Genomic DNA, 56,306 nt, shown 5'->3' with positions numbered 1-56,306 from the left:
CTGTTCGCAACCCGGGAACAACACAGTGGACGCGAGCAACTGAGGACAAGCCCTCGGCCTATTAGTACCAGTCAGCTCCACCCGTTACCGGGCTTCCACATCTGGCCTATCAACCCAGTCGTCTACTGGGAGCCTTAACCCCTCAAAGGGGGTGGGAATACTCATCTCGAAGCAGGCTTCCCGCTTAGATGCTTTCAGCGGTTATCCTTTCCGAACGTAGCCAACCAGCCATGCCCTTGGCAGGACAACTGGCACACCAGAGGTTCGTCCGTCCCGGTCCTCTCGTACTAGGGACAGCCCTTCTCAATATTCCTACGCGCGCAGAGGATAGGGACCGAACTGTCTCACGACGTTCTAAACCCAGCTCGCGTACCGCTTTAATGGGCGAACAGCCCAACCCTTGGGACCGACTCCAGCCCCAGGATGCGACGAGCCGACATCGAGGTGCCAAACCATCCCGTCGATATGGACTCTTGGGGAAGATCAGCCTGTTATCCCCGGGGTACCTTTTATCCGTTGAGCGACAGCGCTTCCACAAGCCACTGCCGGATCACTAGTCCCGACTTTCGTCCCTGCTCGACCCGTCGGTCTCACAGTCAAGCTCCCTTGTGCACTTACACTCAACACCTGATTGCCAACCAGGCTGAGGGAACCTTTGGGCGCCTCCGTTACTCTTTAGGAGGCAACCGCCCCAGTTAAACTACCCATCAGACACTGTCCCTGATCCGGATCACGGACCGAGGTTAGACATCCAGCACGACCAGAGTGGTATTTCAAGATTGACTCCACACACACTGGCGTGCATGCTTCAAAGTCTCCCACCTATCCTACACAAGCCGAACCGAACACCAATATCAAACTGTAGTAAAGGTCCCGGGGTCTTTCCGTCCTTCTGCGCGAAACGAGCATCTTTACTCGTAGTGCAATTTCACCGGGCCTATGGTTGAGACAGTCGAGAAGTCGTTACGCCATTCGTGCAGGTCGGAACTTACCCGACAAGGAATTTCGCTACCTTAGGATGGTTATAGTTACCACCGCCGTTTACTGGCGCTTAAGTTCTCAGCTTCGCACGCCCGAAAGCGCACTAACCGGTCCCCTTAACGTTCCAGCACCGGGCAGGCGTCAGTCCGTATACATCGCCTTACGGCTTCGCACGGACCTGTGTTTTTAGTAAACAGTCGCTTCTCGCTGGTCTCTGCGGCCACCCCCAGCTCACGGAGTAAATCCGATCACCAGTGATGGCCCCCCTTCTCCCGAAGTTACGGGGGCATTTTGCCGAGTTCCTTAACCATAGTTCACCCGAACGCCTCGGTATTCTCTACCTGACCACCTGAGTCGGTTTAGGGTACGGGCCGCCATGAAACTCGCTAGAGGCTTTTCTCGACAGCATAGGATCATCCACTTCACCACAATCGGCTCGGCATCAGGTCTCAGCCTTAACGAGGGACGGATTTACCTACCCCTCGGCCTACACCCTTACCCCGGGACAACCACCGCCCGGGCTGGACTACCTTCCTGCGTCACCCCATCGCTTACCTACTACCACCTTGGACCGGCGGCTCCACCACTTCCCTTTGCCCGAAGGCTCCAGGACGGCTTCACGGCCTTAGCATCAATGGATTCGATACTGGGCGTTTCAAAGCGGGTACCGGAATATCAACCGGTTGTCCATCGACTACGCCTGTCGGCCTCGCCTTAGGTCCCGACTTACCCTGGGCAGATCAGCTTGACCCAGGAACCCTTAGTCAATCGGCGCACACGTTTCTCACGTGTGTATCGCTACTCATGCCTGCATTCTCACTCGTGAACCGTCCACAACTCGCTTCCGCGGCTGCTTCACCCGGCACACGACGCTCCCCTACCCATCCACACTCCCGTTGGGGATATATGTGTGAATGACACGACTTCGGCGGTACGCTTGAGCCCCGCTACATTGTCGGCGCGGAATCACTTGACCAGTGAGCTATTACGCACTCTTTCAAGGGTGGCTGCTTCTAAGCCAACCTCCTGGTTGTCTCTGCGACTCCACATCCTTTCCCACTTAGCGTACGCTTAGGGGCCTTAGTCGATGCTCTGGGCTGTTTCCCTCTCGACCATGGAGCTTATCCCCCACAGTCTCACTGCCGTGCTCTCACTTACCGGCATTCGGAGTTTGGCTAAGGTCAGTAACCCGGTAGGGCCCATCGCCTATCCAGTGCTCTACCTCCGGCAAGAAACACACGACGCTGCACCTAAATGCATTTCGGGGAGAACCAGCTATCACGGAGTTTGATTGGCCTTTCACCCCTAACCACAGGTCATCCCCCAGGTTTTCAACCCTGGTGGGTTCGGTCCTCCACGAAGTCTTACCTCCGCTTCAACCTGCCCATGGCTAGATCACTCCGCTTCGGGTCTAGAGCGTGCAACTCAATCGCCCTATTCGGACTCGCTTTCGCTACGGCTTCCCCACACGGGTTAACCTCGCTACACACCGCTAACTCGCAGGCTCATTCTTCAAAAGGCACGCAGTCACGACTGCATGTGCAAGCACATACAGCGACGCTCCCACGGCTTGTAGGCACACGGTTTCAGGTACTATTTCACTCCGCTCCCGCGGTACTTTTCACCATTCCCTCACGGTACTATCCGCTATCGGTCACCAGGGAATATTTAGGCTTAACGGGTGGTCCCGCCAGATTCACACGGGATTTCTCGGGCCCCGTGCTACTTGGGTGTTCAAACAAGCCGTTGATGTTTCAGCTACGGGGGTCTTACCCTCTACGCCGGACCTTTCGCATGTCCTTCGCCTACCAACGGTTTCTGACTTGCCAACAGCCGGCAGACTGTTGAAGTGCAATCCCACAACCCCGTATGCGCAACCCCTGCCGGGTATCACACGCATACGGTTTGGCCTCATCCGGTTTCGCTCGCCACTACTCCCGGAATCACGGTTGTTTTCTCTTCCTGCGGGTACTGAGATGTTTCACTTCCCCGCGTTCCCTCCACATACCCTATGTGTTCAGGTATGGGTGACAGCCCATGACGACTGCCGGGTTTCCCCATTCGGAAACCCCCGGATCAAAGCCTGGTTGACGGCTCCCCGGGGACTATCGTGGCCTCCCACGTCCTTCATCGGTTCCTGGTGCCAAGGCATCCACCGTGCGCCCTTAAAAACTTGGCCACAGATGCTCGCGTCCACTGTGCAGTTCTCAAGCAACGACCAGCCACCCATCACCCCGCCCTTACGGACGAGTGCACTGGGGCCGGCATCGCGAAGATATAGACCAAATGGTCCGTACCCTCAGATACCCAACAGCGTGCCCGACCCGATTTACTGTGCTCACTTTCCACGCCGAAGCAGTACTCGTGAACCCACCAAACCGTGCCGAGTAGTCAACGTTCCACCCATGAGCAACCAGCACCGGACGTTCGCCGATGAACTGGCCTCTGACCGCGGACCGGTAAGAAGTGCTCCTTAGAAAGGAGGTGATCCAGCCGCACCTTCCGGTACGGCTACCTTGTTACGACTTCGTCCCAATCGCCAGTCCCACCTTCGACAGCTCCCTCCCACAAGGGGTTGGGCCACCGGCTTCGGGTGTTACCGACTTTCGTGACGTGACGGGCGGTGTGTACAAGGCCCGGGAACGTATTCACCGCAGCAATGCTGATCTGCGATTACTAGCAACTCCGACTTCATGGGGTCGAGTTGCAGACCCCAATCCGAACTGAGACCGGCTTTTTGAGATTCGCTCCGCCTCGCGGCATCGCAGCTCATTGTACCGGCCATTGTAGCACGTGTGCAGCCCAAGACATAAGGGGCATGATGACTTGACGTCGTCCCCACCTTCCTCCGAGTTGACCCCGGCGGTCTCCTGTGAGTCCCCATCACCCCGAAGGGCATGCTGGCAACACAGGACAAGGGTTGCGCTCGTTGCGGGACTTAACCCAACATCTCACGACACGAGCTGACGACAGCCATGCACCACCTGTATACCGACCACAAGGGGGCACCTATCTCTAGGTGTTTCCGGTATATGTCAAGCCTTGGTAAGGTTCTTCGCGTTGCGTCGAATTAAGCCACATGCTCCGCTGCTTGTGCGGGCCCCCGTCAATTCCTTTGAGTTTTAGCCTTGCGGCCGTACTCCCCAGGCGGGGAACTTAATGCGTTAGCTGCGGCACCGACGACGTGGAATGTCGCCAACACCTAGTTCCCAACGTTTACGGCGTGGACTACCAGGGTATCTAATCCTGTTCGCTCCCCACGCTTTCGCTCCTCAGCGTCAGTAATGGCCCAGAGATCCGCCTTCGCCACCGGTGTTCCTCCTGATATCTGCGCATTTCACCGCTACACCAGGAATTCCGATCTCCCCTACCACACTCTAGCCTGCCCGTATCGAATGCAGACCCGGGGTTAAGCCCCGGGCTTTCACATCCGACGTGACAAGCCGCCTACGAGCTCTTTACGCCCAATAATTCCGGACAACGCTTGCGCCCTACGTATTACCGCGGCTGCTGGCACGTAGTTAGCCGGCGCTTCTTCTGCAGGTACCGTCACTTTCGCTTCTTCCCTGCTGAAAGAGGTTTACAACCCGAAGGCCGTCATCCCTCACGCGGCGTCGCTGCATCAGGCTTTCGCCCATTGTGCAATATTCCCCACTGCTGCCTCCCGTAGGAGTCTGGGCCGTGTCTCAGTCCCAGTGTGGCCGGTCGCCCTCTCAGGCCGGCTACCCGTCGTCGCCTTGGTAGGCCATTACCCCACCAACAAGCTGATAGGCCGCGGGCTCATCCTTCACCGCCGGAGCTTTTAACCTCTTCAGATGCCTGAAGAAGTGTTATCCGGTATTAGACCCCGTTTCCAGGGCTTGTCCCAGAGTGAAGGGCAGATTGCCCACGTGTTACTCACCCGTTCGCCACTAATCCACCCCGAAGGGCTTCATCGTTCGACTTGCATGTGTTAAGCACGCCGCCAGCGTTCGTCCTGAGCCAGGATCAAACTCTCCATGAATGTTTTCCCGTAATCGGGATCACACACACGAAAGAGCGGAACAGGTCGGGCCGGAATATGGCCCGCTGTTCTCAGCGTCCTCGCTGTGTTCGCCTGGACTGTCACAAGGACAGCCAGGACTTTTCAAAGGAACCACCAACCCACCGAAGTGGGCCGGGGTATCAACATATCTGGCGTTGACTTTTGGCACGCTGTTGAGTTCTCAAGGAACGGACGCTTCCTTTGTACTCACCCTCTCGGGCTTTCCTCCGGGCTTTCGTTCGGTATTTCGTGTTTCCGACTCTATCAGACTCTTTCGTGTCCGATTCCCCGTCGGCGGGGCTGCTTTCAGGTCTTCGCTTTCGCGTTTCCCTTTCGGCGTGGTCACTACTTTAGCGGATTCCCCTTGCGGCTCATAATCGGGCCGGTGAGTCGGAATTCGGGCATGCCGAAATCGAACCCGTAAGGGAGATCGTAGGTAGTGGTTTGGCCGCTTCGGGGCGCTTCGGTTGGCTCGGAAGCCCGTACCGACAGCAATGCCCGTCTCAAGCGGCTCGGGCTACATTAGGCGTCCGCCGGGGCCACGTCAAGTTCGGCGGCGGCGTGGTGTGTGGGCCCTGAAAGGGCTCACCGTGGGGTCTCCGTCGATCCAGAATCGCCAGGGGTGGTCCGCGCCTTCACCGCCCACGCCGGTGCGGGGGCCGTTGCGGACCAGGTCAGCGGGGGCGGCCGTGCCGTGCAGTACAGACAAGGGGGAATCGGGGCCGGCGCAGAGGTCGGTGCCGTCGAGGCTGCGGTCGATGGCGAGTCCGGTGGCGAGGCGGGCGGGGCCTTTGGCCAGTTCCTTGTCGCTTCGGGCCGAGAGTCGTCGTTTGCGTACCTGTTCCTGGCCCTGTGTCACCTCTCCCCCGCGCAGCAGTACGCCGCTCGCGCTGTGCTCCGGGCCGCAGACCAGGTTGAGGCTGAACCACATGCCGTAGATGAAGTAGACGTACGCGTGACCGGGCGGGCCGAACATGGATGCGTTGCGCTGGGTCTTTCCGCGGTAGGCGTGCGATCCCGGATCACCCGGGCCGTCGTATGCCTCGACCTCGGTGATGCGGAGCTCGATCGAACCGTCGTCGGTCAGCCGTACGAGCGTGCGCCCCAGCAGATCGGGTGCGACCTCCAGTACGGGGCGGTCGAAGAAGGTCCTGGGGAGCGGCGTACGGTCGGGGTCCGTGATCATGCCCTCCGAGCGTAGTGGAAGTCGCACCTTCGGGTAGGTGGCCTTGAGGCGCGCGCTTTGCCAGGGTGAGGGCTGCGGAACCGGGCGTGGTCCTTCCGCGTTTGTACTGGTCAGAGTCAGAACCAAAGATCTGGGGAGAAGTCATGGGCTTCAAGAAGTTGCTTGCGAGCTTGGGTGCCGGTGGCGCGTCGGTGGAGACGGTGCTGACCGAGGCGAACGTGGTGCCCGGCGGCGTCGTGCAGGGCGAGGTCCGTATTCAGGGCGGCTCGGTCGATCAGCAGATCGAGGCGCTCTCCGTCGGTCTCCAGGCACGCGTCGAGGTCGAGGGCGGTGACCAGGAGGTCAAGCAGGACATCGAGTTCACGAAGCAGCGGCTCGGCGGTGCCTTCGAGGTGAAGGCCGGCGCGGTGCACGTGGTGCCCTTCGGACTGGAGATCCCCTGGGAGACGCCGATCACGAGCATCGCCGGTCAGCAGCTGCACGGCATGAACATCGGCGTGACGACCGAGCTGGAGATCGCGCGGGCCGTTGACTCCGGTGACCTCGACCCGATCAACGTGCACCCGCTGCCGGCGCAGCAGGCGATTCTCGACGCCTTCGTCCAGCTCGGTTTCCGGTTCAGGAGCGCGGACATGGAGCGCGGTCACATCCGCGGGACGCGTCAGCGGCTGCCGTTCTACCAGGAGATCGAGTTCCAGCCGCCGCAGCAGTACCGCGGGCTCAACCAGGTGGAGCTGACCTTCATCGCGGACGACCGCGAGATGGACGTCGTACTGGAGATGGACAAGAAGCCGGGTCTCTTCAGCGAGAGCAGCGACTCGTACCGGGCCTTCAAGGTCGGGCTCAACGACTTCCAGGGAACCGACTGGGTCGCGTACCTCAACCAGTGGCTCGCTCAGGTCGGCGGCCAGCGCAACTGGCTCTAGGCTCGGAAGCCGTCAGGTAGCACAGTCCAATCGGAGGTTAAGACGTGTCCGAGGCGAAGAGGCCGCCGCTTCCCCATGACTTCCATCCGCCGGTGCCCTCGTTCACCGTGGTGAGTGAGGACGTCGCCGAGGGAGCGGTGTTGCGGGACTCTCAGGTGTACGCGGCCGGCAATACGTCGCCGCACCTGCGGTGGGAGGGCTTTCCCGCCGGTACCAAGAGCTTTGCCGTGACGTGCTTCGACCCCGACGCGCCGACCGGCAGCGGGTTCTGGCACTGGACCGTCTTCGACATTCCGGCGTCGGTGACGGAGCTGCCGGCCGGGGCGGGCAGCGGGAAGTTCGAGGGGCTGCCGGAGGGCGCGATTCAGGCCCGTAACGACTACGGGACGAATGACTTCGGCGGTGCGGCGCCGCCCGCGGGCGAAAAGCACCGGTATGTGTTCACCGTGTACGCGGTGGATACGGAGAGGCTGGGTCCGGACGCCGACACCCCTCCCGCCGCCGTGGGATTCAACCTGCGGTTCCACACGCTCGGGCGTGCGCAGCTGGTCGCCGAATACGAGGCTTCCGCGGCGAGTTGACCGTTCACTTTCTGTTTGCCCGTCCCTGGTCTTGGAAGAGATCAGGGACGGGCATCTTTTTATTGCGTTGTCCATCTCGGTGTGCCCGGTCAGAGTTGATCCAAGCCCGCCACGGGGTGGGCCGGCGCAGGGAGGGTGGGCGGGATGCGGGACACGCTGGTACTGAACGCGAGCTTCGAGCCGCTGTCTACGGTGACACTGAACCGGGCGGTGGTGCTCGTCCTGACGGACAAGGCCGTCGTCGAACAGGCCCGTCCCGGACTGCGGATGCGTGCGGCCGCGGTGGATCTTCCGGTGCCCCGGGTGATCAGGCTCTGCCGCTATGTCAGGGTGCCCTTCCGAAGACACGCGCCGTGGTCGCGGCGTGGTGTGCTGATACGGGACCAGCACCGGTGCGCGTACTGCGGGCGGCGGGCCACCACCGTCGACCACGTGGTGCCGAAGGCGCAGGGCGGTGGGGACAGCTGGCTGAATACGGTGGCGTCGTGTGCGGAGGACAACCACCGCAAGGCGGACCGTACGCCGGAAGAGGCGGGGATGCCGCTGCTGCACCGGCCGTTCGTGCCTTCGCCCGCCGACGCGATGCTGCTGGCGCTGGGGGCGGACGACCGGTCCGCGCTGCCGGACGGGGTCGCCCCGGCCCGGGCGGAGCCGGCAGCCCTGGGCGGGCCGGCGCGGTCCGCCTGACCCGCGTCGCCGTAGGCCCGCCTTCGTGGGGAGGCGGGCTTCGCGTGCGGGGGGTCAGCGCAGCAGCAGTTGGACGATCGCCACGGTGCCCACGGCCACGATGAGTGCGCGCAGGGCCGTGGGGGGCAGGCGGCGGCCGATTTTGGCGCCGAGCTGGCCGCCGAGCGTGGAGCCGACGGCGATGAGGGCCACTGCCGTCCAGTCGAAGTCCGCCGCGAAGAGGAAGAAGGTCGCGGCGATGGTGTTGACGATCGCGGCGAGGACGTTCTTGGTGGCGTTGACGCGTTGCAGGGTGTCGGTGAGCAGCATGCCCATGAGGGCGACGTAGATGATGCCCTGGGCCGCCGTGAAGTAGCCGCCGTACACGCTCGCGAGCAGCAGGCCGGCGATGAGGAGCGGCCCGCCGTCGGGGTCGCCGTGGGAGCCGTGGTGTTCGCGGCGTCGCTGGACCGCCTTGGTGATACGGGGTTGCAGGATCACCAGGACCAGCGCGAGGCCGACCAGGACGGGCACGATCGTCTCGAAGGCCGTGGGTGGCAGCGCGAGGAGCAGTACGGCTCCGCACAGGCCGCCGACGGCAGTGGCCGCGCCGAGGCGCAGGATGCGGCGGCGCTGGCCGGTGAGTTCCTTGCGGTAGCCGATGGCGCCGCTGATCGCGCCGGGGATGAGGCCCAGCGCGTTGGAGACGGTCGCCGTCACCGGGGGCAGGCCGGTTGCGAGCAGCACCGGGAAGGTGATGAGGGTTCCGGAACCGACGATGGTGTTGATGGTGCCGGCGCCCACGCCGGCGGCGAAGACGGCGAGCATCTCCCAGATGGTCACGGTGGGCCCTTCGTGCATGATCGATGCTTGGTGCACCGATCATGCACGAACGCGAGCGGGTGCCGGCCGACGGGGTCAGTCGAGCGGGGGGTCCTGGCGGCGCTCCTGGCCGGTGTTGAAGCCGGGGCCGCCGCCGCTGAAGTTTCCGAAGGCGCCGCTGAGTCCCTTGAGCGCGTCGCCGATCTCGCTGGGGACGATCCAGAGCTTGTTGGCGTCGCCCTCCGCGATCTTCGGGAGCATCTGGAGGTACTGGTACGAGAGGAGCTTCTGGTCCGGGTCACCCGCGTGGATGGACTCGAAGACCGTACGGATGGCCTGCGCCTCGCCCTCGGCGCGCAGCGCGGACGCCTTGGCCTCACCTTCGGCGCGCAGGATCGCGGACTGCTTCTCGCCCTCGGCGGTGAGGATCGCGGACTGCCTGATGCCTTCGGCGGTGAGGATCGCGGCGCGCTTGTCGCGGTCGGCGCGCATCTGCTTCTCCATCGAGTCCTGGATGGAGGTGGGCGGCTCGATTGCCTTGAGCTCGACGCGGTTGACGCGGATGCCCCACTTGCCGGTGGCCTCGTCGAGGACACCGCGCAGCGCCGCGTTGATCTCCTCGCGCGAGGTCAGGGTCCGTTCCAGGTCCATGCCGCCGATGATGTTGCGGAGCGTGGTGACGGTGAGCTGCTCGATCGCCTGGATGTAGCTGGCGACTTCGTACGTCGCGGCCCGTGCGTCGGTGACCTGGTAGTAGATGACCGTGTCGATGTTGACGACCAGGTTGTCCTGGGTGATCACCGGCTGGGGCGGGAAGGGCACGACCTGTTCGCGGAGGTCGATGCGGTTGCGGATCGAGTCGATGAACGGGACGACGATGTTCAGGCCGGCGTTGAGCGTGCGGGTGTAGCGGCCGAACCGCTCCACGATGGCGGCGCTGGCTTGCGGGATGACCTGGATCGTCTTGATCAGGGCGATGAATACCAGCACCACCAGAATGATCAGGACGATGATGACGGATGACATCGCGTTTCCCGTGCCCTTCGTGTTGTGCTTCTCGGGAGACCGGCAGGGCCGTGGGCCGTGCGCGGACGATCTGATGATCAATCTTCCCAGAACGCCGGTCGGTGTGCGGTGTGTTCGCACTACCTGGCCGGTTACATCACCACGGCGGTCGCTCCGTCGATCTCGACGACGTCGACCTGCTGGCCGGGTTCGAAGCTCTGGCCGGCGTCGAGGGAGCGTGCGGACCACACTTCGCCCGCGAGTTTGATCCGGCCGCCGTTGCCGTCGACGCGTTCGAGCACCACGGCCTGACGGCCTCTCAGCGCGTCGATGCCGGTGCGGTGTTGGGGCCGGTCGGAGCGGTGGCGGGCGGCTATGGGACGTACAACCGCGATCAGCGCGACCGAGACCGCGGCGAAGACCAGTACCTGGGCGACGATTCCGCCACCCAGGCTCGCGGTCACGGCGCCGGCGACCGCGCCCGCCGACAGCATTCCCAACTCGGGCATCGCGGTCACCACGAGCGGAATTCCCAGCCCGACAGCGCCGATCAGCCACCACACCCATGCGTCGATGTCCACATGGTCATGGTAGGTGCGGGGGCTCTTCCCGGACAGGGCGCGGGCGTTGCTCCGCGATGTCAGCCGAGCGGCAGGCCCTGGGCCGTCCAGCGGTCGGACCTGCGCTCGACGACGAGCGGGAGGCCGAAGCAGAGAGAGAGGTTGCGCGAGGTCAGCTCGGTCTCCACGGGACCCGCGGCGAGGACCTTGCCCTGCCGGATCATCAGGACGTGGGTGAAACCGGGGGCGATCTCCTCCACATGGTGCGTCACCATGATCATCGAGGGAGCGTACGGGTCGCGCGCCAGGCGGCCGAGCCGGCGGACGAGGTCTTCGCGGCCGCCGAGGTCGAGACCGGCCGCGGGCTCGTCGAGGAGTAGCAGCTCGGGGTCGGTCATCATGGCGCGGGCGATCATCGTGCGCTTGCGCTCGCCCTCGGAGAGGGTGCCGAACTTCCGGTCGAGGTACTCGGTCATGCCGAGGCGGTCGAGGAAGGCGCGGGCGCGCTGCTCGTCGACCTCGTCGTAGTTCTCGTGCCAGGTGGCGGTCATGCCGTACGCCGCGGTGAGCACCGTCTGGAGGACGGTCTGGCGGCGGGGCAGCTTGTCGGCCAGCGCGATGCCCGCCATGCCGATGCGGGGGCGGAGCTCGAACACGTCGGTGCCGGGGCTGCCGAGCTTCTCACCGAGGATCTTGGCGCTGCCGGTGGACGGGAAGAGGTAGCTGGAGGCGACGTTCAGCAGGGTGGTCTTGCCGGCGCCGTTCGGGCCGAGGATGACCCAGCGCTCGCCCTCCTTGACCGACCAGGAGACGTCTTCCACCAGAGCGCGTCCGTCGCGGACCACGGATACGTCCACCAGCTCCAGTACATCGCTCATGAGCGCGTTGTCTCCCCATGCAGTCTCGAGAATGTCGGGCGTGCCTGTAGGCACAGCTCCAGGGGAAAACCTACGCCACCGGTCGAGTGATCCGGTTGGTAGGTCCATTCCCTAGGCTGGGGGCATGCTTTTCGAACCTCGCTCAGGACGACTGGCCGCATGGGGAAATGCCCTTTTGGCCGGACTTGCTTCGCCGGACGACGTCGCGCTCGCCATTGTCGGGGAGGACGCGGTGCACCGGGTGGAAGGTGTGCCCGGGGAGGCGGGGCCGGTCGGGCTCACGCTGGCCCTGGGGCGTCTTCGCGCGCTCGGGGCCGCGGGATTCCGGGTGGCGCTGCCGGCGCCGGGTCATCCGCTGGGGCTGAGCGGACCACCGGAGTTCAACGCGCGGGCGCTGGAGGGGGAGGAGGCGGTCGTCTGCTCGGGGGCGGCTCTGGGACTGGTGCCGGAGGTGTACGAGGTGGGGCCGGCCGGGGATGTGCGGGTCGAGGTGACGTGGCACTGCCTGGCCGTACGGGAGGCACCGCCCGCCGATGTGCCTTCGCTCGGGGAGGCCGAGCGGGAGCTGGCGGAGGCGTTGCGGGACGCGACGGCCGTGCTCTCGCGGCTCGATGTGGCGGGGTCGGGTCCGGTGGCGGAGGCCGCGATCGACGCCTACCGGGCGCGGGTGGAGGGCGGCGGCGGTGAGGTGCTCGCTCCCGGGTATCCGCCGCGGGCGGTGCGGGTGCTGGAGCTGGCGCAGCGGGTCGGGCTGCTCATTTCGGTCGCGTACGAGAACGGGCACGGGGGTGCGGTGAGTGCCTCGGAGATGGCGGCGCGGGGGGAAGCGCTGCGGCCGGTGGAGCGGGTGGCGCGGCGGGCGCAGGTGGCGGCGTACAACGCGTGGGTGGAGGAGCGGGAGCGCGAGCGCTGAGTACGCGACCGGCCCCCAGGCGCGCTGTGCGCCTGGGGGCCGGTGGTCACCGCTCGACCGGGGTGGGTCAGCGGTTGATGCCGTCGTTCCCGAAGGCCGGGTTGAGGGCGCCGATGACGTTGACGGTGTTGCCGACGGCGTTCACCGGGACGTGGACCGGGACCTGGACCAGGTTGCCGGAACCGACGCCCGGCGAGTGGACGGCCTGGCCCTGGGCCTGCGCACCGCTGTCGGTGGCGGAGGCAACACCGGCTCCGGCGGCGATGAGGCCACCCGCGACCATGGTGACGGCAGCGGCCTTCTTCAGGTTCTTCACTTCAGGTTCCTCCTAGACGTTGCCGCGGCCAGCCGCCGCGGCACGCCATGAAGAACGCCTGCCCGCCGGTCAGGATGCGCCATGTGGGGGACATACACCCGACGGTATGAATCTCGGACCGGACGTAGACCGTCCGATCAGCCCGTAATCCCATGTCGGACGGCCCACAGCGCCGCCTGCGTGCGGTCGGACAGGTCCAGCTTCATCAGGATGTTCGAAACATGTGTCTTGACGGTCTTCTCGGAGAGGACGAGGGCGCGGGCGATCTCCCGGTTCGACCGGCCGTCCGCGATGAGCGTCAGGACTTCCCGCTCCCGTTCGGTGAGCGTGCTCCCCCGGCCCGTGCCGCCGTTGCCCTCCTCCTGCGAGAGCAGCGCGCCGGCGACCTCCGGCTGGAGGAGGACATGGCCGGCGTGTACGGAGCGGATGGCGCCGGCCAGGGCGTCCGGGTCCACGTCCTTGTATACGTAACCCGAGGCGCCCGCGCGCAGGGCGGGGACGACGGTGCGCTGCTCGGTGAAGCTGGTGACGATCAGCACCTTGGCCGGGTTGTCCAGGTCGCGGAGTTTGCGCAGGGCGTCGATGCCGTCCGTGCCCGGCATCTTGATGTCCATGAGGACGACGTCGGGGCGCAGCTCCTCGGCGCGGGCCACGCCTTCGGCGCCGTCGCCCGCCTCACCCACGACCTCGATGTCGTCCTGGACCTCCAGGAAGGTGCGCAGTCCTCGGCGTACTACCTGGTGGTCGTCGACCAGCAGTACGCGGATGCCGTTCTTCGACGGTCGTGCGCCGGTCTCAGCCACCGGGGACCTCCATCTCGATCGTGGTGCCCTTGCCGGGCGCCGATTCGACGGCGAGCCTGCCGCCCGCGCCGCCGGCCCGGTCCCGCATCGAGACCAGGCCCAGGTGGCGGCCGGCCCTGCGTACGGTCTTCGGGTCGAAGCCGCTGCCGTCGTCCGTGATCCGCAGCCGGGCGCCCTGGCCGCTCTTTTCCAGTACGACGTCCACATGAGCGGCGCCGGAGTGGCGCAGCGCGTTGTGCAGTGCCTCCTGCGCGACCCGCAGGAGGGCTTCCTCCTGGGCGGCCGGCAGGGCGCGTACGCCTGAGCTGTGGAAGGTGACCCGGGCGGTGTGGGCGCGGTCCATGACCTGGATCTGGGTGCGCAGGGTGGCGATCAGGCCGTCCTCGTCGAGGGCGGCGGGGCGCAGCTCGACCACCGCGGCGCGCAGTTCGTCGGCCGCCTCGGCCGCCAGCGCGGCCACCTGCTGAAGCTCGCCCTTGGCGCGGGCGGGGTCGCGGTCGACGAGGGCGGCGGCGGCCTGGGCGGTCAGGCGCAGGGAGAAGAGCTTCTGGCTCACGGCGTCGTGCAGCTCGTGAGCCAGGCGGGAGCGCTCCTCGGCGATGGTCAGCTCGCGGCTGCGCTCGTACAGCCGGGCGTTGGTGAGGGCGATCGCGGCGTGCTGGGCGAGCATGCCGAGCAGCTCCTCGTCCTCCTCGGTGAATCCGCAGGTGCCGTGGGGCTTGGGGCAGCGCTTGTTGGCGAGGAAGAGCGCGCCGATGACTTCGTCGCCGTCACGGATCGGCAGGCCGAGGAAGTCGGACATCTCGGGGTGGGCGGCGGGCCAGCCCTCGAAGCGGGGGTCCTCGCGTACATCGGCGAGGCGCTCGGTGTGGGCGCCGTGCAGCATCGCGGCGAGGATGCCGTGCTGGCGGGGCAGCGGGCCGATGGCCTTCCACTGTTCGTCGCTGACGCCGTCGACCACGAACTGGGCGAAGCCGCCGTGGTCGTCCGGGACGCCCAGTGCCGCGTACTCGGCGTCGAGGAGCTCGCGGGCGGAGGCGACGATCGTCTTCAGTACGTCGCGCACCTCCAGGTGCCTGCTCATCGCGAGCAGCGCGGTGCTCACCGCCGTCAGGCCGGAGCGGGGGGACGGCGTCTCCCCTGCCCGATCGCAGTGGAGAGCGTGGGGATGGCTCATGTGGTCACCGTACCGGCGGGGTGTGACAGCCGTATCGGGCCCGGGGAGGCCGCCGCCCGGGTCGCGGGACGTAGGTCCAACGGCCCGGTGCGGTGGGTGTAGGCCGAAGTGCCCTGGTGGGGTGCGGCCTGCGGACGAGGCGCCGGGCGGGGGCGGGTTCCTACGGTGAAGACACGGATGCGGTGGGGCTTCGACGAAGGGGACGGTTGCCATGCCTGTTGCGGTCATCACGGGAGCTTCGAGGGGGCTGGGGCGGGCGCTGGCGACGGCGCTCGCGGAGCGGGGCTGGGATCTGGTGCTGGATGCCAGGACCGGGAACGTACTGGAGGACGCGGCCCGGGAGGCGCGCGCGTACGGCACGCGGGTGGTGGCGCTGGCCGGGGATGTCACCGACGCGGGGCACCGGACGGAGCTGGTGGCCGCCGCGCGGGGGCTCGGCGGGCTGGACCTGCTGGTGAACAACGCGAGCGCGCTGGGCGCGGAGCCTCTCGTACGACTGGAGGAGCTCTCGCCCGAGGGGCTGCGGGCGGCGCTGGAGACGAATGTGGTGGCGGCGCTCGGGCTCGTACGGGAAGCGCTGCCGCTGCTGCGGGAGGCGGCGGGCCGGGGCGGGGAAGCCGGGGCGGTGATCTCGGTGAGCTCGGACGCGGCGGTGGAGGCGTACGAGACGTGGGGCGGGTACGGGGCTTCGAAGGCGGCGCTCGACCAGCTTTCCGCGGTACTGGCGGCGGAGGAGCCGGGGCTGCGGGTGTGGGCGGTCGATCCGGGCGACATGCGCACCGGCCTGTACGCCGCCGCGGTGCCGGACGACGACGCGTGGCGGCCGGAGCCCGCCGCGGTGGTTCCGGCGTTCCTGCGGCTGCTCGGGGAACGGCCGCGGCGGGCGAGCGGGCGGTACGTGGCGTCGGCGCTTCTCGGTGCGGAGGGGGAGCGATGAAGGACGCGGGCGCCCGGCGGCTGCGGGAAGGGCTCCGGGTTGCCCCCTCCCGGCACTCCGACCGTGGGGAAGAGGCGGGGGTGCCCGGAGGGCTCGTGGCGCGGGTGCCGGCCGAGGAGCGGGGTTCGGGGCGGGACGACGTACGGCTGCTCGTGTCGCGGGGTGCCGAGGTCTCCCATCACCGGTTCCGGGAGCTGGGCGCGCTGCTGCGGGCCGGGGACGTGCTGGTGGTGAACACGTCGCCCACGCTGGCGGCGGCGGTGGACGGGTGGGTGGAGCCGGCGGGCGCGGGGCCAGGAGAGCGTGTGGTGGTGCACTTCTCCACTCGGGGGGACGACCGGCGCTGGGCCGTCGAGCTGCGCGGGCCACTGGAGAGCGGGGCCACCCGGCCGCGTGCCGGCGGGCCGGCGGGGACCGTCGTACGGCTGCCCGGTGGCGGGCTCCTGGTGCTGGAGGAGCCTCTGGCGCCGGGCGGGGAGCGGCTGTGGTGGGCCCGGGTGTCCGGCGGTGAGGTGCCGGAGCTGATGCGAGCGCACGGGCGGCCCATCCGGTACGCGTACACGGAGCGCGACCAGCCGTTGTCGGCGTACCAGACGGTCTTCGCGCGGCCCTCCCCCGACGGGTCCGGGTCGGCGGAGATGCCGAGTGCCGGGCGGCCGTTCACGGCGGCGGCGGTGGCGGAGCTGGTGAACCGGGGCGTGCGGTTCGCGCCGCTCACGCTGCACACGGGTGTCGCCTCGGCCGAGGCGCACGAGCCGCCGTACCCGGAGCGCTTCGAGGTGCCCGCGTCGACGGCCGGGATGGTGAACGCCGCCCGCGCGGCGGGCGGGCGGGTCGTCGCGGTCGGGACGACGGCGGTACGGGCGCTGGAGTCAGCGGCCGGGCCCGGCGGTGTGGTGCGGGAGGCCGGGGGCTGGACGGGCCTCGTGGTCACGCCGGAGCGCGGGGTGCGCGTGGTGGACGGGTTGCTCACCGGGCTGCACGAGCCGCGGGCGTCGCATCTGCTGATGCTGGAGGCGGTCGCGGGGCGGGCCGCGCTGGGCCGCGCGTACACCGAGGCGCTGAGCCTTCTCTACCTCTGGCACGAGTTCGGCGACGTACACCTCGTCCTGCCGGAGGAGGCCCCTGGAAGGGGCTCACGCTGAGCATCGCACGAGCAACTAATGGTGAGTTTGTTGCGTGCCCGATGTGAGCCCGCGCATAGGACTCACGTCACTTACGAAGGGCTGTAGTTGACCCATAAGGGGCGTCTGGGCTGGGTATGGCCCCGTGCCGGGCCGGTTGACGGGGGTCCGCGTCCACTACCGGGGATCGTACGTCACACCTTTGCCACAGGATTTTGCGGACGCTAACAATGGCTGCCGTCGCGGACTCCGCGGCTTCCGCTATTCGAAGAGGTACGTCTGCATGTCCGCGTCTCGCACCCCTGGCTATAGCCGTCTGAACAAGAACCACAAGTTCTCGATCGCTGGTGTCGCCGCCCTCGGCGCCGCCGCCCTCACGTTCTCGCTCGTCCCCGACAACGCGTCGGCCGAGGCCGACACGAAGTCCGTGGCCGCCGCCGCTCCGGTGGCGTGGTCGGCAGCCGCCGACAGCGCACAGGCCAAGACAGTGCACACGAGCATCACGCAGCAGCAGGTCGGCGCCGACAAGGTCGCCAAGGCCGTCGCCGAGGCTCGCGCCAAGGCCGACGCCAAGGCCAAGGCCGAGGCCGCCACCAAGGCGAAGGCCGCGGCCGCCGCGAAGGCCAAGGCCGAGGCCAAGAAGCGCGCCGACCAGCGCGCGGCCGCGAGCCGCGCCGCCGCGCGCAAGCCGGTCTACGCCAACAACCTCGACGGCTGGATCCGTGAGTCGCTCGCCATCATGAAGGAGCGGGGCATCCCCGGTTCGTACGAGGGTCTGCACCGCAACATCATCCGCGAGTCCTCCGGGAACCCGCGCGCGATCAACAACTGGGACATCAACGCCCAGAACGGCATCCCGTCGAAGGGCCTGCTCCAGGTCATCAAGCCGACCTTCGACGCGTACCACGTCCCCGGTACGCCGCACGACCAGTACCACCCGGTCGCCAACATCACGGCCGCCGCCAACTACGCGGCCGACCGGTACGGCTCGATCGACAACGTGGACAGCGCCTACTAAGACAGGCCCAGGTCCCGGCCGAACAGGCTGAGCATGCGAGAAGGGCGGCACCCGTGCGGGTGCCGCCCTTCCGGCGTCGCGCCGTCCGGTCACAGGCCGGACGGCGCGCGTGTTACTTGCGCATGACCTCCGGCTCGTGGCGGCGCAGCAGGCGCACCACCATGAAGCCGCAGAGGACGCCGATGCCGAGCAGCACGCTCATGTCGAAGATCCACTGACCGGCGGTGTGGTCCCACAGTCCGTCGAGGTTCTGCGGGTCCCACGGCATCGTGACGTTGAGCTGCGCCGTGGTGCCGAGCGCGGCGACGGCCCAGCGCGACGGCATCAGCCAGGCGACCTGCTCGATGCCCGGGCTGTCGTGGAGCTGGAAGAGGACGCCGGTGAAGACGACCTGGACGATCGCGAACATCACCAGCAGCGGCATCGTCTTCTCGGCGGTCTTCACCAGCGCGGAGATGATCAGGCCGAACATCATCGAGGTGAAGCCGAGTGCGCTGATGACGATCGTCATCTCGATGACCGGGGTGTCCTCGAAGATGACGCCCTCGGCCGGCAGCTTGGAGCGGGCGCCGAAGCCGATCGCCGCGATGATCACGCCCTGGAGGGCGGTGATGAACCCGAGGACGATGACCTTGGACATCAGGTAGGCCGAGCGGGACAGGCCGGTGGCCCGCTCGCGTTCGTAGATGACCCGTTCCTTGATCAGTTCGCGGACGGAGTTGGCGGCGCCGGAGAAGCACGCGCCGACCGCGAGGATCAGCAGGATCGTTCCGACGTCCTTGTTGATCAGCCGGTTCTTCTCCGGGCCGAAGCCCAGGCCGCTGTCCGCCGGGATCACGGTACTGACGATGCCCAGCACCGCCGGGAGGATCAGCATCAGGCCGATGAAGCCCTTGTCGGACACGATGACCGACACGTAGCGGCGGATCAGGGTCCACAGCTGCGAGCCCCAGCTCTGCGGCTTGGGCGGGCGCATCTGCTGCGCGGGCGGCATGTGTACGGGCTGGGCGGCGACGGCGTCGATGTCCGCGGCGTACATCTGGTAGTGCTGGGAGCCGCGCCAGCGGCCCGCCCAGTCGTAGTCGCGGTAGTTCTCGAAGGCGGAGAAGACGTCGGCCCAGGTGCTGTAGCCGAAGAAGTTCAGGGCCTCCTCGGGCGGGCCGAAGTAGGCGACGCTGCCGCCGGGGGCCATGACCAGAAGCTTGTCGCAGATCGCGAGCTCGGCCACGGAGTGCGTGACGACGAGGACCGTACGGCCGTCGTCGGCGAGGCCGCGCAGCAGCTGCATGACGTCGCGGTCCATGCCCGGGTCGAGGCCCGAGGTCGGCTCGTCGAGGAAGATCAGCGACGGCTTGGTCAGCAGCTCCAGGGCCACCGAGACGCGCTTGCGCTGGCCACCGGAGAGGGAGGTGACCTTCTTCTCCTTGTGGATGTCCAGCTTGAGCTCGCCGAGGACCTCGTTGATGCGCTGCTCGCGCTCGGCCTCCGTGGTGTCCGCGGGGAAGCGGAGCTTGGCGGCGTACTTGAGGGCCTTCTTGACGGTCAGTTCCTTGTGCAGGATGTCGTCCTGCGGGACCAGACCGATGCGCTGGCGCAGTTCCGCGAACTGCTTGTAGAGGTTGCGGTTGTCGTAGAGGACGTCGCCCTGGTTGGCGGGCCGGTAGCCGGTGAGCGCCTTGAGGAGCGTCGACTTGCCGGAGCCGGACGGGCCGATGACGGCGATGAGCGACTTCTCCGGTACGCCGAAGGAGACGTCCTTGAGGATCTGCTTGCCGCCGTCGACCGTCACCGTGAGGTGGCGGGCCGAGAAGGAGACCTCACCGGTGTCGACGAACTCTTCGAGCCGGTCGCCGACCAGACGGAACGTCGAGTGGCCGACACCGACGATGTCGGCGGGGCCGAGCAGCGCGGTGCCGGACTTGGGGATCGGCTGGCCGTTGACGTAGGTGCCGTTGTGGCTGCCGAGGTCGCGGATCTGGAAGCGGCCGTCGGGTGTGGCGCTGAACTCGGCGTGCAGCCGGGAGACCTGGAGGTCGGAGACGACCAGTTCGTTCTCCAGCGCACGGCCGATCCGCATCACGCGGCCCATGGCCACCTGGTGGAACGTCGTCGGGCTGCGGTCTCCGTACACCGGCGGAGCCCCCGCGACACCGCCGGCCGGGGCGCCGCCCTGGCCGCCTTGCTGGTGGGGCACTTGCGCCTGGGGCGCCGGCTGCCACGCCTGCTGGGGCTGCTGCTGGTTGGGCGGCTTCTGCGCGTCCTGCGGCTGGTGCGGCTGCGGCTGGTGCGGCGCCTGGGGCGCCCAGCCGGGTGCGGCCTGCTGCTGAGGTGCTTGGTGGGCCTGGGGTGCCTGAGGCGCCTGCTGGTGCGGTGCCTGCTGCTGGGCCATCGCGCCCTGGCCGCTGGGCACTCCCGCGCTGGACAGACTCAGTCGCGGGCCGTCGGTGGCGTTGCCCAGGTGCACGGCGGAGCCGGGGCCGATTTCCATCTGGTGGATCCGCTGGCCCTGCACGTACGTGCCGTTGGTACTTCCGTGGTCCTCGATGACCCAACTGCGGCCGCCCCAGCTGACGGTGGCATGCCGCCACGAGACCCTGGCGTCGTCGATCACCACATCACCCTGCGGATCACGTCCGAGGGTGTACGACCTGGACGGATCGAGCGTCCAGGTCCTTCCATTCAATTCCAGTACGAGTTCCGGCACTCCGCGCCCCACTAGTTGTCCCCCGAGTTACCCCCGTCGCAGGGAGTCTAGGGATGCTGAACATCGGGAGGAACTATTTCAGGCCCGGTCCCGAATTAGAAAGTCGAGACCGGGAAGGCCGCTCAGGGGCTGCCCGTCGGCGCGGGAGAAATACTGCCGGAGAGTGGTAAGTACCAATGAGTCGGCATGGATCATGCGTGAACAAAGCAATTCATGACACGACGGCACGGATCCGTGGCGTCGGGTGCGGGCGGACGGCAATCGCCGCCTGTTGAGAGGTGCGTTCAACCCGCCCGCCGCTGTCTCGGCGTTCGGACCGGGGTGCGCGGAGGGACCGGCGACCGTCGACATCACGCCATTGAAGGCGACGGGCGCCGGGATCAGCGCCTGCCTCGACCTCGCGCTCGCCCTGGTGGCCGAGGACCCGGGCCGTGCGCGCGGACAGGAGCGGACAGGAGAGGGGCGCCGGCCCGGGCGCGTACGCCGAAGCCGCCCGGTCGAGGCGGCCCGGCGTCCGCCGATTGCCCGCTCGACCGGGTCGCGACCGCCGCCGGGCCCCCTGTCGCGCACCGGGAGCGGCGGGGCGGCGGCGCTGCGGGGTTCCCTGCATGCACCCCTCAGGGCACGCCTCCCGGGAATCACGGGGGTGGGGGCGGCCCGAGGCCGTGGTCGGCCGCGGTCGCCGGGGCAGGCCGTGGTCGCCGGGCAGGCTGGGCAGGCCGGGACCGCCCCGGTGTCCGGTCCTCGGGACAGGAGGTGAGCAGGCAATCGAGGCCCGATACGGTAGAGACATCATGAGCGCACCTGAGCCGAGTCAGCCCAGCCAGTCCACTGACGCTGCCCCCACCCTTCTCGTCAAGATCTTCGGGAAGGACCGCCCCGGCATCACCGCCGGGCTCTTCGACACGCTTGCCGCCTTCTCCGTAGACGTCGTCGACATCGAGCAGGTCGTGACCCGTGGCCGCATCGTCCTGTGCGCCCTCGTCACCGAGCCCACCGTGACCACCGCCGGTGAGCTGCGTGCCACCGTGCACAGCTGGGCCGACTCGCTCAGGCTCCAGGCCGAGATCATCTCGGGTACGGGAGACAACCGGCCGCGCGGCAGCGGGCGTTCGCACGTCACCGTGCTCGGCCACCCGCTCACCGCGGAGTCGACCGCCGCCATAGCGGCCACCATCACCGGGACCGGCGGCAACATCGACCGCATCTTCCGGCTTGCGAAGTACCCGGTCACGGCCGTGGAATTCGCGGTGTCCGGTACGGAGACCGAGGCGCTGCGCACCGCGCTGGCGCTGGAGGCGGCAGAGCTCGGGATCGATGTGGCCGTGGTGTCGGCGGGCCTGCACCGGCGCGCTCAGCGCCTCGTCGTCATGGACGTGGACTCCACGCTCATCCAGGACGAGGTCATCGAACTGTTCGCGGCGCACGCGGGCTGCGAGGACAAGGTCGCCGAGGTGACCGCCCAGGCGATGCGCGGCGAGCTGGACTTCGAGCAGTCGCTGCACGCGCGCGTGGCGCTGCTCGCCGGGCTCGACGCCGACGTCGTGGACAAGGTGCGGCAGGAAGTACGGCTCACACCCGGCGCCCGCACCCTGATCCGTACGCTCAAGCGGCTCGGCTACCAAGTGGGCGTCGTGTCCGGCGGATTCACGCAGGTCACGGACGACCTGAAGGAGCGGCTCGGGCTGGACTTCGCGTCCGCCAACACGCTGGAGATCGTGGACGGCAAGCTCACCGGCCGTGTCGTGGGCGAGATCGTGGACCGGGCGGGCAAGGCCCGGCTGCTGCGCCGTTTCGCCGCCGAGGCGGGCGTACCGCTCGCCCAGACCGTCGCGATCGGCGACGGCGCGAACGATCTCGACATGCTGAACGCCGCCGGGCTGGGCGTCGCCTTCAATGCCAAGCCCGTCGTGCGCAAGGCCGCCGACACCGCCGTGAACGTGCCGTTCCTGGACACCGTGCTGTATCTGCTCGGCATCACCCGCGAAGAGGTGGAGGCCGCCGACGGCCTCGCGGAGTGAGCGGGTGACCGGGTGACCGGGTGAGCAGGAGGGGCCCCGGCGCGCGATGGCGCCGGGGCCCCTGTTCGTACGTACGGAAAGGGAACGGCCTCAGTCGTGCGGGGCCCAGTAGTCCAGCAGCTTGCCCACGCCGTGCTCCACGGACTTCCAGGAGCCGGTGAACCCGATGATCGCGAACGAGGCGGTCGGGAACCCGCTCTTGGTCATGCGGGCCATGGCGTCGCCCTCGCTGCTGCCCGCGAGCGCGTCGGCGGCCGCGTGGATGCTGGGGTTGTGGCCGATGACGAGGAGGTCGTTCACCTCGTCCGGGGTCTCGTTCAGGAGCGCGAGGAGGTCGCCGAGGGTGGCCTCGTACAGCCTCTCCTCGTAGATGGTCTTGGGTCGCCGCGGCAGCTCCTGCACCGCCAGCTTCCAGGTCTCGCGAGTCCTGGTCGCGGTCGAGCACAGAGCCAGGTCGAAGGTGATGCCCGTGTCCGCCAGCCGGTGACCGGCGACGGGGGCGTCCATGCGCCCGCGGTCGGCGAGCGGCCGATCGTGGTCGGACACCTGCGGCCAGTCGGCCTTCGCATGCCGGAGTAGGACGATCCTGCGGGGTGTATCGACGCTCATGCATCCCAGCTTCGCATGAATCGCGCCACGGGGCGCAGGGTGTTGGCGGGCTGCCCCAGCACGGGTGAACGGGTCCCGCAACCAGGGGGACGGCCGGTGGACCGGGCGGAGTACGGCCGGGGCAACGGCTAGCGGACAAGACCTGCTGGATGCGCGCCACCAGCTGCGCGAGCCCCGGATCACCGGTCGCCGCGTGCGCCTCGCCAGGTCCCGCGATCATGAGCAGCAGGACGGCGAAGGCCAGGGCGGGGAGGGCGACGCCCCACCAGGGGAGGCGGGTGTCGATGCCGGAGGCCGGGGGGTGGGCCGGGGTGTCTGCGCGGGCCGCCATGACCGCCTCCGTACGGGCTCTTCGACTGGTGTACGTCGAACCTACGGAGTGCGCGCGGGGGAACCCATCCGGTGACCCACCCACTTCCCCCTGACCCTGGCCCCTAGGGGATGGTGGGGACAGCCCCACCACCGGGGCCTACGGCGAGGCCAGCGAGGCGATGACCGCGATGATCACCGTGATGCCGAGCATCGCGCCGAGCACGAGCAGCAGCTTCTTCTGGCCGTTCTGGGGGTTCGGGTCGAGTACAGGCATACGGTCAGTCTCGCACCCTTTGTACGCCCCGCTCCGGCCGGGTCAGCCGAGTTCGTCCTCGATCGTACGGTTGCGCCCCGCCAGCACGCCGACGGCGATCTGCGGCAGCATCAGGCCCGCCATGAGGCCGATCGGCAGGCCCCAGCTGCCGCTGTGCTGGTAGAGCACGCCCACCAGCAGCGGGCCGGGGATCGAGATCAGGTAGCCGGTGCTCTGGGCGAAGGCGGAGAGGCGTACGACGCCGGCGCCGCTCCTCGTCCGCATGCCGATCATGGTCAGGGCGAGCGGGAAGGCGCAGTTGGAGACGCCGAGCAGCAGGGCCCACGCCCAGGCGCCGGAGGCCGGGGCGAGGTACAGGCCGGCGTAGCCCATGAGGCCGCTGAGGCCGAGCGCGACGACGATCGGGCCCTGGTTGCGCATGCGGGAGGCGAGGCGCGGGATGACGAACGCGAGCGGAATGCCCATCGCCATGGTCACGGCGAGCAGCACTCCGGCGGTGCCGGCGGAGACTCCCGCGTCGCGGAATATCTGCGGCATCCAGCCCATGGTGATGTACGCCGCGGTCGCCTGGAGGCCGAAGAAGCAGGCGAGCGCCCAGGCCGTACGGCTGCGGGTGATGCTCAGGGCGGGGGTGGTGGCTGCCTGATCCGGGGTGGAGGCGTTCGCCTTCGGCGCCCGGGTGGCCGGGTGGCGGTTCAGGACGAGCCAGGGCAGCACGGCGACGGCGGCCAGGGTGCCCCACACCGCGAGGCCGGTCTGCCAACTGCCGCCCAGTGCGCGGGTCATGGGGACGGTGGCGGCCGCGGCGAGCGCGGTGCCGAGCGCGAGGGCCATCGAGTAGAGGCCGGTCATCTGGCCGACGCGGTCGGGGAACCAGCGCTTGACGATGACCGGCATCAGGATGTTGCTGACCGCGATGCCCATCAGGGCGAGCGCGCTGGCGGCGAGGAATCCCGCCGTGGCGCCCAGGAAGGGGCGGATCAGCAGGCCGGCCGCGATGGCCGCCATGCCCGCGCAGACGATCGCGCCGGGACCGAAGCGGCGGGCGAGGCGGGGGGCGGTGAGGCCGAAGACCGCGAAGCAGAGCGGCGGTACGGAGGTCAGGAGGCCCGCGACGCTGCCGCTCATGCCGAGTCCCGTGCGTACCTCTTCGAGGAGCGGGCCGAGGCTGGTGATGGCCGGGCGGAGGTTGAGCGCGGCGAGGACGAGTCCGACGACCACGAGCCGGGTGACCCAGGCCGACCGCTGCGGCGGCCGCTGTTGCGGCTGGCGCTGCTGCTGCGGTACGGAGGCTGCGGGGGCGGGGTTCGCGGTTCGGGTCTCGTCACGGGCCATGGATCCATCATAGAATCATGGGATGATTGATTGTCCAATCGTGAACAAGTCCTGACCCAGGGAGCATCATGGCGCTGACCTCACCCCGCCGTTCGGCTCTCGCAGACCAGGTGATCACCGAACTGCGCAACCAGATCACCTCGGGCGAGTGGCCCGTGGGGTCACGCATTCCGACGGAGCCCGAGCTGGTCGAGCAGCTCGGCGTGGCCCGCAACACCGTCCGCGAGGCGGTGCGCGCGCTGGCGCACAACGGGCTGCTGGACATCCGGCAGGGCTCCGGTACGTACGTCCTGGCGACCAGCGAGCTGGCCGGCGTCATGCACCGGCGGTTCGCCGACGCCGACCCGCGGCACATCGCGGAGCTGCGCTCGACCCTGGAGTCCTCGGCGGCCCGGCTGGCGGCCCAGCGGCGTACGGAACGCGATGTGCGGCAGCTGGACGCGGTGCTCGCGCGGCGCGAGGAGGCGTGGGCCTCGGGTGACGCGGAGCTCTTCGTCCGCGCTGACGCGACCCTGCACCTGGCCGTGGTCGCGGCCTCGCACAACGACGTACTCATCGGGCTGTACGCCGACCTGGGGGATCTGCTGCGGGACTGGCTGCGCGACGACGTCGGGCAGGAACTGCGCCCGGAGGACCACATGGACCACGCGCGCCTGATCGAGGCGATCCGCGCCCGGGACGCGGAGACGGCGGCCACCGAGGCGGCGGGTTACTCGCTCAAGTGCCTCGGGGACCGGGTGTAGCGGGTCCCCGCCTGCCGTACGGGTCCTACATCCGGTGGTGGCTGACCCAGGCCCTGCGGACTTCCTTCCAGCAGCGGTCGGTGAGCCGCACGGTCTGCGCGGGGCCCACCTCGACGGGCGAGCCGTCCGCGTCGATGTCCCACCAGCGGTCGCACTCGGTGTGCAGCCGGACGATGTCGGACACGGGGTAGGGGTTGTGGCAGTACGCGACGACCCGCGAGCCCCGGACGGACGTCCGGCAGGTGGAGCCGAACAGCGCGACCTTGGGGGCCGCCTCCCCGCGTGCCCGCGCCCGGGGCCGGACGGGCGCTCGGCGACGGCCGGGGCAGCCAGTGCGGCCACGGCGAACAGGGCCAGCGCGCCGGCTGCCGCTCGACGGTTGGACGGGCGCACCTGCGCCACCTCCTCCCCACAGAGCACCGGAGCGCCGGGTATGTCCCGGTTTCCTCAGTCTGCGGGGAGACGCCCGTCTTTTCGACTCGGGGACGCGATCGCACGCGGGGAAGGCGTCCACGCCGGGCGGGGACGGCGTACACGCACAGAAGCCGCGAGACCGTCCGGCGGACGGTCTCGCGGCTTCCCGGAGCGGCTGCGCGGCTACGCGCCGACCGCGTGCAGACCGCCGTCGACGTGGACGATCTCGCCGGTCGTCATCGGGAACCAGTCGGAGAGCAGCGCGACGACGCCGCGGCCGGCCGGCTCCGGGTCGGACATGTCCCACTTCAGCGGGGAGCGGTTGTCCCAGACGCTCGCCAGCTCCGCGAAGCCGGGGATGGACTTGGCGGCCATGGAGCCGATCGGTCCGGCGGAGATCAGGTTGCACCGGATGTTGTCCGGGCCCAGGTCGCGGGCGAGGTAGCGGGAGGTGGCCTCCAGCGCGGCCTTGGCCGGGCCCATCCAGTCGTACTGCGGCCAGGCGAACTGGGCATCGAAGGTGAGGCCGACGACCGAGCTGCCGCTGCCCATCAGGGGGCGGCAGGCCATGGTGAGCGACTTCAGCGAGAACGCCGAGACGTGCATCGCGGTGGCGACCGACTCGAAGGGCGTGTTGAGGAAGTTGCCGCCGAGCGCGTCCTGCGGCGCGAAGCCGATGGAGTGGACGACGCCGTCGAGGCCGCCGAGCTCCTCGCGGACCAGACCTTCCAGCCGGTCCAGGTGCTCGGTGTTGGTGACGTCCAGCTCGATGACCTTGGCCGGCTTCGGCAGCTTCTTCGCGATGCGCTCGGTCAGCGTGGGGCGGGGGAAGGCGGTCAGGATGACTTCGGCACCCTGTTCCTGGGCCATCTTGGCGGTGTGGAAGGCGATGGAGGACTCCATCAGCACACCCGTGATGAGGATGCGCTTGCCGTCGAGAATTCCACTCATGTGATCAGTGACCCATGCCCAATCCGCCGTCAACCGGGATGACGGCTCCAGTGATGTACGACGCGTCGTCGGAGGAGAGGAAGCGCACGGCGGCGGCGATCTCCTCCGGCTGCGCGTAACGGCCGAGCGGCACCTGGGCGACGATGCCCTTGCGCTGCTCGTCCGTGAGCACCCCGGTCATGTCGGTGTCGACAAACCCGGGCGCGACGACGTTGAAGGTGATGTTGCGCGAGCCCAGCTCACGGGCGAGCGAGCGCGCGAAGCCGACCAGACCGGCCTTGGAGGCGGCGTAGTTCGCCTGCCCGGCCGAGCCGAGGAGCCCGACGACCGAGGAGATCAGTACGACCCGCCCCTTCTTGGCGCGCAGCATGCCGCGGTTGGCGCGCTTGACGACCCGGAAGGTGCCGGTGAGGTTGGTGTCGAGTACGGACGTGAAGTCCTCCTCGGACATGCGCATCAGGAGCTGGTCCTTGGTGACGCCGGCGTTGGCCACCAGCACCTCCACGGGACCGTGCTTCTCCTCGATCTCCTTGTAGGCCTGCTCCACCTGCTCGGTGTCGGTGATGTCGCACTTGACGGCGAGGCAGCCGAGTTCGATGAGGGCGGCCGGCGGTTCGCCGGAGCGGTACGTGAACGCGACCTTGTCGCCGGCGTCGGCGAAAGCGCGGGCGATGGCGAGGCCGATGCCCCGGTTTCCTCCGGTGACGAGAACCGAGCGGCTCAACGGATCACCCTTTCGATAGCGGTCTGGTACTGACCGAAACTATCGGTACCGGGCCGCCTACGGAGAATCGGCCCCTGACAGTGCCATGGAGGAGTCGCTGTCGGGTCCCTACAGAAAGTGGTGGGCAAGGCACCCGTCGGCGCGACATGATCTGGGGACCGGTCTCGACGACAGGAGTCATCCGTGCCTCATTCCATCGACGAAGCGTTCACAGCGCTGCCGTTGCGCGCGCTCGCCGACGCGGCGCTCGCGCGTGCCCGTGCGCTGGGCGCCGACCACGCCGATTTCCGTTTCGAGCGCGTGCGCAGCGCCGCGTGGCGGTTGCGCGACGCGAAGCCGTCGGGTTCCTCCGACACCACGGACCTCGGGTACGCGGTACGGGTGGTGCACGGCGGCAGCTGGGGTTTCGCGTCCGGGGTGGACCTGAGCATGGACGCTGCCGCGCGGGTGGCGGGGCAGGCCGTGGCGATGGCCAGGCTGTCGGCGAAGGTGATCAGGGCGGCCGGTTCCGACGAGCGGGTCGAGCTGGCGGACGAGCCGGTGCACGCGGACCGGACGTGGGTCTCGTCGTACGACATCAATCCGTTCGACGTGGCCGACGAGGAGAAGTCGGGGCTGCTCGCCGACTGGAGCGCCCGGCTGCTGGCGGCCGACGGCGTGGCGCACGTGGACGCCTCGCTGCTGACGGTGCAGGAAAACAAGTTCTACGCCGATACGGCAGGCACCGTCACCACGCAGCAGCGGGTGCGGCTGCAACCGCAGTTCACGGCGGTCGCCGTGGACGCGACGACCGGTGAGTTCGACTCGATGCGCACGATCGCGCCGCCGGCCGGGCGGGGCTGGGAGTACCTGCTGGGGACCGGCTGGGACTGGGACGGCGAGCTGGAGCGGATTCCGTCGCTGCTCGCCGAGAAGATGCGCGCGCCGAGTGTCGAGGCGGGGACGTACGACCTGGTGGTCGACCCGTCGAACCTGTGGCTGACCATCCACGAGTCGATCGGGCACGCGACGGAGCTGGACCGCGCGCTGGGCTACGAGGCGGCGTACGCCGGGACCTCCTTCGCCACGTTCGACCAGTTGGGGAAGCTGACGTACGGGTCGTCGATCATGAACGTGACGGGTGACAGGACCGCCGAGCACGGGCTCGCCACCATCGGATACGACGACGAGGGTGTCGAGGCGCAGTCCTGGGACCTGATCAAGGACGGCACGCTCACCGGCTACCAACTGGACCGGCGCATCGCGAAGCTGACGGGGCTCGGGCGGTCGAACGGCTGCGCCTTCGCCGACTCCCCCGGTCACGTGCCGGTGCAGCGGATGGCCAACGTGTCGCTCAAGCCGGATCCGGGCGGGCTCTCCACCGAGGATCTGATCGGGGGCGTCGAGCGCGGGATCTATGTCGTCGGCGACCGGTCGTGGTCGATCGACATGCAGCGGTACAACTTCCAGTTCACCGGGCAGCGCTTCTTCCGGATCGAGAACGGCCGGCTCGCCGGCCAGCTGCGCGATGTGGCCTACCAGGCGACGACCACGGATTTCTGGGGCTCGATGACCGCGGTGGGCGGCCCGCAGACCTACGTCCTGGGCGGCGCCTTCAACTGCGGCAAGGCCCAGCCCGGCCAGGTCGCGGCCGTCTCGCACGGCTGCCCTTCGGCTCTTTTCCGCGGCGTCAACATTCTGAACACCACGCAGGAGGCCGGCCGATGAGCCGCACAGCCAAGCCGTACGAGATCGTCGAGCGGGCCCTGGAGCTGTCCACGGCCGACGGCTGCGTGGTCATCGCCGACGAGACGTCGTCCGCCAATCTGCGCTGGGCGGGCAACGCGCTCACCACGAACGGCGTGACGCGCGGGCGCACCCTCACCGTCATCGCGACCGTCGACGGCGCGCGGGGGACGGCGTCCGGCGTCGTGTCGCGGTCCGCCGTCACGGCTGACGAGCTGGAGCCGCTGGTACGGGCGGCCGAAGCGGCCGCGCGCGGCGCCGGGCCCGCCGAGGACGCCCAGCCGCTGGTCACCGGGGTCCCCGCCTCCCCGGACTTCGGTGACGCGCCCGCCGAGACCTCCTCCGGGGTCTTCACCGACTTCGCCCCGGCCCTCGGCGAGGCGTTCGCCCGCGCCCGGGCCGGCGGCCGCGAGCTGTACGGCTTCGCGAACCACGAGATGACGTCGACCTATCTCGGTACGTCGACGGGCCTGCGTCTGCGTCACGACCAGCCCAACGGCACTCTGGAGATCAACGCCAAGTCGCCGGACCGCACGCGCTCCGCGTGGGCCGGGTACTCGACCCGGGACTTCAAGGACGTCGACCCGGCGGCCGTCGACGCGGACCTGGCCACCCGCCTGCGCTGGGCGGAACGCCGTATCGATCTCCCGGCCGGGCGGTACGAGACGCTGCTGCCGCCCACCGCGGTCGCCGACCTGCTGATCTACCAGTTGTGGTCGTCGGCGGCCAGGGACGCGGCGGAGGGCCGGACGGTGTTCAGCAAGCCCGGTGGAGGGACGCGGCTCGGCGAGACGCTGTCCGAACTGCCGCTGACGCTGCGCAGCGACCCGAACGAGCCCGGCCTGGAGTCGGCGCCCTTCGTGATCGCGCACACCTCGGGCGACGACTCCTCCGTCTTCGACAACGGTCTGCCGCTGGCCCCGACCGACTGGGTGCGCGACGGCCGGCTGGAGCACCTGGTCGCGACGCGGCACAGCGCGGGGCTGACCGGGCTGCCGGTGGCACCGGCGATCGGGAACCTCGTCCTGGACGGCGGAGGTGAGCGCTCGCTGGAGGAGATGGTCGCCTCGACCGAGCGCGGGCTGCTGCTGACCTGCCTCTGGTACATCCGCGAGGTCGACCCGGCGTCGTTGCTGCTGACCGGCCTGACCCGGGACGGTGTGTATCTGGTCGAGAACGGCGAGGTGGTCGGCCAGGTGAACAACTTCCGGTTCAACGAGTCGCCGGTCGACCTGCTGTCGCGGGCGTCCGAGGCCGGGCGTACGGAGAAGACCCTGCCGCGCGAGTGGGGCGACTGGTTCACCCGGGCGGCGATGCCGATGCTGCGCGTCCCGGACTTCAACATGAGCTCGGTCAGCCAGGGTGTATGACCCCCATAGACTGGCCGGGAGCAATCCATGGCGTGAGAAGCGCTCCATCACCGTTAGAGGAGAGTCAAGACCGTGACGGACATCGTCGACGAGCTGAAGTGGCGCGGGCTGTTCGCCCAGTCCACTGACGAGGACGCACTGCGCAAGGCGCTCGCGGACGGTCCGGTCACGTTCTATTGCGGCTTCGACCCGACGGCGGCCAGCCTGCACGTGGGGCACCTCGTGCAGGTCCTGACCGTCCGCAGGCTCCAGCAGGCCGGACACCGGCCGATCGCCCTGGTGGGCGGGGCCACCGGACAGATCGGTGACCCGCGGCCGACCGCCGAGCGCACGCTGAACGACCCGGAGACGATCGCGAACTGGGTGGCGCGGCTGCGCGCCCAGATCGAGCCCTTCCTGTCCTTCGAGGGCCCGAACGCGGCCACCATGGTCAACAACCTGGACTGGACCGCGGGCATGTCCGCGATCGAGTTTCTGCGGGACATCGGCAAGCACTTCCGGGTCAGCAAGATGCTCGCGAAGGACTCGGTCGCCCGGCGGCTGGAGTCCGACCAGGGCATCAGCTACACCGAGTTCAGCTACCAGCTGCTTCAGGGCATGGACTTCCTGGAGCTGTACCGGCGCCACGGCTGCACGCTCCAGCAGGGCGGCAGCGACCAGTGGGGCAACCTCACGGCGGGGCTCGACCTGATCCACCGCCTGGAGCCGCACGCGAACGTGCACGCGCTGGCGACACCGCTGATGGTCAAGGCGGACGGCACGAAGTTCGGCAAGTCCGAGAGCGGCGCCGTCTGGCTGGACCCGGAGATGACCACGCCGTACGCGTTCTACCAGTTCTGGCTGAACGTGGACGACCGGGACATCTCGCCGTACATGCGCATCCTCAGCTTCAAGAGCCGCACCGAGCTCGAGGAGCTGGAGAAGCTCACCGAGGAGCGGCCGCAGGCCCGCGCCGCCCAGCGCGCGCTGGCCGAGGAGCTGACGACGCTGGTGCACGGCGCCGAGCAGTGCGCGGCGGTCGTCGCGGCGTCGAAGGCGCTGTTCGGGCAGGGCGAGCTGGCCGGTCTGGACGAGGCCACGCTGGCCGCGTCGCTGTCCGAGCTGCCGCACGCCAAGGTCGCGGAGCTCGGGCCGGTCGTGGACCTGTTCGTCGAGGTCGGCCTCGCACCGAGCAAGTCGGCCGCCCGCCGTACGGTCAAGGAGGGCGGGGCCTACGTGAACAACGTGAAGGTCGCCGACGAGGACGCCGTACCGGCGTCCGGGGACCTGCTGCACGGCCGCTGGCTCGTCCTGCGGCGCGGGAAGAAGAACCTGGCGGCGATCGAGGTCGCGGCCGGCTGAGTCACTTCTGCGACGGGAAGCGGCCGGAGCGTGGAATCACGCCCGGCCGCTTTCCGCTTTCTTACGCCCGCCGTCTCCTGCCCTTCATCGACGCCCAGAGCATGTCGCCGAGTCCGACGATCACCACGGCGCCGATCAGCTGGAGCAGATGCCTGATCCAGTCGATCCCGTCGGTGTCGTCGACGCCGATGCCCGCGGCGACGGCGTTGCCCGCGATGCTGCCGAGGATGCCGAACACGACGGTCAGCCACAGGGGGATCTGCTGCTTGCCCGGGATGATCGCCTTGGCGAGCAGACCGAGTACCAGGCCCACGATGATCGCCCACAACCAGCTCATGTCGCCTCCTCATCGGCGCGGTGTGCGCAGGTGGGCCCAGTCTCGGACGGCAGACCGTACGCCGCACGCCGGACTCCGCCGTACGTGCACCGGCGGTGGCCGTCCGCCCCGGCCGGGGATGCCCCGCTCTCGAAGGCGGCGCAGTGGCGGCGTACCGTGGAAGGCGTCCGGTCAGGGAGCGTCCGGCAGGGAAACAGGTGGTGCGACGTGCTGCGGAAGAAGAGCGACACCGAGGTCTTCCGGATCACCGGGGCCCGGCCGGCTCTGGCCGACGACGTGCGCGGGCGCCAGCGCCGGTACGTGATCTCGATGTCGGTGCGGACGCTGGCCGTGATCCTGGCAGCGGTGCTGTGGAACGTGGAGCGGCACGTCGCGATCGTGGCCCTGGCGCTGGGACTTCTCCTCCCCTACATCGCCGTGGTCATCGCGAACGGAGGGCGTGAGAACGCCTCTTCGCTGCCCTCGGCCCACATCCCGCCGCCGGTCCGTCCGGCTCTGGAGAACAAGGCCGAACCGGCTGCCGGTGACCAGCCGTCGGACGTGCCCGGAGCGGGAAGTGAGCAACAGCCGCGTGAACACAGCTGATCCTGTGCGGTCTGCAAAGCTCAAGAAAAGCTCAGATCAATCATGAAGTTCCGGTGCACCGCACCCCATGTCGCGTGACATACTTCGTAGGCGCTCCGCATCCCCCGTCGGAGCGACAGACCGACGCCGGGCAGCCCCCCCCGTGGCTGCTCGGCGTCGCCTTTTTTCACCTAGGGTTGAGCGCGTGAACTCCCCTGATTCCCTTCTTTTCCCCGGTTCGGCCGATGCCGGCGCCACTGTCTGCTCCGCCAAGGGCTGCCGCTCCGCCGCCGTGTGGGTTCTCGCCTGGAACAATCCGAAGCTGCACACCCCCCAGCGCCGCAAGACGTGGCTGGCGTGCGACGAGCACCGCGAGCACCTGTCCCAATTCCTGGGCGTACGCGGCTTCTTGAAGGATGTGGTGACGCTCGCGGAGTGGGAGAAGCGCGCCGCCGCGGACGAGCCCGGCGCAGGGGACGACTGACCGACGCCTCAGCCGCCGATGGCCGACATCGGACGGTCGGGCTGGAGGAAGGACGGGTCGTCGAGACCGGAGCCCGCCTTCTTGCCCCACATCGCCAGCTTCCAGAGCCGGGCGATCTCCTCGTCGGGGGCGCCCGAGCGCAGGGCCCCGCGCAGGTCCGACTCCTCGCGCGCGAACAGGCACGTCCGTACCTGACCGTCGGCGGTGAGCCGGGTCCGGTCGCAGGCCCGGCAGAACGGCCGGGTGACGGAGGCGATCACGCCGACGCGGTGCGGGCCGCCGTCGACGACCCAGCGCTCGGCCGGCGCCGAGCCGCGCTCGTCCTCCCCCTCGGGGGTGAGCGTGAAGCGCGTACGCAGGGACTCCAGGATGTCACCGGCGGTGATCATGCCGTCGCGCTTCCAGCCGTGCTGCGCGTCGAGCGGCATCTGCTCGATGAAGCGCATCTCGTACGCGTTCTCGACGGCCCAGGCGAGCAGGTCGGGGGCCTCGTCGTCGTTGAGCCCCGGCATCAGCACGGCGTTGACCTTGACCGGGGTCAGACCCGCGTCGCGGGCCGCGGCCATGCCGTCGATGACGTCGTGGTGGCGGTCGCGGCGGGTGAGGGTCTTGAAGACGTCCGGCCGCAGGGTGTCGAGCGATACGTTGACCCGGTCCAGGCCGGCCGCCTCGAGGGCGACGGCGGTGCGCTTGAGGCCGATCCCGTTGGTGGTGAGGGACATCTTGGGGCGCGGCGCGAGAGCGGCGCAGCGCTCGACTATGCCGACCAGCCCGGGGCGCAGCAGCGGCTCGCCGCCGGTGAAGCGCACCTCTGTCACACCGAGGTCGGTGACGGCGATGCCGATCAGCCGGACGATTTCGTCGTCCGTGAGCAGATCCGGCTTCGCCAGCCACTGGAGACCCTCTTCGGGCATGCAGTACGTACAGCGCAGATTGCAGCGATCGGTGAGGGAAACGCGCAGGTCAGTCGCTACTCGCCCATATGTGTCGATAAGCATCCTCGACCCACTCCCCGATCCGGAACTCGTCTTTCTCGAACGTTGTCGAGCCTACGCGACACCTCTGACAACAACAGGGGCCCGATACCACGGGAGCGGTGTGGCCGCGTCGTACGACTCTACGACGCGGCCACGGGGGCACAGCTGTGGGAAAGACGGCAGGCGCTCGGGGGCGGGTGCGCTCAGTGAGCGCCGATGCCCGTGAGTGACTTGACCTCAAGCTCGGCGTACTTCCCCTTGTCCGGCTCGTCCTTGGACAGTACGGACCCGGCCCAGCCGAGCAGGAAGCCGAGCGGAATCGAGATCAGGCCGGGGTTCTCCAGCGGGAACCACGCGAAGTCCGCGCCGGGGAACATCGACGTGGGCTTGCCGGAGACGACCGGGGAGAACAGCACGAGGCCCACGGACGCGGTCAGGCCGCCGTAGATGGACCACAGGGCGCCCTGCGTCGTGAACCTCTTCCAGAACAGGCTGTAGAGGATCGTCGGCAGGTTGGCGGACGCCGCCACCGCGAAGGCGAGGGCGACCAGGCCGGCCACGTTCAGGTCGCGGGCCATGGCCCCCAGGGCGATGGAGACCACGCCGATGGCGACGGTGGCCCAGCGGGCGGCGCGTACCTCTTCCTTCTCCGTGGCCTTGCCGCGCCTGATGACATTGGCGTAGATGTCGTGCGCGAACGACGACGAGGACGCCAGGGTGAGCCCCGCGACCACCGCGAGGATGGTGGCGAAGGCGACCGCGGAGATCACGGCGAGCAGGATGGCGCCGCCGGTGGAGTCGGCGCCGCCGCCGATCTCCAGCGCGGCGAGTGGCGCCGCCGTGTTGCCCGCCTTGTTGGAGGCGATGATGTCGCCGGGCTTGAGGAGGGCCGCGGCGCCGAAGCCGAGCACGATCGTCATCAGGTAGAAGGCGCCGATGATGCCGATCGCCCAGTTCACGGACTTACGGGCGGCCTTCGCCGTGGGGACGGTGTAGAAGCGGATCAGGATGTGCGGCAGACCCGCGGTGCCGAGGACCAGGGCGATGCCGAGGGAGAGGAAGTCGAGCTTCGAGGTCCCGGTGGCGCCGTACTTCAGGCCGGGCTCCAGGAACGCCGAGCCCTTGCCGCTGTTGGAGGCCGCCGTACCCAGCAGGTCGGACAGGTTGAAGTTGAACTTCAGCAGGATCAGGAAGGTGATCAGCAGGGTGCCTGCGATGAGCAGGACGGCCTTCACCATCTGCACCCAGGTGGTCCCTTTCATGCCGCCGATGGTGACGTACACGATCATCAGGATGCCGACCAGCGCGACGATCAGGATCTTGCCCGCGTCGCTGGTGATGCCGAGCAGCAGCGAGACCAGCACGCCCGCGCCCGCCATCTGCGCGAGCAGGTAGAAGATCGAGACGACGATGGTCGAGGTGCCGGCGGCGGTACGGACCGGGCGCTGGCGCATGCGGTACGCGAGGACGTCGCCCATCGTGTAGCGGCCGGAGTTGCGCAGCGGTTCGGCGACGAGGAGCAGCGCGACCAGCCAGGCGACCAGGAAGCCGATGGAGTAGAGGAAGCCGTCGTATCCGAAGAGGGCGATGGCGCCGGCGATGCCGAGGAAGGACGCGGCGGACATGTAGTCGCCGGAGATGGCGAGGCCGTTCTGGAAGCCGGTGAACTGGCGCCCGCCCGCGTAGAAGTCGGAGGCGCTCTTGGTCTGACGGCCCGCCCACACCGTGATGAACAGGGTGGCGACCACGAAGAGGCCGAACAGGGTGATGATCAGCGGCCGGTGCTCGCTCGCGTCACCGGCGGCGGCGAGGTGGACCGTGGACGCCGTGGTCAGCGCGGGGCTCATGCGTCGGCCTCCAGACGGGACTTGATGGCCTCGGACTTCGGGTCGAGCTGCGTGGCGGCATGACGCGAGTAGAACCAGGCGATGAGGAAGGTGGTCAGGAACTGCGCGAGGCCGAGGACGAGGGCCACGTTGATGTTGCCGAACAGCTTCGTTCCCATGAAGCCGCCCGCGTAGTTGGACAGCAGCACGTACAGCAGGTACCAGGCGATGAACGCGATGGTCAGAGGGAAGGCGAAGGAGCGGTGGGCGCGGCGCAGTTCGCCGAACTCGGCGCTCGCCTGCACCTCGACGAACTCCTCCGTCGTGTGTCCTGTTCGGATCAGGCCCGTGCCGCCCTGGGGCGGTGGTGCATCGGTTGCCACGGAATCTCCTCGCGACGCGGGTGCGGTGGGTGGGGTGGGCAAGGTGACCTCACTGGTGGGGGGAGTGGTGGTGCTCGTCCCCCTGACAACGGCACGGATGGCGTCACGTCTCGGTTCGGCATCCGCCATTTCTTTTTCCGAACTCGTTGATACGAACGCATGATCGGCGCTAGCTTCACTCGTCATGTACCCGCTCATGTGCACCCGCGCAGGGCGGCTCTCACGGATGATGTGGAGAACCCATGGCTCATCTGGGATCCAGACGGCAGCGCACCCTCGCCCTGCCCGTCGGACTGGCTCTCACGGCTACGCTCGGCTTCCTGCCCGGAGCGGCCGCCTCGGCCGCACCGCAGGACGGCCCGGCCGCCCCGGCCGCCGTCACCGCCGACGGACCGAAGATGTCGTACGTGGTCAACACCAAGGGTGGCCACGCCGCGAGCGCTTCGGTGAAGCGGGCGATCGCCAGGGCCGGCGGCACAGTGGTGAAGGCGTACGACCAGATCGGTGTCATCGTCGTCCACTCGCAGAACCCGGACTTCGGCAAGCAGATACGCAAGGCCGAGGGGGTGTCCTCGGCGGGCGCGACCCGCACGTCCCCGCTCACGCCGGTCGGCATCACCGAGGAAGGCGCCACCCAGAAGCTGACCGCGGCGCAGGCCGCGAAGGCCGAGGCCGCCGCGGCGCCCGGCCAGGAGCCGCTGGAGGCCAACCAGTGGGACATCCGCGCCATCGGTGCGGACAAGGCCGCCCAGGTCAATGACGGCAGCAGCAGGGTCACGGTCGGGGTGATCGACACCGGTGTCGCCGACACCCACCCGGACCTCGCGCCGAACTTCTCCAAGTCCCAGTCGGCCAACTGTGTCGGCGGCGTCGCGGATTCGTCGGAGGGCGCCTGGCGTCCGTACACCGACGGCAGCGACCACGGCACGCACGTCGCCGGTACGATCGCCGCTCCGCGCAACGGACTCGGCGTCGCCGGTGTCGCTCCGGGCGTCAAGCTCGCCGGCATCAAGGTGAGTGAGCCGGGCACCAGCCTCTTCTTCACCGAGGCGGTCGTCTGCGGCTTCGTGTGGGCGGCGGAGCACGACATCGACGTGACGAACAACAGTTATTACGTCGACCCGTGGAAGTTCAACTGCAAGGACGACCCGGACCAGAAGGCTCTGCTCGACTCCCTGACGCGCGCCATGAAGTACGCCGAGCGCAAGGGCGCCCTGCATGTCGCGGCGGCCGGCAACTCCAACTTCGACCTGGCCGCCGACGCCATCGTCGACGACTCCAGCCCCAATGACAGCACCCCGGTCGAGCGCGTCATCGACCCGTCCGAGTGCCCCGACGCGCCGACGATGCTGCCAGGCGTCGTGGCGGTCACCTCGACGGGCGACAAGAACGTCAAGTCGTACTACTCCAGTTACGGACACGGCGTCGCGGACGTCTCGGCCCCCGGCGGCGACAAGTGGCAGATCCCGGCCACGCCCGACGCCAACGGCCGCGTGCTGTCGACGGTCCTGAACGGCGGCTACGGCTACAAGCAGGGCACGTCGATGGCCACCCCGCACGTCGCGGGCGTCGCCGCGCTGCTCAAGAGCGCGCACCCGAAGGCGAGCCCCGCCGATCTCCGCCGGCTGCTCAAGAAGCAGGCCGACAACCCGGGCTGCCCCACCCACATCTACGACGCGGCCGGCAACTGGGTCGAGGCCACCACCTGTGAGGGTGACGAGAACTACAACGGCTACTACGGCTCCGGTGTCGTCGACGCCCTCGACGCCGTCAAGAAGTGATCGTCCAAGATCCCGCCCAACCGACGCGAACCGGAGATTTCATGACGCCGCACCGCACCCCGCGGACCCGCCTGACCGTAGCCGTCTCCGCGGGCGTGGCCATCACGGCCGCCCTCGCCTTCCTGCCCGGCACGGCGTCGGCGACCTCGGCCGACGCGCTCGGCGCGTCCGACGCCACGACGGCGGTCGCCGAGGCCGCGGGCACCCCGCTGAGTTACGTCGTCAACGTGCGTCCCGGCAAAGGCAATTCGGCCAAGGTGAAGAAGGCCATCGGCCGGGCCGGCGGCACGATAGTCCAGGCGTACGACCAGATCGGCGTGATCGTCGTCCACTCGTCGAACGACGCGTTCGCGAAGACCATGCGCAAGGTCAAGGGTGTCCAGTCGGCGGGGGCGACCCGTACGGCTCCGCTGCCCGCCCAGTCGACCAAGGACGTCGGCACTCCGAAGGGGCTCACCGCGGCGCAGGCGAAGGCCGCGGCCGCGGAAGCCGTGGCCGGCGAGGACCCGTTGCAGCCGTTGCAGTGGGACCTGCCCGCCATCAAGGCGGACAAGGCCCACGAGAAGACGCTCGGCAGCAGGGACGTCACGGTCGCCGTCATCGACACGGGTGTCGACGACACCCACCCGGACCTGGCGCCGAACTTCGACCGCGAGGCGTCCGTCAACTGCGTCACCGGCAAGCCCGACACGGCGGACGGCGCCTGGCGCCCGTCGGCCGAGGAGAGCCCGCACGGCACGCACGTGGCGGGCGAGATAGCCGCGGCGAAGAACGGCGTCGGCGTCACCGGTGTCGCGCCGGGCGTCAAGGTCTCGGGCATCAAGGTGTCCACGACGGCCGGCTTCTTCTACACGGAGTCCGTGGTCTGCGGCTTCGTGTGGGCGGCCGAGCACGGTGTCGACGTGACGAACAACAGCTACTACACCGACCCGTGGATGTTCAACTGCGAGGACGACCCGGACCAGAAGGCGCTCGTCGACGCCATCGTCCGGGCTTCGCGGTACGCCGAGAAGAAGGGCGCGGTGAACGTCGCCGCGGCCGGCAACTCGAACTACGACCTGTCGGCGGACTCGATCAACGACACGACGAGCCCGAACGACACCACGCCGGTGCCGCGCGACATCGACCCGCGCGAGTGCCTCGACGCCCCGACGCAGCTGCCGGGCGTCGTCACCGTCGCGTCGACGGGTGCGAAGGGCCTGAAGTCGTCGTTCTCCAACTACGGGCACGGTGTCATCGACATCGCGGCCCCCGGCGGCGACAGCACGGCGTACCAGAAGCCCGCGCCCCCCGCGACCAGCGGTCTGATCCTCGGTCCGGTTCCGGGCGGCGGCTGGGGCTACATGGCCGGTACGTCGATGGCCTCCCCGCACGTCGCGGGCGTGGCGGCGCTCATCAAGAGCACGCACCCGCACGCGTCGGCGAAGCGCATCAAGTCCATCCTGGCGAGCCAGGCGGACGCGGCGCCGTGCACCGATCCGTACGACATCAACGGCGACGGCAAGATCGACGCGGTGTGCGAGGGCGGCAAGAACTACAACGGCTTCTACGGAGTCGGCATCGCCGACGCGCTGGACGCCGTGACCAAGAAGTAGGACAGCACGTGTGAGCGGGCCGCCCGGAAACCCTCCGGGCGGCCCGCTTCCGTGTCACGGCTTCACGGCGTCACGGCTTCACGGCTTCACGGCTTGACGATTCGGCCGTACGCGTCGACTGCTCGGTGCCGACGGCCTCGATGACGGCGTGCGCGCCCTGGCCGCTCAGACGGTGGTACGGCTTTCGCGGTTCGCCGCCGGGGCGGCCGGGGTCTCCTGCCGCCTCTCCAGCGCCCCCTTGACCAGCAGGTACTGCGCGGCCAGGTAGGTCAGCATGATCCAGAAGTCGGGCACCGGAGGCTGCGGCCAGTGCGCGACACCGGTGGCGATGAGGGTGTCGGAGAGCAGGAAGAGCGCGCCGCCGAGCCCGGCGTACAGACCCAGGCCGCTCGAACGGTACGCCATGGCCGTGAGCAGCAGGCTGTACGCGGCGACCGGGATCCGCAGGTCGGCGGGGAGGTCCGGCCACAGGAGGGCGACGGTGGCGAGGAGCGCGACGGCGTACCCGGCGCCGAGAGCCGTCGGCGTACGGCCGCGTCCGAACAGTACGAGGTAGCAGACGTGACCGGCGGCGAAGGAGCCCATGCCGACGAGGAAGGCCCAGTCCGCGTCGGCGAGCAGGAACACGTCGCCGCCCCAGCCGAAGAGCAGCGCGACGACCAGCAGCCGCGGGCCGCCGCGGGCGGCGGTGTACCCGGCGAGCAGGGGCATCAGGAGCGGCTTGGCGATCCGGTGGCCCTGTTCGGCGCCCGCAAGGAGCGAGGCGAGGTCGGCGGCGGCCGCGAGGGCGAAGGCGAGGAGGAGGAAGCCCGCGAGCCTGCCCCGGTTCACGCGGCGTGCTCGGGCTGCTGCGCGGTCGGCGCGGCGAGCGGTGCGGGGGCGGGTTCGGCGGGAGCGGAAGCGGCGGGAGCGGGGGCAGCGGGAGCGGGGGGCGCGGGTTGCCAGCCGGGGCCGCGGAAGACGCGGCCGGCGCGCTCGCGCCAGGTGGTGGCGGCCCGTACGTCGCGGGCGATGGCGGCGTACTCGTGGGTGGCGACGCGCAGCGGGTTGTACGTCTCGATGTTCTTGGTGAGGCCGTAGACGGGCCGCTCGGTCTCGGCCGCGAAGGAGCGGAAGAGCCGGTCCCAGACGATCAGGATGCCGCCGAAGTTCCGGTCCAGGTAGCCGCCCTGGGAGGCGTGGTGGACACGGTGGTGGGAGGGCGTGTTCAGGACGTACTCGAAGGGGCGTGGCAGCTTGCCGACCCGCTCGGTGTGCACCCAGAACTGGTAGACGAGGTTCGCGGACGAGCAGAACGCGAGCGCCGCCGGGTGCACGCCGCACGCGACGAGCGGCAGGTAGAACGGCCAGACGGTGAGGCTCGTCCAGGGCTGGCGCAGGGCGGTGGTGAGGTTGAACTTGCGGCTGGAGTGGTGGACGACGTGGCAGGCCCACAGGACGCGGATGACGTGGTGGCCGCGGTGGGACCAGTAGTAGAAGAAGTCCTGCGCGAGCAGCATCAGCGGGATCGTCCACCACAGGACGGGGACGCGGGCGGGCGTCAGCTCGTACACCGCCATGTAGATCGCGACAATCGGGATCTTCCACAGGAAGTCGAACGCGATGCTGCCCAGCCCCATGCTGACGCTGGTGACGGCGTCCTTGGTCTCGTACCCGGCGGCGTCGTCGTCGGGATGGAGGCGGTAGCTCACGATTTCGAGCACGGTGAGCAGGACGAAGGCGGGTATCGACCACAGCACGACATCGGGCAGGTTCGGCATGCCCGCACGATAGAGGCGCGGACGAGCGCTCGGCTAGGGGTTGTTACCGACAAGTATGTGAGACGCCTTGTCAGCGCGGTGCCCGATACACCGCTAGACCCCCGCCGCCCCCAGCAGCGACCCCGCCCCGTACGTCACCGCCATCGCCAGCGCACCGCCCGCCATGTTCCGCAGCACCGCCGGCCGGGGCGGTGCGGCCCCCAGGCGGGCGCTGCTCCAGCCGGTCAGGGCCAGGGCGAGGAGGACCGAGACGACCGTGACCGGGAGCCGCCAGGACGGGGGCGGGAGGACGATCGCCAGGAGCGGGAGCAGTGCGCCCACCGTGAAGGCGACGAAGCTGGCGGCGGCGGCATGCCAGGGGTTGGTGAGGTCCTCGGGGTCGATGCCGAGCTCCACGCGCGCGTGCGCGCGCAGCGCGTCGCGTTCGGTGAGCTGCTGGGCGGCCTCGCGGGCCACGTCCGCGGACAGGCCGCGGGCGGCCAGCAGCCCGGTCAGCTCCGCCAGTTCGGCCTCCGGCTCCTCCCGCAGCTCACGCCGTTCCTGCGCCAGCGCCGCCTCCTCCGAGTCGCGCTGCGTCGACACCGATACGTACTCCCCCGCCGCCATCGACATCGACCCGGCCAGCAGCCCGGCGAGGCCCGCCGTCAGGAGCGTGGAGCGCTCGTCCGTCGCCCCGGCGACGCCGACGACGATGCCCGCGGTCGACACGATGCCGTCGTTGGCCCCGAGCACCCCGGCGCGCAGCCAGTTCAGGCGCGCGCCGAGGGCTCCGCCGTGGGCTTCGTCATGCGTCTGATCGGTCACCCGGGGAGGGTCTCATCCGGGCCGTCACCACACGCGTACCGACCCGCCCGGCGCGAAGGCCGGGCTCGTCGCGTCGGGCGGGATCTCCGTGAGCGGCAGCGGTTCGGCGATCTCCGCGACCCGTGGTCCGCACTGGGCCGCGAGGGGGTCGAGGAGGCCGAGGTCGAAGCCGTAGACACGGGCCGCGTTCCCGCCCACCATGGCCGCGATCTCCTGCGTGGGCAGTCCGGCGTACGCGATCCGCAGACCTTCGCGGGAGTACGGCGCCGTACCTTCGTCGTGGGGGTAGTCGCTGCCCCACATGATCTTGTCGAGGCCGATGCGGTCGCGCAGCGGCACTTCGTGCGGGCGCATGAAGCTGGCGCCGACATAGCAGTTGTCGCGCCAGACCTCGCTCGGGCTGCCGCCCATCGAGCCCGCCAGGCCCGCGCCGAACTTCGACTCGGCGGTGGCGGCGCGGGTCGCCGCTGCCACGAGCCGGGAGTGGTAGTAGTCCAGCATCCCGATCACGCCGGGAATCCAGCCCGACCCCTGTTCGGTGAGGACCAGCTTCAGGCCGGGATGGCGGCGGAACGCCCCGCCGAACATCAGGTGCCACAGGGCCCGGTGCGAGAACCATGTGGTCTCCACCATGAAGACGGCGCGCGCGGCCGGTTCGTCGCCCAGCGGCGGCGAAGCCGAACCGCCGTGGTGGTTGACGGGCACGTCCAGCTCCGCGCAGACGGCCCAGATCGGGTCGTACGTCCGCGAGTAGAGCTCGGGCACACCGGAACCCGGTGGGGCGCCGGGCAGCAGGATGCCCCCGGTGAGGCCGGCGTCCTTGGTGCGGCGGATCTCCCGTACCGCCTCGTCCACGTCGTTGAGGAGGATCTGCGCGACGCCCGCCCGCCGGCCCGGCGCCGCGTCGCAGAAGTCCGCGAGCCAACGGTTGTGGGCCCGCAGGCCGGCCCAGCGCTGCTCGTACTCCGCCTTCGTCGGGGCGGGGGCCATGAGGGAGGCGCTGGGGAAGAACGGCGGGATGGTGTTCGGGAAGACGACCTCGGCGACGATGCCGTCCGCCTCCAGCTCGGCGAGGCGGCGGGCGGAGTTCCAGTTGCGGTCGGCGGTGTCGGCGAGGAGATCCTCGTAGGGATTGACGTACGTCGCCGCCCAGGCGTCGAAGTCGTCGTGGTGGCGCTTCTCCAAGTACGGCCTGTAGTCGAGGAGATCGGCGCCCGCGTGGCAGTCGGCGGAGATGACGGTGTACCGATCGCCGGTCATGGCGCGACCCCCAGCACCGGGAAGTCGTGGCCGGTCAGCCAGTGCCGGCCCGTCTCGCGCGACCGCGCCCACGACGCCTCGACCGCCGGCTGGTCGTCCGGCTGGCCCAGCTCCGCCGGAGTCGGGCCGATGCGCCGGGCGAGCGGGGCGAGCTTCGCCGTGTCGAAGCCGAAGACCTCGGCGGCGGCCAGGCCGAGGATGCGGCGGGTCTCGGTGACGGGGATGTCGTGGAAGGTGCGCTTCAGCCACGCGCGGGTGTCGGGCCAGGTGCCCTCGGGGTGCGGGAAGTCGCTGCCCCACAGGATGTTGTCGACGCCGATCTCGTAGCGCTGGGCGAGTTCGCGGCGCTTGGTGTTGGTGGCGCAGACGAAGACCTGCCGGTCGAGGTACTCGCTCGGCGGCCGCTTGAGCTCCGCGAAGGGGGACAGCTTCTTGCCGCCGTGCGCGCCCAGGTAGAGGCGGTCCATGAACCACAGCTGGTTCGGCAGCCACCAGCAGCCGGACTCCGCGACGCCGAACCTCAGCCCGGGGTGGCGCTCGAAGACGCCCGACCAGAGCAGGAACCACAGCGGCCTGGCCGGCCACCACGTGACCTCGGAGACGTAGATGCCGAGGTGGTCGCCGTACTCGTGGCGCGGCGCGGCGCCCGAGTGGGTCACCACCGGCATCCGGGTCTCGGCCGCCGCCGCCCACACCGGGTCGTAACGCCGGTCGTGGTACGGCGCCTTGTCGACCCACATCGAGGGGATCATCAGCGCGCCGAGCCCGGTTTCCCTGGCCCGGTGGATCTCGGCGACGACCTCCTCGACCTCTCCCGTGACGGGCAGGAGCGCGACACCGCAGTGCCGTTCGGGATTCTGCGCCACGAACTCGGCGAGCCACCGGTTGTGGGCCCGGGCGCCCGCCATGCCCAGGCGCGGGTCCTGGTCGCCGGAGAGGCCGAGGCCGACGCCGAAGGGCGCGGCGGTCCCGCTGTCCACGGCATCGGCGTCGGGGAAGACCACCTCGGCGGCCACACCGTCGCCGTCGAGCTCCTTCAGGCGCTGCGCCGCGTCCCAGCCGCCGCGCAGCCCCTCCGCGTTGTCCTCGAACCACTTGGCCGCGAACGCCTCGTTGCGTACGCCCAGGCGCGTCATCTCCTCGCGGCGGGCGTCGCGCTGCCCGAGGAAGTCGTCGAAGTCGCGGTGGAAGGCGCTGTCCAGGTAGGGCCGGTACCGCTCGGTCGGCAGACCGGCGTGGCAGTCGGAGGAGATGATCAGGTACGGGTCGCTCTCTTCTGTCATCGCGTGTCCTCCCTCGGTGGGGCCTCAGTCGAGAATGAACTTCTCCAGGTACGACGGATTGGAGCGGTCGAGCATCGACCGCGACCGCGCGCGGATCTGCCGGTCGCTGTGCTCGCTCGCCGGCAGCATCCAGAACCGGTCGGCCGTGATACCGTCCACGACGGTCTGCGCGACGTCCTCGACCGGGGTGAACTCGATCTCGTGCCCCGCCTCCCTCATCGCCGCCTCCCACTGGCCGAGGCTGCGGTACGGCGTCCTGCGCGGCCGTTCCTTGGCGTAGCGGGCGGGCCGGTTGCGGTGCGACTCCCACAGGCCCGTACGGAGCATGTGCGGTCCGGGGAACAGCACCGACGCGCTCACGGGAACGTTCTCCGCCCTCAGGTGGGCGTACAGCGACTCGGTCATCGTCACGACGGCCGCCTTGGTGACGGCGTACACGGAGGCGGTCGGCAGCGGTGCGATTCCGCCGTCGCCCGACGACGTGTTGACGACGTGCCCGGGTGCCCCGCCCGCGATCATCCGGGGAACGAAAGCCTGGATGCCGTGGAAGACGCCCCACACGTTCACCGCGAACGCCCACTTCCAGTCGTTCACCTCGTGCTCCCACATGCGGCCCTCGGCGCCGGAGCCGACACCCGCGTTGTTGCACAGCACGTGCACCGCGCCGAAGGTGTCGTACGCCGCGTCCGCGAGCCCGGTGACGGACTCCCGTTCGCTGACGTCGACGACGCGCGCGAGCACCTCGGCGCCCCCGGCCCGCAGCTCGGACGCGGCCTTCTCCAGCGCTGTCTCCTCCACATCGGCGAGTACGACCTTGAGTCCCCCGGCGGCGAACCGGCGCACCATCGCGAGACCGATGCCGCTCGCCGCGCCCGTGACCACGGCGACCTGCCCCTCCCGAAGCCGCATCAGACGCTCCCCTCCGGCGGGCCGTCGAGGATCTGCCGCGGGTCGTCGTAACGCTGGTGGATGTACGGGAGCAGTGCCCGCGCGCTCACGCGTTCCACCACGCGCCCGTTCTGGTCGGTGGTCTTCTCACCGATCGTGATCTCCACGACACGGTGTACGGGCAGATCCGCGACCGGGTCGTACATCGACTCGCGCAGCACCACGTCCCCGGCGATCCGCTCCAGCCTGCGCACCTTCTCGTTGCGGACGCAGTGCACGAGGACGGGGTCGGCGTCGAAGCCCCGGCCGTCCACGGCCGGCAGGAACTTGTAGTAGAAGTCGATCTTCCGGGCCGGTCCGGGCAGCGGCAGCGGCCCCTCGACGGCGCCCCGCACCTCGACGAAGGCGATGCCGTGCCGGGCGAGTGCCGCCCGTACGACCAGGCCGTCGCGGTCGACGGTCACCTCGCCCAGCTTCTTCGGCTCGCCGAAGACCTCACGGCCGCCGACGAGGGCCCGTTCATGGGTCATCGGCATGACGAGGGGGTACCAGCCGGCGACGCCGTCGTGGACCGCGGCGACCGCCACCGAACCCGCGCCCAGCGGGTACCCCGGCAGGTCGACCTTGCTGATGTTCGCCCGTACGAGCGGCCGCCCGGCGGGCTTGAGGGGCGGCGGCAGTACGGCCGCCACCGCGTCCGGGTCGCTTTCCCACAGGGCCACCACACCCGTGGACCAGATGTCCGGGAGCGCGGAAGCGGATGCGCGCGCCGCCGCGATCTCGGCCTCGGTCCGCGCGCCGTACCGTACGCGTGCCATGTCGTACCGCCCTTCGTCGGGAGGACCCAGGAACCTGTAACACTGTTACACCGACGCCGATGAAGGGGAAAGAGCCGTGCACGTACGGGATTTGGGGGCTCCATGCCACGCAGGACACAGGCCACGGGCGGGGAGAGCGGCACGGGCGGGGAGAGCGGCACGGGCGGCACGGGGCCACGCGGTCCGCGCTCCGCGCTGACCCGTGACGAGGTCCTGGAAGCGGCCGCGGCCCTCGTCAAGCGGCACGGGCCCGGAGCGCTCACCATGCGCAGGCTCGCCGCCGAACTCGGTACGGCGGTCACCTCGATCTACTGGCACGTCGGCAACCGCGAGTCGCTCCTCGACGCCCTCGTCGAGCGGACCGTCGAGGAGATGGGCGCGATCCGCCCGTCCGGCCGCACCCCGGCCTCCCGCATCGTCTCGGTCGCCCGGGGTCTGCGCCGCGAGCTGCTCGACCGCCCCCACCTGATCGCGATGGTCCACGAACGCGGCCTCACCGAGCGGATGTTCCTGCCCGCCCAGCGGGCCCTCGTGCACGAGGTGCACGCGGCGGGTCTGCGCGGCGCGCGGGCCGCCGAGGCCGTACGGGCGGTCCAGTTCCAGGCCGTCGGGCACGTCCTCGTCGAGCGCAACCGCGAACGCGCCCCGGTGCAGCGCCCCGGCGAGGAGGAGCTGTGGGACGAGCTGACCGCGGAACACGACCCGGCGCTGGCGCGGGCCCTGGCCCGGCCCGCCGATCCCGAACGCCTCTTCGTCAACTCCGTGAAGGCTCTGGTGGACGGTCTGCTCACCCGGGCGGACGGGGCTGTCAGTGACGGCCCGTATCCTCAGTGACCATGCTCGAAGACCAATCGACAGCAGCGCCGTGGCCGACCGCCTACCCGAAGGGGTACGCGGTCGTCGACGTGGAGACCACCGGGCTCGCGCGCGACGACCGGATAGTCTCCGCTGCCGTCTACCGGCTGGACTACCGGGGGGACGTCGAGGACCACTGGTACACGCTCGTCAACCCGGAGCGGGACCCCGGTCCCGTGTGGATCCACGGCCTGACGAGTGATGTCCTCGTGGGCGCCCCCCTGTTCCCGGACATCGCGGCCGAACTGTCCGAGCGGCTCGACGGCCGGGTGCTCGTGGCGCACAACGCGATGTTCGACTGGTCGATGATCGCCCGCGAGTACGCACGCGCCGCGCGCACCGCGCCCGTCCAGCAGCGGCTGTGCACCATCGCGCTCTCCAAGGAGCTGGGCCTGCCGCTGCCCAACCACAAGCTCGAGTCGCTGGCCGCACACTTCGGTGTCGTACAGCAACGGGCGCACCACGCCCTCGACGACGCGCGCGTACTGGCCGAGGCGTTCCGCCCGAGCCTGCACGCGGCGGCGCACGGCGGCGTGCGGCTGCCGCTGCTGGAGTGCCTGCCGCTCACCGAGTGGTCGGACTCGCCCGCGACGCCGAGGGTGGGCCACCAGGCGTCGTACCGGGGCGGAGGCATGGGCAGCTGGCGCCCGTCGCGCAAGCGGCCGGCGTGCCCGTACCCGAACCCCGGGCGGTACGAACCGGGCAAACTACTCAAGCAGGGCATGCGGGTGGCGTTCTCCGGCGACACCTCCGTGGACCGCGAGCTGCTGGAGGACCGCGCGGTGGAGGCGGGCCTGCACGTCGCGACGAGTGTGTCCCGGCTCACGAGCCTGCTCGTCACCAACGACCCAGGCTCGGCCACGTCCAAGACCGTCAAGGCCACGTCCTTCGGCACCCCCGTCGTCGACGAGGCCGCCTTCACCCAGCTGCTGCGGGACGTGTCTCCGGCAGACGGGTGATTGACGGCGACTCGCCCGCCGCCCACTCGCCCTGCCGCCGCCCGCGGTCCCACCCTGTGGCGCATGGCACGTTGTGAGGTATGCGGAAATGACTACGGCATGGCGTTCGAAGTGCACGCGCAGGGCGCGGTGCACGTCTTCGACTGCTTCGCCTGCGCCATCCACCGGATGGCACCCATCTGCGAACACTGCAGGGTCCAGATCCTCGGCCAGGGCGTGGAGGTCCAGGGCCGCTGGTTCTGCGGCGCCCACTGCGCACGCGCGGAAGGGAAGGTGGGCATCGTCGACAAGGTCTGACGCACACCTTCCGGCTCGCCCCGGCGGGTGACCCACCCGCCGGGGACCACCGCGCGCCAGGTACCGTCAAGGACGTGTACCGCTTCCTGTTGTCCCGGCAGTGGGTGATCCTCACCCTCCTGACGCTCGTCCTCATTCCCACCATGGTCGAGCTGGGTTTCTGGCAGCTGCACCGGCACGAGCACCGGGTCGCGCAGAACGAGCTGATCGCGGGAAACCTCAGGGCCCGGCCCGTGCCCGTCGACGGCATCACCTCCCCCGGTCACACCGTCCCGCGCGCCGACTACTGGCGCCGCGTGACCGCCACCGGCACGTACGACACCGCGCACGAAGTCGTCGTACGCCGCAGGACCGACGCCGACGACCAGGTCGGCTTCCACGTCCTCACCCCGCTGGTCATGGACGACGGCCGTGCCGTCCTCGTCAACCGGGGGTGGGTCCCCTTCGCCGCCGACCAGCAGGCGTTCCCCGAGGTCCCGGCCGCCCCCAAGGGCGAAGTGACCGTCACCGGGCGCCTCAAGGCCGACGAGACCACGGCGGGCAGCGGAATCAAGGACCTGAGCGGTCTGCCGCCCCGGCAGGTCATGCTGATCAACAGTGAGCAGCAGGCGAAGGCGCTCTCGCGGCCCGTCCTCGGCGGTTACATCGAGCAGAGCGAGCCCGTCCCGGCCGGCCCGAAGCCGCAGCTCGTGCCCGAGCCGGAAGCCGACTCGATCGGTCCGCACATGGCGTACGCCGTGCAGTGGTGGCTGTTCGCGGCCGCGGTGCCGTTCGGCTGGTTCGTTCTCGTACGCCGCGAAAAGCGCGACCGCGCCGCGGCGGCCGAGTCCGGCGCGGGCGACGGCGCACCGGCCGAGCCCGCCACCGCGGACGCGTGAACCGGCCCGCCCGGCACCGGCCCGGGGCCCGCCGGGCGGCACGGTCCGGCATCGCTTAACGCCCTGCCCGCGTGGGAACACGAGTGTGCGTGACCCAACGCATCGAGGACTACGCGCTCATCGGGGACCTCCAGACCGCGGCACTGGTCGGCAAGGACGGTTCCATCGACTGGCTCTGCCTGCCCCGCTTCGACTCGGCCGCCTGCTTCGCCGCGCTGCTCGGCGACGAGGAGAACGGCCACTGGCGCATGGCCCCGGCCGGCGCGGGCGCCTGCGCGAGCCGCTCGTACCGCGGCGACTCCCTCATCCTGGACACGGTGTGGGAGACCCGTTCCGGCTCGGTCAGGGTCACGGACTTCATGCCGCAGCGCGACAAGGCGCCCGATATCGTACGGATCGTGGAGGGTCTCTCCGGCGAGGTGACGATGCGCTCCACACTCCGGCTGCGCTTCGACTACGGCAACATCGTGCCGTGGATGCGCCGCACGGGCGGGCACCGGGTCGCCGTCGCGGGCCCCGACGCCGTGTGGCTGCGCGCCGAGCCCGCGGACCGGGTGAAGAGCTGGGGCCAGCAGTACACGACCTACTCGTCGTTCACCGTCGCCGAGGGCGAGAAGGTGGCATTCATCCTGACCTGGCACCCTTCGCACGAACCGGAGCCGCCCTTCACCGATCCGTACGAGGGCCTGGAGCACAGCCTCCAGGACTGGGAGGACTGGGCCGCCCTCTGCTGTTACGAGGGCCCCTACCGCGAGGCCGTGCTGCGCTCCCTCATCACGCTCAAAGCCCTCACCTACGCCCCGACGGGCGGCATCGTCGCCGCACCCACCACCTCGCTCCCGGAGGAGATCGGCGGCGTACGCAACTGGGACTACCGCTACTGCTGGCTGCGCGACTCCACCCTGACCCTCGGTGCGCTCGTCGCCGCCGGCTACATCGCCGAGGCGGCGGCCTGGCGGGACTGGCTGCTGCGCGCGGTCGCCGGCGATCCGGCCGACCTCCAGATCATGTACGGCCTCTCCGGTGAGCGCCGGCTGCCCGAGACGGAACTGCCGTGGCTGAGCGGGTACGAGGGGTCCAAGCCGGTCCGTACCGGCAACGCGGCCGTCAAACAGCTCCAGCTCGACGTGTACGGCGAGGTCATCGACTCCCTCCACCTGGCCCGTGCCTGGGGCCTGCGCCCCAAGCCGCACGCGTGGAACCTCCAGCTCAGCCTGCTCGGCTTCCTGGAGTCCAACTGGCGCGAGCCGGACGAGGGCCTGTGGGAGGTCAGGGGGCCGCGCCGGCACTTCGTGCATTCGAAGGTGATGGCGTGGGTGGCGGCCGACCGCGCCGTACGCGCCCTGGAGGAGGACCCGGCGCTGCACGGCGACGCGGACCGGTGGCGGGCGATGCGCGACGAGGTGCACCGGGAGGTGTGCGAGCGGGGATACGACCCCGAGCGCAACACCTTCACGCAGTACTACGGCTCCAGGGAGCTCGACGCCGCCACGCTGCTCATCCCCCGGGTCGGCTTCCTGCCGCCGGACGACCCCCGGGTCGTCGGAACGGTCGAGGCGGTGCAGTCCGAGCTCAGTCACGGCGGTTTCATCCGCCGCTACAGCACCGACGGCCTCACCGTCGACGGGCTGCCCGGCGACGAAGGAACTTTCCTCGCCTGCTCGTTCTGGCTCGTCGACGCGCTGCGGATGACGGGGCGAGTGAAGGAGGCCCGGGAGCTCTTCGAGCGCCTGCTGACGCTGCGCAACGACGTGGGGCTGCTCGCCGAGGAGTACGATCCGGCCTCCGGCCGGCAGCTCGGGAACTTCCCCCAGGCATTCAGTCATATCGGTCTTGTGGGGTCCGCTCTCGCCCTCGACGGGGGTGAGACGGCAGGATGACCCCATGGATCTTGAACTGAAGGACCGGGTGTACGTCGTCACCGGAGCCGGCCGCGGGCTCGGTTTCGCCTCGGCGCGGCAGTTGACGGCGGACGGCGCGAAGGTCGTGGTGAGCGGCCGGGACGAGAAGGCGGTGGCCGACGCCGCCGCCGAACTCGGGCCGAACGCGGTCGGTGTCGCCGCCGACAACGCCGACCCGGCGGCCGCGGAGCGCCTGATCGCTGCCGCCCGCGCGCACTTCGGGCGCTTCGACGGCATCCTGATCAGCGTCGGCGGCCCGCCGCCGGGCGTCGCTGCCGAGAACACGGACGAGCAGTGGCAGGCGGCCTTCGAAACCGTCTTCCTCGGGGCGGTACGGCTCGCCCGCGTGGCGGCGGCCGAGCTGTCCGAGGGCGGCGTGATCGGCTTCGTCCTCTCCGGCTCGGTCCACGAACCGATCCACGGCCTCACCATCTCCAACGGCCTGCGGCCCGGCCTGGCCGGCTTCGCGAAGTCGCTCTCCGACGACCTGGGCCCCCGCGGCATCCGGGTGGTGGGCCTCCTGCCGGCGCGGATCGACACGGACCGGGTGCGGCAGCTCGACGCGCTGTCCGGCGACGCGGAGGCCGCGCGCGCGGCGAACGAGTCCCGCATTCCGCTGCGGCGCTACGGCACGCCGGAGGAGTTCGGCAAGGCGGCGGCGTTCCTGCTGTCCCCGGCGGCGTCCTACCTGACCGGCATCATGCTCCCGGTCGACGGCGGCGCCCGTCACGGCTTCTAGGCCCAGGCCCCCAGCCCACAACGGGGGGCGGGGCCGGACGCCCTTCGGGCATCCGGCCCCGGCCCCGAAGCACAGGGTCGGTCAGCTCACCCGCCGGGCTCCGTGCTTGACCTCGCGCAGGCGGACCTCCGTCGGAAGCGACTCCAGGCCCGCCGAGTCCCGCGCATGGGTCAGCGCCCCCTGGGTGAGCCCGGACAGCGTTTCGGCCGGTTCGGCGTGGGGTGCGAGGAGGAGCGCGACGCGCGCCCGGGGCGCGTCCCGGCGCCCGGCCAGCGTCACGTTCGCCTTCTCGACCCCGTCCAGCGTCCGCGCCTCCTCGGCCAGCACGTGCTCCAGCGCCCGCCCCCGCAGCACGGCTCCCTCACCGTCACCGCTGTCGAGCAGCACTTCGGCGAGCCGGTGCCGGCGCAGCTGGGCGAGCAGCCACCACAGCGCGAGCAGGACGAGTACGGCGAGGACCGCGATGACGACCGGCCACCACCAGCCCTCGTCCCGCCACCGCGTGCGGTCCGCGTCGCTCAGCAGCACATCGTCGCGCCCGTCGAAGGGCCACCACGACGGAACGGACATCCCGAGCCCGGTGGCGAGCACTCCTCCGCCGACGGCCAGCAGCACCAGACCCGTGAGCCCGAGCAGGACCCGGTTGACCTTCTTGGGCATCGCTCGTCACCCCTTCTTCGCCGGACGGCCGACGTGCACGGACAGGCCGGGCCGGCCGGCCAGGCCGAGCTGCCTGATCCCGGCGGTGAGCGCCGTGTCCAGGTCGCCGCGCACATCGTCGAGTTCACGGAAGTGCGACTGAGCTCGCACCCGCACCTTGGAGCGCCCCACCGCCACCCGCACGGACTGCACGCCGGGCACCTCCATGGCCCGGTCGCGGAGCATCATCGCGGCGGCCTTCCGGTCGAGTCCGGCGCGGATGTCGGCGGACGTACGCCGCATGGGCAGGATCGCGCGCAGGCCGGGCGTGAGCGCGAGGAGCAGCAGCCACAGCCCGAGCGCCGCCGCGACGCCCGCGCCGACGAGCACCCAGGTGTCGTCCAGGGGCCGCGTCGCCAGACCGTCGGCCAGCTCGCGCCGCCAGCGCATCGCGGGGTGACCGGCCCGTACCGCCGAGATGTCGTACAGCAGGAGACCGGCGCAGCCGATCGCCAGCAGGGCGACCAGCGCGGCCGGCACCCGCCGCGCGGACCAGAAGCGCCCGGCCTTCCCGCCGTCCTCCTCCTGGAGGGTCGGCACCGGTTCGCGCACGGGGGCGGACGAGCCGTCCTGCTCGCGGGAGATGACGGGAAGCCGCTGCGTACGGCCGTTGTCTCCGGTCTCACGCGGGTCGCCCGTACCACCGGGGCCGTCGCGCTCGGGCCGGGATCCGGGTCCGGGTCCGGGTCCGGTCATCGGATCCTCCCCCGCGCCGTGCGGGCCTGCGCCGAGTGCAGCCGCTCGACATGAACGGCCACCTCGGACACTTCCATGCCCGCCAACGTACTTACTCCCTGGGCGACTTCACGCCGTACCGCACCGCACTGCCCGCCGATGTCCGACGGGTAGCCCAGTTCGAGGACGACCCGCACCCGCGCCCTGTCGTGGTGCACGGTCACCGTCGCGTGCGGTGCCTTGCCGCCCTCCGGCACCTTTCCGAGTGCCTCGCGCGCCGACCTGGCTGCGATCTTCGCGACGACCCGGTCGGCGATCCGGGTCGCTCCGCGCTCGGCGGCCTCGACCTGACCGGTGGCCATCGCGGGGGTCACCTCGGCCGGCCGCCGCGCTCACCGGCGCGGAAGAAGTCGCCTGGTTCGAGGTCGCCGTCGGCGAACTTGCCCACTACGAAGCCGATCGCGCCCAAGGCCGCCACCAGCAGAAATGCTCCGAACCCACCGAAGTACCCGGCGAACCCGAGCGCCATACCGGCCACAAGGCCAACCACCGCCATGCTCATCCTGCTGCTCCCTCTATTGGAGACGTGGATCCGGTTCACCGGAGACGGGGCTCCCGTCCACTGAAGACGGGGCTCCGGTCTACTGGAGACGCGGCTCCGGCTCGTCCTCTTCCTCGTCGGGCAGCTTCACATCGCTGACCGCGATATTGACCTCGACCACTTCGAGGCCCGTCATGCGTTCCACGGCCGACACGACGTTCTCCCGGACCGAGCGGGCCACATCGGCGATCGATACGCCGTAGTCGACGACGATCTCCAGGTCCAGGGCCGTCTGCACCTCGCCGACCTCGGCCTTGACGCCCCGGCTCACCGACTTCGCCCCGCCGGGCACCCGGTCGCGCACGGCCCCGAAGGTGCGGGAGAGCCCGCTGCCCATGGCGTGTACGCCGAGGACGTCGCGGGCCGCGAGGCCGGCGATCTTCTCGACCACACCGTCGGCGATCGTCGTACGACCGCGGGAGGCCGGATCTCCGCCACCCCGCTTCGTCATGGAGGTCTTCTTCGCCTCCTCGCCGGTCGACCCCTGGTCGGGATTGTCCGGCCGGTTCCGCGTGGTGTCAGTCATATCCGTTCGTCCCTTTCCGGGCGGTACTGGACTCCACTGCCCAGATTAGGGCCGGTTGCCCGATCTCGCGCCGGGGATGCGGCAGGCTGGAGCAATGGCACCTGACGGAATGACCCGGGCAGTACGGCAACTACTCGGCCTGGGCAGACTGCTGCCCCTGGGCGAGGCGGCGGACGGCGCATGGCTCGCGGAGAAGGCGGCCGACTCGGTTCTGCGGCGAGCGGCGGCGGCCGTTCCCGGTGTGAAGCTGGGGTCGCTGCGCATCGGGCTCACCGACCCTGACGCGGCTGTCGAGCCCGCCGTTCCGCCGCCGCCCGGCGCACTGCCGCCCGGGCCGCTGCGGATCCAGGCGGACCTGACGGCCGACACGGGCGGCGAGCCGCTGCCGCACCGGGCCGAGCGGCTGCGCATCGCCCTGCGGGAGGCGGCCTCTGCCCGGCTGGGGCTCGCGGTCACGGCGGTGGACCTGCGGGTGACGGACCTGGTGGAAGCGGGCCAAGAACCCGTCCCGGCCACTCCCCCGGACGAGGGACACGGCGGCCGGGACGAAGAGGCGGTCGGGGAGGGCTCCGCACGGCCAGACGAACAGCCGGACCAACAGCCGGGCGGGGAACCCGGCGAACCGGAGACGGCGCCGGAGGGCGGGGCAGGCGGCCCGGACACGGGCGACACCGCCCGCAGGGCCGCCGCAGCGGCTGCCGCGACGGCCGTCCCCGGTGTGGCACGCCTGACCCACGTCCTCGGCGCCCCGGTCCGACTGAGGGACGACCACGTGCAGATCGAGCTGGCGACGGCGCCGGGGCACCGCGCACTGGCAGTCGCCGTCGCCGTGCGCAGGGCCGTCGCGGCATCCCAGGAGGGCCGTCCCACAGTGGCCGTCCTGGTGACCGACGTCGAGTGAGCCGGCCGGCGAAGCGGTCGGCGCGTCAGTCGCCGAGGCCCGCCAGGTCACGGAGCCTGCGGGCCTGGGCGGCGC

The 56,306-nt window shown here is 69.7% G+C and carries 55 protein-coding genes, 2 rRNA genes and 1 pseudogene (1 of these 58 only partly in view); 24 read left to right on the top strand and 34 right to left on the bottom strand.

Annotation, left to right across the window (positions count from 1 at the left end):
* Positions 1–41 precede the first annotated feature (41 nt).
* The 3 genes from AS594_RS26850 to AS594_RS26835 form a co-directional block, all read right to left on the bottom strand.
* A 23S ribosomal RNA gene (locus AS594_RS26850) occupies positions 42–3,160 on the bottom strand.
* 298 nt (positions 3,161–3,458) lie between these two features.
* Positions 3,459–4,984, bottom strand: a 16S ribosomal RNA gene (locus AS594_RS26845).
* The 16S and 23S rRNA genes sit together here, the layout of an rRNA operon.
* Before the next feature lie 565 nt (positions 4,985–5,549).
* Complete coding sequence (locus tag AS594_RS26835; RefSeq protein WP_069929426.1) at positions 5,550–6,191, bottom strand: DNA-3-methyladenine glycosylase; 642 nt, start codon at positions 6,189–6,191, stop codon at positions 5,550–5,552.
* 143 nt (positions 6,192–6,334) lie between these two features.
* Here AS594_RS26835 and AS594_RS26830 point away from each other — a divergent pair, with 143 nt between their 5' ends.
* The 3 genes from AS594_RS26830 (at position 6,335) to AS594_RS26820 (ending at position 8,385) form a co-directional block, all read left to right on the top strand.
* The gene (locus AS594_RS26830; protein ID WP_069929425.1) at positions 6,335–7,117 is read left to right on the top strand and encodes a sporulation protein; all 783 of its coding nucleotides are present in this window, start codon (positions 6,335–6,337) and stop codon (positions 7,115–7,117) included.
* A 44-nt stretch (positions 7,118–7,161) separates the two neighbouring features.
* A complete protein-coding gene (locus AS594_RS26825) occupies positions 7,162–7,698 on the top strand; it encodes a YbhB/YbcL family Raf kinase inhibitor-like protein (protein WP_069929424.1) in 537 nt (178 codons plus the stop codon).
* Between the two features lie 144 nt (positions 7,699–7,842).
* On the top strand, positions 7,843–8,385 hold the full coding sequence (locus AS594_RS26820) for an HNH endonuclease (RefSeq protein ID WP_069929423.1): 543 nt from the start codon (positions 7,843–7,845) through the stop codon (positions 8,383–8,385).
* 54 nt (positions 8,386–8,439) lie between these two features.
* Here AS594_RS26820 and AS594_RS26815 read toward each other — a convergent pair whose 3' ends face one another.
* From AS594_RS26815 to AS594_RS26800, 4 genes are all read right to left on the bottom strand, one after another.
* On the bottom strand, positions 8,440–9,207 hold the full coding sequence (locus AS594_RS26815) for a sulfite exporter TauE/SafE family protein (RefSeq protein WP_069930810.1): 768 nt from the start codon (positions 9,205–9,207) through the stop codon (positions 8,440–8,442).
* Between the two features lie 75 nt (positions 9,208–9,282).
* Positions 9,283–10,212: an SPFH domain-containing protein gene (locus tag AS594_RS26810; RefSeq protein WP_069929422.1), complete on the bottom strand. Its 930-nt coding sequence runs from the start codon at positions 10,210–10,212 to the stop codon at positions 9,283–9,285.
* A 131-nt stretch (positions 10,213–10,343) separates the two neighbouring features.
* Positions 10,344–10,772: an NfeD family protein gene (locus AS594_RS26805; protein ID WP_069929421.1), complete on the bottom strand. Its 429-nt coding sequence runs from the start codon at positions 10,770–10,772 to the stop codon at positions 10,344–10,346.
* 59 nt (positions 10,773–10,831) lie between these two features.
* A complete protein-coding gene (locus AS594_RS26800) occupies positions 10,832–11,629 on the bottom strand; it encodes an ABC transporter ATP-binding protein (RefSeq protein WP_069929420.1) in 798 nt (265 codons plus the stop codon).
* 124 nt (positions 11,630–11,753) lie between these two features.
* Between AS594_RS26800 and AS594_RS26795 the strand changes: the two genes are divergently transcribed.
* On the top strand, positions 11,754–12,542 hold the full coding sequence (locus AS594_RS26795) for a hypothetical protein (RefSeq protein ID WP_069929419.1): 789 nt from the start codon (positions 11,754–11,756) through the stop codon (positions 12,540–12,542).
* Positions 12,543–12,609: 67 nt separating this feature from the next.
* On the opposite strand, the gene AS594_RS26790 is transcribed toward AS594_RS26795, so the two are convergent.
* The 3 genes from AS594_RS26790 to AS594_RS26780 form a co-directional block, all read right to left on the bottom strand.
* Entirely contained in the window at positions 12,610–12,858 is a 249-nt protein-coding gene (locus tag AS594_RS26790; RefSeq protein ID WP_069929418.1) for a chaplin, read from the bottom strand.
* A gap of 137 nt (positions 12,859–12,995) precedes the next feature.
* Positions 12,996–13,661: a response regulator gene (locus tag AS594_RS26785; protein ID WP_276207422.1), complete on the bottom strand. Its 666-nt coding sequence runs from the start codon at positions 13,659–13,661 to the stop codon at positions 12,996–12,998.
* Positions 13,654–14,838, bottom strand: coding sequence for a GAF domain-containing sensor histidine kinase (locus AS594_RS26780; RefSeq protein WP_079144388.1), 1,185 nt, complete (start codon positions 14,836–14,838; stop codon positions 13,654–13,656). The genes AS594_RS26785 and AS594_RS26780 overlap by 8 nt, the downstream gene beginning before the upstream one ends.
* 211 nt (positions 14,839–15,049) lie before the next feature.
* Here AS594_RS26780 and AS594_RS26775 point away from each other — a divergent pair, with 211 nt between their 5' ends.
* The 3 genes from AS594_RS26775 to AS594_RS26765 all read left to right on the top strand — a co-directional run bounded on the left by AS594_RS26775 (position 15,050) and on the right by AS594_RS26765 (position 17,917).
* On the top strand, positions 15,050–15,775 hold the full coding sequence (locus AS594_RS26775; RefSeq protein ID WP_069929417.1) for an SDR family NAD(P)-dependent oxidoreductase: 726 nt from the start codon (positions 15,050–15,052) through the stop codon (positions 15,773–15,775).
* Positions 15,772–16,920, top strand: a complete 1,149-nt coding sequence (locus AS594_RS26770) for an S-adenosylmethionine:tRNA ribosyltransferase-isomerase (protein WP_079144389.1) — start codon at positions 15,772–15,774, stop codon at positions 16,918–16,920. Before AS594_RS26775 ends, AS594_RS26770 begins: the two co-directional genes overlap by 4 nt.
* Before the next feature lie 262 nt (positions 16,921–17,182).
* Entirely contained in the window at positions 17,183–17,917 is a 735-nt protein-coding gene (locus tag AS594_RS26765; RefSeq protein WP_069929416.1) for a transglycosylase SLT domain-containing protein, read from the top strand.
* A gap of 112 nt (positions 17,918–18,029) precedes the next feature.
* Here the strand turns inward: AS594_RS26765 and AS594_RS26760 are convergent, their stop codons facing one another.
* Positions 18,030–20,633, bottom strand: coding sequence for an ABC transporter ATP-binding protein/permease (locus AS594_RS26760; protein WP_079144390.1), 2,604 nt, complete (start codon positions 20,631–20,633; stop codon positions 18,030–18,032).
* A gap of 313 nt (positions 20,634–20,946) precedes the next feature.
* Here AS594_RS26760 and AS594_RS47960 point away from each other — a divergent pair.
* A pseudogene (locus tag AS594_RS47960) lies at positions 20,947–21,051 on the top strand (AraC family transcriptional regulator); the annotation flags it as partial.
* A 364-nt stretch (positions 21,052–21,415) separates the two neighbouring features.
* Complete coding sequence (serB, locus tag AS594_RS26755; protein WP_069929414.1) at positions 21,416–22,642, top strand: phosphoserine phosphatase SerB; 1,227 nt, start codon at positions 21,416–21,418, stop codon at positions 22,640–22,642.
* Between the two features lie 90 nt (positions 22,643–22,732).
* On the opposite strand, the gene AS594_RS26750 is transcribed toward serB, so the two are convergent.
* The 3 genes from AS594_RS26750 to AS594_RS26745 form a co-directional block, all read right to left on the bottom strand.
* Positions 22,733–23,251, bottom strand: a complete 519-nt coding sequence (locus AS594_RS26750) for a SixA phosphatase family protein (RefSeq protein ID WP_069929413.1) — start codon at positions 23,249–23,251, stop codon at positions 22,733–22,735.
* Positions 23,252–23,720: 469 nt separating this feature from the next.
* Positions 23,721–23,837, bottom strand: coding sequence for an SGM_5486 family transporter-associated protein (locus AS594_RS47300; RefSeq protein ID WP_256096860.1), 117 nt, complete (start codon positions 23,835–23,837; stop codon positions 23,721–23,723).
* Positions 23,838–23,879: 42 nt separating this feature from the next.
* Positions 23,880–25,172 carry a CynX/NimT family MFS transporter gene (locus AS594_RS26745; protein ID WP_069935432.1) on the bottom strand — a complete coding sequence of 431 codons (1,293 nt, stop codon included), beginning with the start codon at positions 25,170–25,172 and terminating at the stop codon, positions 23,880–23,882.
* A 68-nt stretch (positions 25,173–25,240) separates the two neighbouring features.
* Here AS594_RS26745 and AS594_RS26740 point away from each other — a divergent pair, with 68 nt between their 5' ends.
* Positions 25,241–25,915 carry a FadR/GntR family transcriptional regulator gene (locus AS594_RS26740; protein WP_069929410.1) on the top strand — a complete coding sequence of 225 codons (675 nt, stop codon included), beginning with the start codon at positions 25,241–25,243 and terminating at the stop codon, positions 25,913–25,915.
* Positions 25,916–25,940: 25 nt separating this feature from the next.
* Here AS594_RS26740 and AS594_RS26735 read toward each other — a convergent pair whose 3' ends face one another.
* The 3 genes from AS594_RS26735 to fabG form a co-directional block, all read right to left on the bottom strand.
* Entirely contained in the window at positions 25,941–26,099 is a 159-nt protein-coding gene (locus AS594_RS26735; RefSeq protein WP_420877845.1) for a hypothetical protein, read from the bottom strand.
* Between the two features lie 413 nt (positions 26,100–26,512).
* Complete coding sequence (gene fabI, locus AS594_RS26730) at positions 26,513–27,280, bottom strand: enoyl-ACP reductase FabI (protein WP_069929409.1); 768 nt, start codon at positions 27,278–27,280, stop codon at positions 26,513–26,515.
* Positions 27,281–27,284: 4 nt separating this feature from the next.
* Positions 27,285–28,004: a 3-oxoacyl-[acyl-carrier-protein] reductase gene (gene fabG, locus AS594_RS26725; protein WP_069929408.1), complete on the bottom strand. Its 720-nt coding sequence runs from the start codon at positions 28,002–28,004 to the stop codon at positions 27,285–27,287.
* 183 nt (positions 28,005–28,187) lie between these two features.
* On the opposite strand from fabG, the gene AS594_RS26720 reads away from it, so the two are divergent.
* The 3 genes from AS594_RS26720 (at position 28,188) to tyrS (ending at position 32,440) form a co-directional block, all read left to right on the top strand.
* Positions 28,188–29,711: a TldD/PmbA family protein gene (locus AS594_RS26720; RefSeq protein ID WP_069929407.1), complete on the top strand. Its 1,524-nt coding sequence runs from the start codon at positions 28,188–28,190 to the stop codon at positions 29,709–29,711.
* Complete coding sequence (locus AS594_RS26715; protein WP_069929406.1) at positions 29,708–31,099, top strand: metallopeptidase TldD-related protein; 1,392 nt, start codon at positions 29,708–29,710, stop codon at positions 31,097–31,099. The genes AS594_RS26720 and AS594_RS26715 overlap by 4 nt, the downstream gene beginning before the upstream one ends.
* A gap of 72 nt (positions 31,100–31,171) precedes the next feature.
* Positions 31,172–32,440: a tyrosine--tRNA ligase gene (tyrS, locus tag AS594_RS26710; RefSeq protein WP_069929405.1), complete on the top strand. Its 1,269-nt coding sequence runs from the start codon at positions 31,172–31,174 to the stop codon at positions 32,438–32,440.
* A 61-nt stretch (positions 32,441–32,501) separates the two neighbouring features.
* Here the strand turns inward: tyrS and AS594_RS26705 are convergent, their stop codons facing one another.
* Positions 32,502–32,777, bottom strand: coding sequence for a GlsB/YeaQ/YmgE family stress response membrane protein (locus AS594_RS26705; protein ID WP_069929404.1), 276 nt, complete (start codon positions 32,775–32,777; stop codon positions 32,502–32,504).
* 207 nt (positions 32,778–32,984) lie between these two features.
* On the opposite strand from AS594_RS26705, the gene AS594_RS26700 reads away from it, so the two are divergent.
* Positions 32,985–33,362 (top strand): DUF3099 domain-containing protein, encoded by a 378-nt coding sequence (locus AS594_RS26700; protein ID WP_420877844.1) that lies wholly within the window; start codon positions 32,985–32,987, stop codon positions 33,360–33,362.
* Positions 33,363–33,546: 184 nt separating this feature from the next.
* Entirely contained in the window at positions 33,547–33,825 is a 279-nt protein-coding gene (locus AS594_RS26695; protein ID WP_069929403.1) for a hypothetical protein, read from the top strand.
* 8 nt (positions 33,826–33,833) lie between these two features.
* Here the strand turns inward: AS594_RS26695 and moaA are convergent, their stop codons facing one another.
* From moaA to AS594_RS26680, 3 genes are all read right to left on the bottom strand, one after another.
* Complete coding sequence (gene moaA / locus AS594_RS26690) at positions 33,834–34,823, bottom strand: GTP 3',8-cyclase MoaA (protein ID WP_069929402.1); 990 nt, start codon at positions 34,821–34,823, stop codon at positions 33,834–33,836.
* A gap of 182 nt (positions 34,824–35,005) precedes the next feature.
* Positions 35,006–36,649, bottom strand: a complete 1,644-nt coding sequence (locus AS594_RS26685; protein WP_069929401.1) for a solute symporter family protein — start codon at positions 36,647–36,649, stop codon at positions 35,006–35,008.
* The gene (locus AS594_RS26680) at positions 36,646–37,011 is read right to left on the bottom strand and encodes a DUF485 domain-containing protein (RefSeq protein ID WP_069929400.1); all 366 of its coding nucleotides are present in this window, start codon (positions 37,009–37,011) and stop codon (positions 36,646–36,648) included. Before AS594_RS26680 ends, AS594_RS26685 begins: the two co-directional genes overlap by 4 nt.
* Positions 37,012–37,253: 242 nt before the next feature.
* On the opposite strand from AS594_RS26680, the gene AS594_RS26675 reads away from it, so the two are divergent.
* Together AS594_RS26675 and AS594_RS26670 are read left to right on the top strand one after the other, a co-directional pair.
* Entirely contained in the window at positions 37,254–38,792 is a 1,539-nt protein-coding gene (locus AS594_RS26675) for a S8 family peptidase (RefSeq protein WP_069935431.1), read from the top strand.
* Between the two features lie 41 nt (positions 38,793–38,833).
* On the top strand, positions 38,834–40,387 hold the full coding sequence (locus AS594_RS26670; protein WP_069929398.1) for a S8 family serine peptidase: 1,554 nt from the start codon (positions 38,834–38,836) through the stop codon (positions 40,385–40,387).
* Positions 40,388–40,552: 165 nt separating this feature from the next.
* Here AS594_RS26670 and AS594_RS26665 read toward each other — a convergent pair whose 3' ends face one another.
* The 7 genes from AS594_RS26665 to AS594_RS26635 all read right to left on the bottom strand — a co-directional run bounded on the left by AS594_RS26665 (position 40,553) and on the right by AS594_RS26635 (position 47,200).
* Positions 40,553–41,218 (bottom strand): lysoplasmalogenase, encoded by a 666-nt coding sequence (locus AS594_RS26665; RefSeq protein ID WP_069929397.1) that lies wholly within the window; start codon positions 41,216–41,218, stop codon positions 40,553–40,555.
* Positions 41,215–42,147 (bottom strand): sterol desaturase family protein, encoded by a 933-nt coding sequence (locus tag AS594_RS26660; RefSeq protein ID WP_069929396.1) that lies wholly within the window; start codon positions 42,145–42,147, stop codon positions 41,215–41,217. The genes AS594_RS26665 and AS594_RS26660 overlap by 4 nt, the downstream gene beginning before the upstream one ends.
* Positions 42,148–42,240: 93 nt before the next feature.
* Entirely contained in the window at positions 42,241–42,951 is a 711-nt protein-coding gene (locus AS594_RS26655; protein WP_069929395.1) for a VIT1/CCC1 transporter family protein, read from the bottom strand.
* Between the two features lie 24 nt (positions 42,952–42,975).
* Positions 42,976–44,211 carry an amidohydrolase family protein gene (locus AS594_RS26650; protein WP_069929394.1) on the bottom strand — a complete coding sequence of 412 codons (1,236 nt, stop codon included), beginning with the start codon at positions 44,209–44,211 and terminating at the stop codon, positions 42,976–42,978.
* Entirely contained in the window at positions 44,208–45,494 is a 1,287-nt protein-coding gene (locus tag AS594_RS26645) for an amidohydrolase family protein (protein ID WP_069929393.1), read from the bottom strand. Before AS594_RS26645 ends, AS594_RS26650 begins: the two co-directional genes overlap by 4 nt.
* 24 nt (positions 45,495–45,518) lie before the next feature.
* Entirely contained in the window at positions 45,519–46,403 is an 885-nt protein-coding gene (locus AS594_RS26640; protein WP_069929392.1) for an SDR family NAD(P)-dependent oxidoreductase, read from the bottom strand.
* Positions 46,403–47,200, bottom strand: a complete 798-nt coding sequence (locus AS594_RS26635) for an acetoacetate decarboxylase family protein (protein WP_069929391.1) — start codon at positions 47,198–47,200, stop codon at positions 46,403–46,405. The genes AS594_RS26640 and AS594_RS26635 overlap by 1 nt, the downstream gene beginning before the upstream one ends.
* 102 nt (positions 47,201–47,302) lie before the next feature.
* Between AS594_RS26635 and AS594_RS26630 the strand changes: the two genes are divergently transcribed.
* From AS594_RS26630 to AS594_RS26605, 6 genes are all read left to right on the top strand, one after another.
* Entirely contained in the window at positions 47,303–48,034 is a 732-nt protein-coding gene (locus AS594_RS26630; protein ID WP_079144391.1) for a TetR/AcrR family transcriptional regulator, read from the top strand.
* Positions 48,031–49,014, top strand: coding sequence for a DEDDh family exonuclease (locus AS594_RS26625; RefSeq protein ID WP_069929390.1), 984 nt, complete (start codon positions 48,031–48,033; stop codon positions 49,012–49,014). Before AS594_RS26630 ends, AS594_RS26625 begins: the two co-directional genes overlap by 4 nt.
* Positions 49,015–49,077: 63 nt before the next feature.
* Complete coding sequence (locus AS594_RS26620) at positions 49,078–49,311, top strand: hypothetical protein (protein WP_069929389.1); 234 nt, start codon at positions 49,078–49,080, stop codon at positions 49,309–49,311.
* 74 nt (positions 49,312–49,385) lie between these two features.
* On the top strand, positions 49,386–50,189 hold the full coding sequence (locus AS594_RS26615; protein ID WP_069929388.1) for an SURF1 family cytochrome oxidase biogenesis protein: 804 nt from the start codon (positions 49,386–49,388) through the stop codon (positions 50,187–50,189).
* An 89-nt stretch (positions 50,190–50,278) separates the two neighbouring features.
* Positions 50,279–52,069 carry a glycoside hydrolase family 15 protein gene (locus tag AS594_RS26610; protein ID WP_069929387.1) on the top strand — a complete coding sequence of 597 codons (1,791 nt, stop codon included), beginning with the start codon at positions 50,279–50,281 and terminating at the stop codon, positions 52,067–52,069.
* A gap of 4 nt (positions 52,070–52,073) precedes the next feature.
* A complete protein-coding gene (locus AS594_RS26605; RefSeq protein ID WP_069929386.1) occupies positions 52,074–52,829 on the top strand; it encodes an SDR family oxidoreductase in 756 nt (251 codons plus the stop codon).
* A gap of 81 nt (positions 52,830–52,910) precedes the next feature.
* On the opposite strand, the gene amaP is transcribed toward AS594_RS26605, so the two are convergent.
* From amaP to AS594_RS26580, 5 genes are all read right to left on the bottom strand, one after another.
* On the bottom strand, positions 52,911–53,489 hold the full coding sequence (gene amaP / locus AS594_RS26600; protein ID WP_069929385.1) for an alkaline shock response membrane anchor protein AmaP: 579 nt from the start codon (positions 53,487–53,489) through the stop codon (positions 52,911–52,913).
* Positions 53,490–53,495: 6 nt separating this feature from the next.
* Positions 53,496–54,224 (bottom strand): DUF6286 domain-containing protein, encoded by a 729-nt coding sequence (locus tag AS594_RS26595; protein ID WP_079144392.1) that lies wholly within the window; start codon positions 54,222–54,224, stop codon positions 53,496–53,498.
* Positions 54,221–54,565: an Asp23/Gls24 family envelope stress response protein gene (locus tag AS594_RS26590; RefSeq protein ID WP_069929384.1), complete on the bottom strand. Its 345-nt coding sequence runs from the start codon at positions 54,563–54,565 to the stop codon at positions 54,221–54,223. Before AS594_RS26590 ends, AS594_RS26595 begins: the two co-directional genes overlap by 4 nt.
* An 8-nt stretch (positions 54,566–54,573) precedes the next feature.
* Positions 54,574–54,765, bottom strand: a complete 192-nt coding sequence (locus AS594_RS26585; RefSeq protein ID WP_069929383.1) for a hypothetical protein — start codon at positions 54,763–54,765, stop codon at positions 54,574–54,576.
* Between the two features lie 79 nt (positions 54,766–54,844).
* Positions 54,845–55,330, bottom strand: a complete 486-nt coding sequence (locus AS594_RS26580) for an Asp23/Gls24 family envelope stress response protein (protein ID WP_069929382.1) — start codon at positions 55,328–55,330, stop codon at positions 54,845–54,847.
* Positions 55,331–55,424: 94 nt separating this feature from the next.
* Here AS594_RS26580 and AS594_RS26575 point away from each other — a divergent pair, with 94 nt between their 5' ends.
* A complete protein-coding gene (locus tag AS594_RS26575; RefSeq protein ID WP_069929381.1) occupies positions 55,425–56,231 on the top strand; it encodes a hypothetical protein in 807 nt (268 codons plus the stop codon).
* Between the two features lie 25 nt (positions 56,232–56,256).
* Here the strand turns inward: AS594_RS26575 and AS594_RS26570 are convergent, their stop codons facing one another.
* Positions 56,257–56,306: the final stretch of an enoyl-CoA hydratase/isomerase family protein gene (locus AS594_RS26570; protein WP_069929380.1), read on the bottom strand. The gene runs 742 nt beyond the window's last position; only the last 50 of its 792 coding nucleotides appear in the window; the start codon falls outside the window, past its right edge; the stop codon is at positions 56,257–56,259.

The organism is Streptomyces agglomeratus, from assembly GCF_001746415.1.
GTDB lineage: Bacteria > Actinomycetota > Actinomycetes > Streptomycetales > Streptomycetaceae > Streptomyces > Streptomyces agglomeratus.
Note: the sequence above shows the minus strand (reverse complement) of the source record. Positions and strands in the feature narration are given on the sequence as shown.

Bases quoted from the DNA above. Each gene is read 5' to 3' on its own strand.
- AS594_RS26835 (WP_069929426.1), bottom strand. From the start codon at position 6,191: ATGATCACGGACCCCGACCGTACGCCGCTCCCCAGGACCTTCTTCGAC.
- AS594_RS26830 (WP_069929425.1), top strand. From the start codon at position 6,335: ATGGGCTTCAAGAAGTTGCTTGCGAGCTTGGGTGCCGGTGGCGCGTCG.
- AS594_RS26820 (WP_069929423.1), top strand. From the start codon at position 7,843: ATGCGGGACACGCTGGTACTGAACGCGAGCTTCGAGCCGCTGTCTACG.
- AS594_RS26810 (WP_069929422.1), bottom strand. From the start codon at position 10,212: ATGTCATCCGTCATCATCGTCCTGATCATTCTGGTGGTGCTGGTATTC.
- AS594_RS26800 (WP_069929420.1), bottom strand. From the start codon at position 11,629: ATGAGCGATGTACTGGAGCTGGTGGACGTATCCGTGGTCCGCGACGGA.
- AS594_RS26795 (WP_069929419.1), top strand. From the start codon at position 11,754: ATGCTTTTCGAACCTCGCTCAGGACGACTGGCCGCATGGGGAAATGCC.
- AS594_RS26780 (WP_079144388.1), bottom strand. From the start codon at position 14,838: ATGAGCCATCCCCACGCTCTCCACTGCGATCGGGCAGGGGAGACGCCG.
- AS594_RS26775 (WP_069929417.1), top strand. From the start codon at position 15,050: ATGCCTGTTGCGGTCATCACGGGAGCTTCGAGGGGGCTGGGGCGGGCG.
- AS594_RS26770 (WP_079144389.1), top strand. From the start codon at position 15,772: ATGAAGGACGCGGGCGCCCGGCGGCTGCGGGAAGGGCTCCGGGTTGCC.
- AS594_RS26765 (WP_069929416.1), top strand. From the start codon at position 17,183: ATGTCCGCGTCTCGCACCCCTGGCTATAGCCGTCTGAACAAGAACCAC.
- serB (WP_069929414.1), top strand. From the start codon at position 21,416: ATGAGCGCACCTGAGCCGAGTCAGCCCAGCCAGTCCACTGACGCTGCC.
- AS594_RS26750 (WP_069929413.1), bottom strand. From the start codon at position 23,251: ATGAGCGTCGATACACCCCGCAGGATCGTCCTACTCCGGCATGCGAAG.
- AS594_RS47300 (WP_256096860.1), bottom strand. From the start codon at position 23,837: ATGCCTGTACTCGACCCGAACCCCCAGAACGGCCAGAAGAAGCTGCTG.
- AS594_RS26745 (WP_069935432.1), bottom strand. From the start codon at position 25,172: ATGGCCCGTGACGAGACCCGAACCGCGAACCCCGCCCCCGCAGCCTCC.
- AS594_RS26740 (WP_069929410.1), top strand. From the start codon at position 25,241: ATGGCGCTGACCTCACCCCGCCGTTCGGCTCTCGCAGACCAGGTGATC.
- fabI (WP_069929409.1), bottom strand. From the start codon at position 27,280: ATGAGTGGAATTCTCGACGGCAAGCGCATCCTCATCACGGGTGTGCTG.
- AS594_RS26715 (WP_069929406.1), top strand. From the start codon at position 29,708: ATGAGCCGCACAGCCAAGCCGTACGAGATCGTCGAGCGGGCCCTGGAG.
- AS594_RS26705 (WP_069929404.1), bottom strand. From the start codon at position 32,777: ATGAGCTGGTTGTGGGCGATCATCGTGGGCCTGGTACTCGGTCTGCTC.
- moaA (WP_069929402.1), bottom strand. From the start codon at position 34,823: ATGCTTATCGACACATATGGGCGAGTAGCGACTGACCTGCGCGTTTCC.
- AS594_RS26685 (WP_069929401.1), bottom strand. From the start codon at position 36,649: ATGAGCCCCGCGCTGACCACGGCGTCCACGGTCCACCTCGCCGCCGCC.
- AS594_RS26675 (WP_069935431.1), top strand. From the start codon at position 37,254: ATGGCTCATCTGGGATCCAGACGGCAGCGCACCCTCGCCCTGCCCGTC.
- AS594_RS26670 (WP_069929398.1), top strand. From the start codon at position 38,834: ATGACGCCGCACCGCACCCCGCGGACCCGCCTGACCGTAGCCGTCTCC.
- AS594_RS26660 (WP_069929396.1), bottom strand. From the start codon at position 42,147: ATGCCGAACCTGCCCGATGTCGTGCTGTGGTCGATACCCGCCTTCGTC.
- AS594_RS26650 (WP_069929394.1), bottom strand. From the start codon at position 44,211: ATGACCGGCGATCGGTACACCGTCATCTCCGCCGACTGCCACGCGGGC.
- AS594_RS26645 (WP_069929393.1), bottom strand. From the start codon at position 45,494: ATGACAGAAGAGAGCGACCCGTACCTGATCATCTCCTCCGACTGCCAC.
- AS594_RS26640 (WP_069929392.1), bottom strand. From the start codon at position 46,403: ATGCGGCTTCGGGAGGGGCAGGTCGCCGTGGTCACGGGCGCGGCGAGC.
- AS594_RS26635 (WP_069929391.1), bottom strand. From the start codon at position 47,200: ATGGCACGCGTACGGTACGGCGCGCGGACCGAGGCCGAGATCGCGGCG.
- AS594_RS26630 (WP_079144391.1), top strand. From the start codon at position 47,303: ATGCCACGCAGGACACAGGCCACGGGCGGGGAGAGCGGCACGGGCGGG.
- AS594_RS26620 (WP_069929389.1), top strand. From the start codon at position 49,078: ATGGCACGTTGTGAGGTATGCGGAAATGACTACGGCATGGCGTTCGAA.
- AS594_RS26605 (WP_069929386.1), top strand. From the start codon at position 52,074: ATGGATCTTGAACTGAAGGACCGGGTGTACGTCGTCACCGGAGCCGGC.
- amaP (WP_069929385.1), bottom strand. From the start codon at position 53,489: ATGCCCAAGAAGGTCAACCGGGTCCTGCTCGGGCTCACGGGTCTGGTG.
- AS594_RS26595 (WP_079144392.1), bottom strand. From the start codon at position 54,224: ATGACCGGACCCGGACCCGGACCCGGATCCCGGCCCGAGCGCGACGGC.
- AS594_RS26590 (WP_069929384.1), bottom strand. From the start codon at position 54,565: ATGGCCACCGGTCAGGTCGAGGCCGCCGAGCGCGGAGCGACCCGGATC.
- AS594_RS26585 (WP_069929383.1), bottom strand. From the start codon at position 54,765: ATGAGCATGGCGGTGGTTGGCCTTGTGGCCGGTATGGCGCTCGGGTTC.
- AS594_RS26580 (WP_069929382.1), bottom strand. From the start codon at position 55,330: ATGACTGACACCACGCGGAACCGGCCGGACAATCCCGACCAGGGGTCG.
- AS594_RS26575 (WP_069929381.1), top strand. From the start codon at position 55,425: ATGGCACCTGACGGAATGACCCGGGCAGTACGGCAACTACTCGGCCTG.